Genomic DNA, 55,590 nt, shown 5'->3' with positions numbered 1-55,590 from the left:
ACAGAAAACCAAATTTCTTCTGCAAAAGCTGTTCGTGAAGTACTAGCAGCAGATGCTGAAGTATATGATCCACGTAAATACCTAGGACCAGCTCGCGAAGCAATCAAAGCAACAGTTATCGGTAAAATGCGTGAGTTTGGTTCTTCAAACAAAGCGTAATTTCAAGAGCATATAGTTTTACAAATCTGATTTTTTAGTATATAATACTAAAGTAATTTTATCGCCTTGAAAATAAAAACAAAAAAGCATTTGACCCGTCAAATGCTTTTTTATTTTTTACTCAATATTGGTTAGAGAGGTGAGAAAATACAATAGGAAAAAAGGTTTAGATTAGAGTGAAAGGTGGAAAATAAGAGAGGCGAAAAACAAATAGGAAGGTGTAGAATTAATATATGAATAATAAAGTCACTGGCGTTTTTTGGTGGTCAGTATTTGTTACACTGGCTGTAGTCATATGGGGAGCAGTAGCGCCTGATAACTTTGGAAGCATTATAGGGAATGCTCGTTCTTTCCTTACTTCTGATTTTGGATGGTATTATCTGTTGATTGTATCCCTGTTTTTAATTATTTGTATTGCATTAGGGATGAGTAAATACGGTAAAATTAAGTTAGGGAGTCCAGATAGTAAACCAGATTACAGTACTCCAACATGGTTCGCCATGTTATTTAGTGCTGGGATGGGAACAGGACTTGTTTTCTGGGGTGCAGCAGAACCAATTAGTCACTTTATGACAAGCACACCAGAAGGAGCAGAAACAGGAACAAGTGAAGCAGCACGTGATGCATTACGCTATACATTTTTCCACTGGGGTCTTCACGCTTGGGGAATTTATGGTATTGTAGCATTAGCTCTTGCTTATTTTAAATTCCGTCACGGTAAACCAGGTCTCATTAGTGCTACCTTATCTCCAATTCTAGGTAAAAAGGCAGAAGGACCAATTGGTAAAATCATTGACGTTATTGCTATTTTTGCTACAGTTGTAGGGGTAGCCACAACTTTAGGGTTAGGTGCTATCCAAATTAATGGGGGACTGTCATTCTTAACAGGAATTTCTAAGAGCTTTGGAACCCAAGTTATTATTATTGTGATTGTTACCATTTTATTCATGATTTCAGCATGGAGTGGTTTAAGTAAAGGAATCAAGATTTTAAGTAATGCTAACTTAGGATTAGCTACTCTTTTACTTTTAGTAGTACTTTTCTTAGGACCAACAGTTTATATTTTAAACATGTTTGTAGACACGTTAGGTTCTTATATTCAGAATCTGCCACAGATGAGCTTTAGATTGTCGCCTTTAAATGAAGAAAATCGCGGATGGATTGATTCATGGACAATTTATTACTGGGCTTGGTGGATTGCATGGAGTCCGTTTGTTGGATTATTTATCGCACGTGTATCAAAAGGTCGTTCCATTCGTGAATTTGTATTTGGAGTTCTATTTGTACCTGCTATTGTCAGCATGCTCTGGTTTGCTGTATTTGGTACAAGTGCGATTGATGTGCAACAAAAGGGGTTAGCTTCTTTACAAAACCTTCCAACTGAAAATGTTCTTTTTGGAACTCTACAACAATTCCCATTGGGGACAATTGCCATTATTATTGGACTCTGCTTAATCGGAACATTCTTTATTACATCTGCCGATTCTGCAACATTTGTACTAGGTATGCAATCAACAAATGGATCATTAAATCCAAGTGGTAATGTAAAATTAACATGGGGCTTTTTACAAGCAGCAGTAGCGCTTGTACTTCTTTATTCTGGAGGAGAAACAGCGTTAACTAACTTACAGAACATGCTGATTCTCGCAGCATTCCCGTTCTCGATTATTATGATTATGATGACAGCTTCGCTTATTAAAGCACTAGGTAAAGATTATAAGCAAGTGAAAAAAGGTAATAAAACGAAAAAAGTATCATAATGCAAAGAAAACCTCTTACAGGAGTGGCTACTTCTATAAGAGGTTTTTTTATGTAGTTTAAACAAAAAAGCCTAGGGGAAAAGACATTTTGAGAATAAAAAAAGGAGGACAAAGATGGATAAATTTCTGAACGTTGTTCAAAAAGTATCTGATTGGATATGGGGATTGCCTCTTATCATTACATTAACTGCTGTCGGCCTTTATATGACAGTACTCTTGAAGTTCTTTCAATTTAGATATCCCCTCTACATTATGAAACAAACATTTGGAAGCGTATTTAAAAAACCAAAGGGAGAAGGAACGGTAACGCCCTTACAAGCTTTAACGTCTGCTCTCTCTTCAACAATTGGAGCTGCTAATATTGTTGGGGTTCCAGCGGCTATTATGTTTGGGGGACCTGGTGCTGTTTTTTGGATGTGGGTGATTGCCATTTTTGGAATGGCACTTAAGTTTTCAGAGAGCGTACTTGCTGTGCATTATCGAGAAAAGAACCGTGAAGGTGAGTATGTAGGTGGCCCAATGTATTACATAACAAAAGGACTAAAAATGAAATGGCTTGGTATCTTTTTTGCTTTTGCTCTAATGATTGAAGTTATTCCAAGTCTAATGGTACAGGGAAATTCGCTAGCTGGATCTGTTGCTCAGACGTTTTCTGTCTCCCCGCTTATTACAGGAATTATCACAAGTGTAATTATTGGTTTGATTGTAATTGGAGGAATTAAGAGAGTAGGAAAAACAACAGAGCTGTTTGTTCCTTTTATGGCCTTACTTTATGTTGGGGCAGCTCTTTTGGTTGTTATTATTCATATTGACCAGTTTCCAAATGTCTTGTCACTTATTTTTTCTTCCGCTTTTCAACCGGTGGCAGCTGTAGGTGGGTTTGCGGGAGCAGCTCTAAGTGACATTATTAGATGGGGCTTTGCTAGAGGTCTCTATTCAAATGAAGCTGGTTTTGGAACAGCTCCTATTGCACATGCAGCTGCGAAAACGGATCATCCGGTAAGACAAGGATTTTGGGCTATTGTCGGTATTTTTGTTGATACAATTGTAGTTTGCACAGCTACAGCATTTGTGATTTTATCTACAGGGGTATGGACAAAAATGGGCGCTTCCAAAGATACGGATGCTTTGGCAACAGTTGCATTTACTGAAACATTCGGCACAGTCGGAAGTTATATTGTCACGATTTCTCTCTGTTTCTTTGTCTTATCAACGGCACTTGTTTTAGTGTTTTATGGTGTAAAGCAAGCAGAATTTTTATTTGGCGTGAAAATGGGGCATGTAATGAAGGTTATATACTTAGGGGCTATTATTGTAGGCTCTGTTGGCGGAGCCAAAGTAATATGGAGCTTTCTTGATATTGCGCTTGCCTCTATTTTGTTGCCAAATTTACTCGCTATTGTACTACTAAGTAAAAAGGTAAAGGAGCTAAAAGAAGAATTTTTTACAAGTGAACAATATTATTTATTAGATATTAAAAAAGACAAAAACGTAAACTCATCTCTTTGATATATGATTGCTACATGATAGATGTACTTTCAAAAAGAAGAGAAGGTTCAGCACCTCTTATTTCTTGTCTGCACTGAAAGTCTAGGTTTTGTAAAACAGAGATAGAGCGTTTATTGTCAGGATGAGTACGAGCATAGATTTTTGGGAAGTGATGGACATAAAAACCGAAAGAACAGCATGATCTTGCGGCTTCTGTTGCATACCCATCTCCTTGATAGTCCGGATGAATAGCATAACCAAGTTCAATTACAGTGTTATGATTTATTTTATTTAACAGAAGTCCTGCTACCCCAACGGCTTTGTGATCTGTTTTTTGATGGACAGCCCAAAGGCCGACTTTAAACGTTATATATTGATTGCGAATATGGTTCATACATTGTTCAATCGAGTGATTTTGATTAACAAGCGGAAGCATAGATCTTTTAAATAGAACATCTAAAAAGGATCTATGCTTTGTTGTAATGGGCTGAAAATAAAGGCGCGTTGTTTCTTTAGGTAGCTTCATTCATTTCATCTCCTTTTCTTTTATCATAATAGACATCATTTATGATTTATATAAGAGAATGTGTAGTATTATTTTCTCAATTTTGTAAAATTTCAAATTATTTGTTATCCTTATACAAGTAAACTGTTCTTTGTGAGCAGTTCTATAAAATGTAAGGGAGAGATAAAAATGAAAAAGCTTTTATTATCATTTGTTACCATCCTTGCTATTACGATACTCGCTGCCTGTGGTGCGAGTAAAACTGAAACCAAAAGTGGAGCAAAACTTGTGAAAGAAGGGACTTTCACATTTGTAGCTTCAGGGGAATTTAAACCGTTTAGCTATATGAAAGACGGAGAAGTAACGGGTTTTGATGTTGAAGTTGGAGAAGCCGTTGCAAAAGAGTTAGGGCTTGAAGCTCAGCCAGAGAAGATGAAGTTTAAAAGTATTATTGAAGGCGTGAAAACAGGACGGTTTGATGCAGCTGTTGCAAGTCATACTGTCAATGAAGCACGAAGCAAACATGTTGCCTTTTCAACTCCATATTACTATTCAGGACCACAAATTTTCACACGTGCTGACAGTGACATTGAGACATCGGCAGATTTAAAAGATAAAGAAGTTGCTGTTTCAAAAGGTTCTACATATGCCGATGAAGCAAAAAAGTACACAAATAAAGTTAAAACATATGACAGTGATATTACAGCTTTAAAAGCTCTTGCAGAAGGTCGTCATGATGCTGTGATTACCGATTTTGTAACCGGAAAAGAAGCTATTGGAGAAGGATTTAAAATTCAAGCAAAAGAGCTTTTAGGAAGAAGTGAGCAAGCTATTGCCGTTTCGAAAGAAAATGAACAGCTTTTAGAAGATATTAATGGTGCGCTCGAAAAACTGCGTGAAGATGGAACATTGAAAAAGATTAGTGAGAAATATTTTAAGGAAGATATTACGGTAAAACCAGAATAAAACATTAAATATTCTATAAAGAGGAGGAAAGAGAGTGCCAACATTTTCGCATTTTTGGACAACGCTAATTGATACAAGGTCAATTTTTTTTGATGCTATGGTTGTAACACTACAGCTAACAGTAGTTTCAATTCTACTTGGAGTTGTGATTGGTCTCGTCTTTGCTCTTTTGAAAATTTCAGGCGTTAAGCCGCTCGGATGGCTCTCTGATATTTATGTTTACTTAATTCGTGGGACTCCCCTTATTGTCCAAATCTTTATTTTATATTTCGGGATGAGCAATATTTTTCTTATTCCAGACTTTTGGGCTGCTTCTATCGCTCTTGCTGTTCATAACGGCGCTTATATCGCAGAAATCTTTCGCGGCTCCATTCAGTCTATTGAAAAAGGACAGGCAGAAGCAGGGCGCTCTCTCGGCATGACAGCAGGGCTTACAATGAGGCGTATTATCCTTCCTCAGGCGTTTAGACGAGCATTGCCGCCGCTTGGGAATCAATTTATTATCGGTTTAAAAGATTCATCACTAGCTGCTTTCATTTCAATGAATGAGCTCTTTAACATTGCGACAACATATGGATCAAACAACTTTGATGAAATGACATACCTTTTAATTGTGGCGATTTACTACTTGATTCTTGTTCTTCTTCTAACTGTTGCTGTTAACTTACTCGAAAGAAAACTACGAACAAGTGATTAAAGGGAGGAGAGCGAAACATGGATGAGAAACGCACGATGATTAAGCTTGAAAATCTGAACAAGTCTTTTGGAGATCTGCACGTATTAAAAGACATTAATATGGTTGTAAAAGAAAGTGATGTCGTTTGCTTAATAGGTGCAAGCGGCTCTGGAAAAAGTACTCTGCTTCGTTGTTTAAACTTTTTAGAAGAAAAAGATAGCGGTCATATTTGGATTGAGGATGAAAAAATTGAACGCTCAACTCATAATATTAATGAAATTAGACAGAGAGTTGGGATGGTTTTTCAGCACTTTAATCTGTTTCCGCATAAAACTGTTTTACAAAACATTACAGAAGCGCCCATTCACGTTCGAAAGATAAATAAAGTGCAGGCAGTGCAAGAAGCAAGAGAGCTTTTACAGAAAGTGGGCTTAGCTGATAAGGAAAATGTGTATCCAAACAAACTGTCAGGTGGGCAAAAACAGCGGGTTGCTATCGCAAGGGCACTCGCCATGAAGCCTGACATTATGCTTTTTGATGAGCCTACTTCAGCACTTGATCCAGAGCTTGTTGGGGAGGTTCTAGCAACAATGAAAGAACTAGCCGCAGAAGGAATGACAATGGTCGTTGTCACGCATGAAATGGGCTTTGCACGTGAAGTTTGTGATTGGGTTATATATATGCATGATGGAAAGATTGTCGAAGTTGGTCATCCGCATGAAATATTTCATGAACCAAAAGAAGAAAGAACAAAAGAATTTTTCAATACAGTGCTTAGATAAGAAAACGCCTCTTTTTAAAGAGGCGTTTTTTCTATGTGAAGGCTTTTCCACTCTTCATGCAGTAAGCTATATACTTCTAAGTCATGATAGTGATCATATAAAAACTCAGCATGACGAGCAGTTCCTTCATGGGTAAAGCCTAGCTTAATCGGAATTCGATTACTTTTTACATTACCTTGGCCACAGCGAATTTCTACTCTTTCTAACCCATTTTCGTGAAAAGTATAATGTAGGAGAGCTTCTACACATTTTGTCATAATACCTTTTCCTTCATAACGCTCAGAAAGCCAGTACCCAATGCTTGTTTGGGAGTTTTGCCATTGAATAGAGTGAAGTCCAATCATGCCGATAATGACGTTGTCATATAAAATAGCAGCTTGCAAGCCTGCTTTTTCTTCATATTGTTTGATCCATATTGGGATTAGTTCACTATACGTACTAAGAGTTGTTGAATCAACCCATGGAAGCCATTTTCTTAAATGTTGCCGTTCCTTTGTTACAAGTGAAAAAAGAGCTTCACTATCGTTTTCTGTTACAAGTCTTAGTGTAATATGATCATTAATCTTATAAGGAAACATGTTCTCATCTCTCTTTGTTAGAATTTTCTTGAAATGAATATTATTTTACACCATTTTTTTGAAGTAAGAAAGAGAAACTTTTTTTCGTTATAATAAAAGAAATGTAATTTCATAAAAATAGATTTTTACAATATATTGAAGTGAGGAGCGAGCATATGAAGAAGACAAACATATCAACTAGTAATTTAGAAAAATGTATTGAACTTTACAGAGAAGTATTTAAACAACCTCCATGGAATGAGAATTGGTCATATGAAGCGGCAAAGGAAAGGCTTACTGATTTATTACATACTCCCCAAATGTTAGGATTCTTATTTGAAGAAGAAGGAGAGGCTGTTGGGCTAGCAGCAGGCAACTTTAAACGAACATATGCAGGCAGAACATTCTATTTAGCTGAGCTTTGTGTGTCTGTAGCGAAAAGTGGTAGAGGTTATGGATCAACTATGCTGCAGTTGTTAGAAGAGGAAGTTGTAAAGAGCGGAGGAAATAAAATTGATTTACACACATCAACAAATGGCAGAGCAAAGAAGTTTTATGAGAAACATGAATATGATGTAAAAAAGGATAGAATCACATTAACAAAGCACCTTTTCCACTTTTAAAGGAGATTTTTTAAAAAAACAGAACTAATAAAATGAGGAGGGAGAAGATGAAAAAGATTTTGTTCGTTTTAGCACTCGCATTTATGGCTGGTTGCAGTAGTGAAACAAGTGGGGAGAATACATCAAATGATGAGATAGAGGAACTTAAAGTAGAGTTAGATGTTCCGTCAACTGTTCAACAAAATGAAGATGTGTTGTATGAAGCAACTGTTACATATGGAGACGAAAAAGTAAAAAAAGCAGATACTGTCGATTTCGAGTTCAAGGAAGTGAACAGTGACAAAGAAGGAGAAATGATAAAAGCGGAGAAAGAGGAGAACGGGGTATATACAATCAAGCACCGTTTTGAAAAAGAGGGGACATATGTTGTGCAAGTACATGTTCTTGCTCATTCTCAGCATGTTATGCCTGAAAAAGAGGTTAAAGTCATAGGAGAGAAATAGGTGAATGATGTGAAAACTTTAGGTAAAGCAGCTTTAACAGCTTTGATGCTTTTCTTCCTCTTCGGTTGTTCAAAGGAAGAAGGCATCTCTTTTTCATTTCAAAATCAGGAAAATCAAACATTTTCGTCCGAAGAGCTAGAAGGAAAAGTATGGATTGCGGACTTTATGTTTACGAACTGTCGCACTGTTTGTTCTCCAATGACGGCCAATATGAAAAAACTCCAAGAGCGAGCTGCGAAACAAGGAATTAACGTCCAATTCATTTCTTTTAGCGTTGATCCGGAAGTTGATACACCTGAAAAGTTAAAAGAATATGTTGCATATCACGGGGGTGATTTCTCAAACTGGAACGTGTTAACGGGATATAAGCAAGAGGAAATTGAGACATTTGCTAAAGAAAACTTTTCAGCTATTGTTAAAAAACCTGAAGAAAGCGATCAAGTTCTTCATTCTACATCTTTTTATCTTGTAGACAAAGAAGGAGAGATAGTAGAAACGTTTGAAGGAGTGAAGAACCCTCCTTACAATGATATTTTAAAAGAAGCCGAAAAAGCGGAGGAAAAGAACTAGTCAATCATCCTTTTTGACGGTATAGTTGTATGGTGAAAGCGAAAGAAAGTAGGGATTAGCATGAAAATTAGAATGGCAAACATTGACTATGAAGGAAGAAAAGTTGGACAAGTATACCTTCATGAAAACAAAAAAGAAGAAACAACTCTTATTGCAATTCCTGATTTGGAATGGTCAACAGTTGTTTCCTATGGAGAAGAGATTGAAGAAATGAAAATGCGTGTGTTCACCTCGTTGAAAGAGCGTACAAATGAAGAAGTTGGTCGTGAAATGACGGCTAAAATAAATTATTGGGTTCGTGAAATGTAGCAAGTGGGTAAATCATTGAGAGAAGGGGGAGAGTGGTTAATAGGCATTTGCCCCGCTTTCACCTCTCTAATTACTTAGATAACGATCTAGTTTCAGAACAATAGAAGTAATGGGTTAACTAGATTAGAATTTAAACAACAAGGTCCTTTAAGAAATGGTTTGTATCAGAACCAGAACGATAGCATGTTTAATACGATATTTCTTCTTTATTAAATGAGGGGACATTAGTGTTTTAAAAGAAATTAATGAATAACGGTAAACGGCATTATAATGCCTTATACTGAGGCTTACTTATAATTTAAAAGAGGAATAATTAAACTGCCCCTTTATTGTTGTCGAACAATAAAGGGGCAGTTTAGTTTGTATAATAGTTTGCTTCAAATATTCAATGTCCTTTGTCAAGGGAGTAAGTTTGACGGATTTTGATATTTGGGTAAGCAATTCCTGCCAGAATGATAACTACACCAATCCATTGGAATAAGGTCACCGTTTCATGCAGAACAATGGTAGACATCGTTACAGCCGTTGGTAGCTCTGAGGCACTTAGAATGGTTCCTAAGCTTCCGCCTACTTTAGGCATACCAATATTAAATAAAATAGGGGGAATGACTGAACCAAAGAATCCGGTGAGAAGACCGTATATCCACAGTCCATTTGTAAGCGAATCGTTTACAAGAAATACAGGCGGCAACAAAACAAATATAGTCAATGCCGCTCCAGTTGTCATAATTGCACTTTTATAAATTGGATGAATAGGTATACTTGTACGTCCACTTAGAAAAATAAAAAGAGCAAATGATAAAGCAGCAAGCAACCCAAAGCTGATGCCGGTAAGTGAAAAAGCAATCTCACTCTTCAAGAAGCCAGAAGCAAGGAGAGAACCGAAAAGGATAATTCCTGTTGCAATTAAGTTTGTGCGAGTGGGTACTTTCTTATCAAAAAGATATTGTAAAATTATACTTATCCATGTGAATTGCAGGAGAAGTATAATGGCAAACGAGGCATTTACATAATTAAGAGTTTGGTTGTAAAAAATCCCAGTTAAGCCCATTGGTATACCACTTAGAATCAAAGTTAGCCACTGTTTACCTTTTAAACGTACTTTTGGCACAAAAATTGAAATGATCCACAACATGATAGATCCAAGTAAATATTGAGATCCTGTTATTTCACTTAGTTTAAATCCTTGACTGTAGCCTATTTTAACAAACGTTGATACGACTCCATAAGAACAGCCACCTAAAAAGACAAGTAATGCATAGCTCCAAATCTTCATTATTAAACCCTCCATACAACAAAATAAAGCCACCCATCTCTAAAAAGAGATGGGTGGCGAAAAGTAAAGCAATATTACATAAAAATCCACCTGCTGTAAATTGATGTTTACAGCTTTTAATTATTCAATAACTTATATTATAAAATTTTCGGGTGTATCCATCAAGCTAAAAATATAACAATGAGTAGGCCTTGTCTAAATAAAGTAGGAAACTGACTTTTTTGTGGTAACACCATTTTTCTTGGTGGAGGAATGATGGGGGTAAGCGTGAGCGGTTACCATATTTTTAGATCTATCCCAAATTATCAGTATAGCCTTTGAACGTTTTACCTTTGCAACTTTGTCGAAAATTGATATAATAGAGAAAAATTCATAAGTATTCTGCACTAGGGGAGCTGGAGAAGCCGGCTGAGAGTAAGACCTTTTGTCTTTGACCCTTCAAACCTGAACTAGTTAAAACTAGCGTAGGGAAGTCGCGTTACGATATTAATTGAAGTGTACAAATCGGCTTTTTAAGTTGTACTCTTTACTTACATAACAAGCTTCTCCTAGTGCTCATAGGAGGAGCTTTTTTTGCGTAAAACAACGAAGCTATCAGCAACAGCCCTTTTAATGGCAATTGGAACGTTAACAAGTCATCTTTTTTACATTCCGCTTGGGTTTGCAAAGATATTTCCGTTACAGCACGTGATTAACGTGCTTTCTGCTGTATTGTTAGGCCCTTTTTACGCTGTTTTATGTGCGTTTGGAACATCGCTTTTACGTAACTTGTTTGGGACAGGTTCAATTCTTGCTTTCCCAGGAAGTATGATTGGGGCCTTTTTAGCAGCGTTTTTGTATCAGAAAACGAAGAACATGGCGCTCACTGCGTTAGGAGAAGTCGTTGGAACAGGGATTATCGGGGCCATAATAGCGTATCCTTTTGCCCTCCTTTTCTTAGGGAAAAATGTCGCTCTCTTTGCTTTTGTTCCATCATTTATTATGAGCTCGTTTGGTGGGGCATTACTTGGCTATATCTTTTTGCGTGTACTTATAAAACGAAATGGAATTGAAAATTTAAGGAGGCTAAATTCATGAAAACATCTTTAACAATCGCAGGCTCGGACAGTTCAGGAGGAGCAGGCATTCAAGCAGATTTAAAAACTTTCTCAGCACTTGGGACGTACGGGATGAGCGTTATTACTGCTGTTACCGCTCAAAATACGAGAGGTGTTCTTTCTGTGCAAGATATTTCGCCAAACATTATTGAAGATCAGCTTGATGCTATTTTTACAGATATTAAAGTTGATAGTGTGAAAATTGGAATGCTCTCAACAGTTGAAACAATTAAAGTAGTTGCTAAAAAACTGAAGGAATACAATGCTCCGTATATTGTATTGGATCCTGTGATGATTTCAAAAAGCGGCTATGACTTGCTTCACCCAGAAGCTGTTGAGGCATTAAAAGAAGAACTATTGCCTCTTGCGTCAGTTGTAACACCGAACGTTCCTGAAGCATGCAAACTTACAGGAGCAGAGATTAAGACAATCGAGGAGATGGAAGATGCGGCACGTCTTTTAATAAAGGAAGGTCCATCAGCCATTTTAATGAAGGGCGGACATTTAGAAGAAGAACCAACAGATGTTCTTTTTAATGGAGAAATGTTCACACATTTTTATGGAAAGAGAATTCAAACAAAAAACACGCATGGCACAGGTTGCACGCTTTCAGCTGCCATCTCAGCGGGATTAGCACGAGGATTAGCCCTTGAAGATGCAGTAAAACAAGCAAAAGAATATATTACAGGCGCTATTAAGAATAGCTTAAACATCGGAAGCGGACATGGCCCAACTCATCATTTTTATGATCTTTACGAAAAAGCGGGCGTCTATAAAGAGGAGAGAGTCTAATGATGAAACAAAAAATTAGTGAGTTGTTAAAGGAAACAAGAGAAAAAAATCCTCTTGTTCATCATATTACAAATGCTGTGACAATTAATGATTGTGCGAATGCAACACTCGCTGCTGGCGGTTCGCCCGTTATGGCAGATGCTATTGAAGAAGTAGAAGAAATGACGTCTATTTCTTCTGCACTTGTTATTAATTTTGGGACAATCAAAAAAGATTCTCTTGTTGCGATGGAAAAAGCAATGAGAAAAGCAAATGAAAAAGACATTCCAGTTGTCTTTGATCCTGTTGGAGTTGGGGCTACAACATATCGTACGAAATCTGTTCAGTGGCTGTTAGAGCAAGTAAAGGTAACCGTTATTAGAGGAAATGTTTCTGAAGTGGCCTCTCTTATTGGAGTAGAAGCTAAAACCTCAGGTGTTGATGCTGGGGAAGTTGGCGAAGATAAAACTACAATTGCTAAAAAAACGGCCAAAAAGTATAACACTGTTGTTGTCATAAGCGGAGAAATTGACGTTATTACAGACGGAGAACGTGTCGTCTACGTAGAGAATGGTCACCAGATGTTAACGCGTGTAAGTGGGACAGGATGTATGACAGCATCTATTATCGGCTGTTTTGTTGGAGCGAGTAGGAGTGTGTTAGAAGGAGCGCTTGCTGGTATTTCGTATATGGGACTTGCTGGAGAAAGAGCCGTAAAGCGTCTTAAAGAAGGAGAAGGGGTTGGCACTTTTAAAATTAATCTTTTTGACGAACTATCAACACTTACGAATACAGTATGGGAAAAAGAGGTAAAAATGTATGAAGCAAAACAACCTATCTTATAAAATGTATCTTGTTACAGATTTGTTTGAGGGAACAGAAGAAGAGCTTTTAGCAAAAGTGGAAAAAGCGCTCGAAGGAGGGGTAACGCTCGTACAGCTTCGTGAAAAGGAAGCGGACGGAAAAAAGTTTTATGAGCGTGCCCTCCGGCTTAAACAGCTTCTTGATCGTTTTCACGTTCCGCTCATTATTAATGACAGGGTAGATATAGCGCTTGCTGTTGGGGCTTTTGGCGTACACGTTGGCCAAGACGATTTGCCACTAAAAGTTGTACGTTCTCTTGTAGGAGATATGATTGTTGGCGTATCTGTTCGAACAGTTCAAGAAGCAAAAAAAGCAGTAGAGGACGGAGCAGATTATATTGGAGTTGGCGCAGTTTTTCCGACAAGCACAAAACTTGATGCAAAAGGAATCACAAAAGAAGAGCTAACTGAAATTACGGGAAGCGTGCGTATTCCAGCTGTTGCAATTGGTGGAATTACAGCTGGAAACATTGAAAAATTAAATGGAACAGGTATTAGAGGAGCTGCTGTTGTGTCAGCTATTTTAAAAAGTCAAGACCCGAAGAAAGCAGCGGAAGAATTAAACGAGAAATTAAATATTCAATAAAAAAGAGAGACACCTGTCTCTCTTTTTTTATGCTTCTACAGGGCTCATTTCACTTGGCCACTGCTGTTTTTGATAAGCCATATCCCAGAATAAATACTCAAGCTCACAGCTTTTGATGAAATGATCTTTCATTTTTTCTTTTTCACGCTCTGAAGCGCCTTCTGCCCACTGATCTAAGAGAGCGCAAAGCTTGTGTGTTACAGAGTCCATTTCTTTTTTGCCATAAAACATAATCCATTCATAGAAAGGATGATCTTCTGTCGGATCGTGTTGCTCAATTAGTTTTTGACCAATTTCTAAGTATGTCCATGGGCATGGAAGAAGAACAGCGATGATTTCTCCAAGCGAGCCTGTTTGAGCAACGGTTGTCATATGGTTAATATAATGATGGGCACCAGGTGCTAGTGGTTTTGCTTGAAGATCTTCATATTTAACTCCTGCAACATCGCAAAAATTGTGATGAGGATGAACTTCACTATGAAGCACAAAATTGATTTGTTCATTAAAAAGTTCCATCTGTTCACGATTTTCACAGCGTGAAATAGCAACGCCATATACGCGACAGAAAGAAGTTAAATATTCGAAATCTTGACAAACGTAGTGAATAAGAGCGTCTTTTGGAACGTTTCCTTCTCCAATTCCTTTCACAAAAGGGTGATTGAAAATTGCTTCATAAACAGGTGCTGCAAGGCGACGAAGTTCTTGACTAAAAGACATCATTTTTCCTCCTTATAGTGGAAGGCCAAAAGGGAAAGGAAATAAAAAACCACTCTTCATAAAAAGAGTGGACAACGAGCGAAAAAACGCTGCTGCCACTTTCCTACGCTGGTATAAACCAGATCAGGTTCAAAGGGATTAAGAAAGCTCTTATCTCAGCCATTACGGCACCCCTAGTGGACTTCCTATGTAATTGCACTTAGTATAACATGATTTTTCCATCTTTGTATATCCCTTATTCGGAAATGTTTGTAAAGCTTCAAATTAGGTTATGAAGGCGAGTATTCTCGCCCATATTAAAAGGGAAAGCAGCATAAAAGGAGGAGAATGACGATGACAAAGCGTAATCAAAAAACAAAGTCTGGTTTACAAAGTGTGAACAAAACAAATAAAATGGAAATTGCACGTGAAATAAATGAAAATCCTAAAAGCACCCATACATCTGTAGAAAAAACAAATCCACGCTAAGAACGAGAGCCAAATGGGCTCTCGTTCTTCCTTTATTTCCAAAACCTCCACCATGATTTGACTTTTTCTTCTTCTTCAGCTGCTGCTGTTTGTCTAAAATTATGAACAAAGTCGTGGAAGAGACGTTCACGTTCTTCGATATCTTGACGATGCATTTGTCTGTCATGCTTTAGTTCATTTACATATGCTGCTCTATCACGTTTAATAGAATCAATTAAATCTTTCATTTCATCTGCTTTCCAGTCTGAACGCTTCGTCATCTCATGAGCAAACGAGCGAAGTTCAAAGCTTGTCGACTTTGAATTTTCTTCTAACTCATGAACCATTTTTTTCATCTCATCCATTGAACTTCCCGATGACTGTTCAATATTTGTAAGCCAATGTTTGAGCTCAGCTTGTCTGTCTAATGCTTCTGCTGAAACTTGTTCAACATATCCCTGCATTTCTTCAGTTGTTTCTTCACTTATTTTTGTTAAGCGGCTTGAAACATGTTTGAGCTCTCGCTGCACTTCTTTCGACGTTTGTTCACCAGATTCAGAGACAACCGCATTAATCGCTTCAATTGCTTCGACTGTCTGCTCATTGTTATGTTGAAGTTGTTCTTTTACTTCAGAAATAATTTCATTTCTCACTTCACCGCGAATTTCATTTCTGACCTCTGTTAAAAGTTCGCGTTTGAATGTATCAAAAGCTTCAAATACATCTTTGTATGTTTGGACTTTTTCAACCAATTCACTTTTCACTTGATTTACAGGCTGAGGAGTAGAGTCTACTGGGCATATTGTAGAACGTTCCTCGTTCTTTTTCTTCTCTTCCTGCTGAAGGCGCTGGCGTTCACGTTCAGCTTTAATACGTTGTTCAACGACTCTTTGCTGCTTTTTTTGATCGATAGAAGAAGGAGGCGGCGCTTGTTTTTTTTCATTGTTATTTTCATTAAGAGAACTGTTATGTTTAGCAAAGGATAAGACATTAGACTGCTCAGTACTATTTTGTGAGGATTCTGGTTTCTGCTTCGCCTTTTTAAGAAACAGCTTAATTTCTTCTTTTTTTGTTTTCTTTCCGTACATATCTTTTAACGTTCTCAGCATTTGGAGCTCTTCTTCTGTATAAATGCGTGCACCTTGTTTTGTGCGAGGAATGTAAAAAAATCCATCGAGTTCTTTTTCCCATTGTTTAATAATTCTTGGCGGAACATTGACCTTTTTAGCAGCTTCTTTCGTCGTATACGTTTGCATTTTACTCACTCCTCCTCAAGCGGGTTACGTCAGTTTTTATTAAAAAATCCATTATTGGTATCGTTATGTTTTCATATTGTCTTTTTATACTAATACACTATTCCTTCAATTAAGCCTCATTTTCCTGCTGAAAGACAAAGGTTGTCAAAACTAGTGTTTGTTTGCTACAACTAAAATAAAAAGAAGAGAAATTTCGACTTATAGTGTCACCCTTTTTATTTTGATTTTCTTCTGATAAAAAGAGAATACTGATATAAAATGGAGAAAGAGGAGGATGACATGTATAGTTTTCAATCGCTAGACAAAGAACAGTTTCCATTTCCAACTTTGTATCGGCAAAAGGAAGAATATCATCAAATTACGGACTATCTTCAGTTTTATAAGCTAGATGTGTCAAACCTTCAGTATGAGTTCGGCTTTTTTGACCATCGTTCACATTCTTTCTTCATGCAGCGTTTTCGTCCCGAAAATAAGCGTGGAACAATTGTAGTTCTTCACGGTTATTATGATCATAGCGCAACATTAAAGCATGCGATCCGCTATTTTACAAATATGAAATATGAAGTTATATGCTATGATTTACAAGGTCATGGTCTCTCTACAGGAGAGAAAGCGACGATTAAAGAGTTTTCTCAATATAGAGAAGCATTCTCACATTTTATTCATACATATTGTCAAAAAGAATTTCCTCCATTTGTTGTGGCACACAGCACAGGGGCGGGGGTTGTTGTTGACTATCTTTTAAAAGATAGTCATGCATGCCCATTTAGGCATGTATTCTTTCTTGCTCCTCTTGTCCGGATGAAAGGTTGGCAGCTGGCAGCTTTATCTATTCCGCTTCTTTTTCCATATGTGAAAAGCTTCAAACGGATATTTCGGCACAATTCAAGCGATAAAGCATACCTTCAAGAGGTGCAAAGGGATCCGCTTCAGTTTACAAGACTTCCGTTAGAATGGATAAAAGCTGTACAAGCATGGACGCGGACGCTTGACAACACGCGTGCTTCTACCCAAGAAGTTACTTTTATTCAAGGAAATAAAGATAAAACCGTTTTACATCGTTATAACTTGCCATTTCTACAAAAAAAATTTCCACACTCCTCATGCATTATAGTAGATGGCGGAGATCATCAGCTGTTAAATGAAAAAGAAATATTTCGTAATATCGTGTTACAAAAAATAGAGAAAGTGGTACAAACTAAAGAGAAAGAATAAAATTGCAAGAGGATGAAAAAAGATGAAGGAAACAATTGGAGCCTTTCATTTTGAAGAAGATGAGTTTATTACAATTGCTCTTGCTCATTACCATCGCTTCAAAGAGTCAGCTCACTATGATCAAAAATATAAGTGGTATGTATTAAAAGAGTTAAACGAATTTATGGAAAGAAGTGTTATAACAAAAGAAACGGTTGGGGAAATCGTTCATGATCTTAAAAAGGAAAATACATCAAGCGGGTACTTTGTTTATTGGCGTAGCTTACTCGAATTTGAACGGTTCTCTATCACTCATGAAGAACAATGTACAGATGTACTTAGAACGCTTTATGACGATGAGAAGCCTCTTAAAGAAAGACTTAATGAGGCGACTCGTCAAAGTCACTCATGTGGCTATTCATTAGGAGCTCCGCTTCTTGGTTATTTGCTTGCAGCATTTGATTATACATCGTACCCTATGTACAAAAAAGAAGTGCTTGAAACATTTAAAAATATGATCGGAGCACATGAGAAATTAGGGCGTGCTGCTGATAATTATAGTCAGTATGTGGAACTGTGCAAGTATCTTTTACCATTTGTAGCTCGTGAAGTAAAAAATGCAACAATGCTTGATGTGCAAGATTTCCTTTATTGTATAACAAGATATAGAGAGCTTTTTGTTCCTGTTATTATTCATTATTTAAAGCATCTTAGTGAAAAACCTTACGAAGAGGCAGAAGATGCACGAGTTTGTACTCTTTTGAAAATGGTTCACGGAGCAATTTGTGAAATACCAGAGTTATCGCCTCTTTGTATTCAAAAGGCTCGGGAGCTTACAACATTTAAAAATGATTCCTATCCTTCTCTTGTTATTTATACAAAAGAACAAGAAGGTCATGTAAAACTTTTTTTAGAAATTGAAAAAGATGAAATTCGCTATGGCATTATGGACGAGTATGAGAAAGACATGGACGTTATTCATCGAATTGAAGACTTTTCGTTCTCACGTCTTCGACAGAAATATGAAACAGCTTATGAACGACTCATTCGCCTTAATAGGCAAACAGTGCGGGAAGAAAGAGCTTCATATGGGAAAAGGGAAGAAAATGAGCGTCAGCCTGTTTCCTTTGAACATAAAGTACAGTTTCCCTCCCTTTATTTTGAAGATGAAGAACGCTTGAAAAGGCAAATTCAATCCGCATTGAAAAACGGAAAACATTTAATTTTCGCAGGACCTCCTGGTACAGGAAAATCAAAGCTTGCGAGTGAAGTTTGTAAAAGCTATGGAGTTCAGTCTGTATTTACAACAGCCTCCTCTGATTGGTCAACGTTCGAAACCATTGGAGGATACCATCCAACAAGAGAAGGGACATTAACTTTTCATCCAGGTCTTTTTTTGCAATGTTTTAAAGATGACAGAACGAAAAAAGAGCAAAATAAGTGGCTTATTGTTGATGAAATGAACCGAGCAGACCTTGATCAAGCATTTGGTGCGCTTCTTTCAGTTTTAGCAGGTGATCGTGTTTCTTTAGGATTTAAAGCGGAGAATGGAAAAAACGTAACGATTTGCCCGCAAGAAGAAGGAAGAGATGCTGTTCATGAATATAGCGTTCCTTCCTCATGGAGACTTATTGGCACAATGAATACAAGAGATAAAGCAACTTTATTTCAAATGAGCTATGCTTTTATGAGAAGATTTGCCTTTATCTCTATTCATCCTCCAAGTGAGATTACTGAGAAAGTTTTGCTTCGGTATATGAATAAATGGGGAATTGAAAACTATCCATTTATTACAGAACTTACAAAACTTTGGCATGTTATAAATCGATATGAACAAGTAGGGCCTGCTCTCATTCAGGATGTGGCTCTCTTTACGAAAGATGAAGGAGATTTTACATCTGCCTTTCAGCTGTTTTTATGGCCTCAAATTCGCTTGTTTGAACAAGAAAGAGAGTTCATGAATGAAATTTGTTCCCTAACCTTTATTGACGAAGAAACAATAAGAAGGGAGTGGAGAGATGAACAATAAAGAATGGCTGAAAGAGATGAGCGATATGCTTCTTATTTTTCTAAAAGGAAATCGATTCTCTCTTTCGTCTTTTTTTGAAAAAGCATCTTTTCACATTGATTCAGTTGAAGAGCTTGCAATGATTCATTTTCTCCTTCAAAACGAAACAGCCGTTTTCTTGGAAGAGCTAGCGAAAACAAGAGAGCTTTTTCCTTCTTCAACAAATATTCATAAAAAGCAAAGTGGGAAAATGGCAGGACATATTCAGTGGAAAAAGACGATTGAAGCTCGAAGCAGAGAGGGATTCACAAATCGGGCGACATATGTCAGCGGCTCGAAAAACCGAACATTTGAGACAAAGGAAAATAAAGTTTTAAAAGCTTGTCTTAATATGTTACGCTCATTAGTGCAGAAGTACGGTGAAAAAACGGAACTTTTATCATCTGTGAGAGACTATGAACAAAAAATAAACAACTATCTTGCATTTTCACTATTAACAAGCATAAGTTGTGAGAAAATAACAAATGAAGAGATTAAAGATGTCACAACATCGAAAGTAAGCTTGTACCGCCAAGCAGCTCTTCTTTTGTTACAGTACAATCGTTTGAATGCTAAAAAAGTGAATGAAGAAGATCTTTTGCATCTTTTTCAACGTACATTTTGGCAACCAGAGCAAATGGATGTGTTGTTTGAACTTTACTGGGCATTAAAACTCGTCAAAGAAAATACAAAGGAAGCTACACTTCACCTTTTATATGAAGGAGAAAACTTAGTTGCAAGCTGGGAAGACATGAGCTATACGTATAAACTTTATCATAACTCTAAAGGTTCCGCTCTTTCCTTCAGTGTGAAAATGGAGGAAGTTGATGAAAGCGATCATCCGTATTTAGCACGAAAAGTTCTGTCTCAAAAAGAAGCAAATCGGTTAGGAAATCAGCTTTTTACCACAAAGGCGAGAGAGCATATGTTTTGGCAGGGACGTCCAGATCTTGTTGTTGAAATGAGAGAGAAAGGACGCAATGAGCTGTATAAAGCGGTTGTAGGTGAAGTCAAGTTTACGGACTCTGAAACATACGCAAGAGAAGGTCTTCGGGAGCTTTGTGACTATCTATATTTTGCTAAGATAAACAACTCATATGCAAAAGCAGAAATGATTGAAGGGCGGTTGTTTTTAAGAGACGCACCTTTTTCAAATGTTGAAGAAGGCCAAATTTCAGCATACAGTCTTTCTTCTTCATCAAAATTAACGATTACACCTTAAAAATATAAATAGAAACGGCAAATTTAGTGTATAATAATGTCAGGTTTTAAGATCGGATTCTACCACAATATTTACAAAGGAAGAAACATAGCTTGTCAAAGAGTCAAATTTTCGTTATATTATTCACTAGAATTATGTTCTAAATGAAAATAACAAATAGTGCAAACAAACAGTTGAAAATGATCTTTATTGATTGTTAATGCTTTGCAATTTTGAAATGAAAAGGAGTCGCTAACTATATGGAAAACACGCCAAAAGCTCAACCGACGGCAGACGTTGGTGACATGATTCAAGTTAATAAAGGAATGTACAAAGGATTCAAAGGAAAAGTTATGACAGTGCGCGAAAGCTCTGTTATTGTGGAAATGGGCGTTGACTCAGATTCTGGTGAGCCTGTTCGTACAGTAATCAATCATCGTAACTATAAAAAAGTAAAAGCTTAAAAACGAAAGGGACGCTTACAGGCGTCCCTTTCATCATTTTTCTTTTAAGAGAAAAAGCTTTCTAGTACAATAAAAGTAGTGAAAAAAAGCGTGGAAGAAAGGAACGAAACAACAATGAACATACCAAAAGAAATTGAAAATCTTATTGAAGAAAGACAACAAGGAGCATATCAAGACGATGAGCGTCTTATTGGAAAGGGCGGTTATATGGCTGAAGATGAAGCTATCATAACAGATGCTCTTATTGCGCTTTCATTAGGGAAAAACGTACTTTTAAAAGGACCAACAGGGTCAGGGAAAACGAAGCTAGCTGAAACACTGTCAGCTTACTTCAAACAGCCAATGCATAGTGTGAACTGTTCAGTTGACCTTGATGCCGAAGCGTTACTTGGATTTAAAACGATTCATACAAGCGGAGGAGAAACAAACATTGATTTTGTTCCAGGACCTGTTATTCAAGCTATGACAAAGGGTCATCTTCTATACATTGACGAAATCAACATGGCAAAGCCCGAAACATTGCCAATCTTAAACGGAGTACTTGACTATCGTAAAATGATTACAAATCCGTTTACAGGTGAAGTTGTACGTGGTGAGCAAACGTTTGGCGTTATCGCCGCAATCAATGAAGGATATGTTGGGACAGTACCTTTGAATGAAGCACTTAAAAACCGTTTCGTTATTATTGATGTTCCATATATTAAAGGAGAAAGCTTAAAAGCGGTTCTTTCTTCACAATCTCGCCTTAATGACGAGAAAATGATTGATAAGTTTGTAAGACTTTCAACAGATTTAATTACACAAGTAGAAAACGGACAAGTTTCAGAAGAAGCAGCCTCAATTAGAGCACTTATTGATACGTGTGATCTTGCTCTTTATATGCCGCCGCTTCGAGCAATTGAGCGTGGTATTGTTCAAAAACTAGAAGATGAGCGTGAAAAGGCTGCTGTCCAAAATATTGCTGAAACTCTTTTTGAGTAAGGTGTTGTTTCATGAAGTTTATTAAATTCAATGATAGTCAAATTGATTCTTTTCTATTTATGGAGCTCGAAGACTTAGCTCGAACGCTGACAAAAGATGAAGAAATGGAGATTGAGTATCGCGTTTCTTCCTACTATGATCCATACTTAAAAAAAATGTATCTTAGCCATTTCTGGGGGCAGCGTCCACATGAGGAAACAGTAGCTGGCTTAAAAAGCGACGTGTTTTTGCGAAGCACGGAAATTACCCATGGTGATTACGGGGCCATTGCCCGCTATATAAAGCATATTCGTCGTTCTCCAATTCAAAGTTTCGCTCGCCAATTATTTATGGTATTTGAAAATCTTCGTCTTGAAGAAGATTGCAAAAAAGACCGACCAGGTACGAAGAAAGTATTTTTAAAGCGACGAGAAATGTACAAGACATACTTTAGCACCCAGCTTCGTTTTAATGTGGAGCGTAATATTCACACTGACGCGCTTTTTTGTGCTTTATACGTGCTAGCAACACTAGATAATCCCTTTGAAGAACTTCCGTCTATTCAACCTGACATTGACCGAGTGATTCCATTTTTACGCGAGCAAATTATGCGCACCTTTGAAGCTAAGACAACGCGTGAGGTAACGCGTATTTGTGAAGAAATAAGCGATGTCCTAGAAGAAGTGCTTGAAAAAGATATGTTAAACACATATTTTCTTCTTCCAGATTTTAATTATGAAGAGCTTGAGCAAGGATTAACGTTTGATGATTTAAAAAGAGAATCTAAGCTTAAGAATGATGATGTGATTAAAGGTGAGAAGTCAGGGGAAGAAGACGTTCACGAAGATAAATTGCCAACATGGCATCAAGAAACAAGTAAAGCAACGGAAAGTTTCCTTCAGTTTGATTTAGAGCAAGGCTCAAAAACAGATTTAGGCGGAGATGATGCTGTTCGTGAAGGAGAAGACGGAGATCAAGCGCTAGGTGTTGTTCAAGGGCAATCTAAAAAAGCAAAGCGAAACGATTATTCAAAGCTCGAAGCGCTTGAAACAAGAAAAGAAGAACCACAAGAAGGCGGAGATGAGTCGTTTGGAAAAGACAATCGCTATGCGAAAGCATTAGTAAAAGAAAAAACGCGCCCAACATCAGAGGAGCGTTCACAGTACAGTGCAAATGTAAAAGAAATTGCACCATATCAAAAGCGATTAAAACAAATGATTTCAAAAACGCTTGAGCATAAGCGGATTTTACCTCGCACTGATCTGCACTTCGGGCGTTTAAATCAAAAAAACTTGCTTCGTCTTGCAACAGACGACAATCCGCGGCTTTTTCATAAAAAGAACAGTCCATCTCATGAAATTGATGCTGTATTTTCGCTTCTTGTCGATTGTTCAGCCTCCATGTTCGACAAAATGGAGCAAACAAAGCTTGGCATTACTCTTTTTCATGAAGCATTAAAATCTGTACACGTACCACATGAAATTGTCGGCTTTTGGGAAGATACAAACGATGCAACAGAAACATATCAGCCAAACTACTTTCAACATGTTATTGATTTCTCTTCGTCGTATAAGAAAGAAAGCGGATCTGAAATTATGCAGCTTGAACCAATGGAAGATAACCGAGACGGCTTTGCAATTCGTCACGCTTCTCAAAGTTTAATGAAGCGCAGTGAAAAACAAAAGTTTCTGCTTGTTTTTTCAGATGGAGAGCCTGCTGCAATGGGATATGAGCAAAACGGAGTTGTTGATACACATGAAGCTGTTTTACTCGCACGTAAACAGGGAATTGAAGTAATCAACGTCTTTTTATCAAATGAACCAATTGATGAAGGACAGCAAACTACAATTCGCAATATTTACGGGAAATACAGCATTTTAGTTGAAGACGTTGCAGAACTTCCGAACGTTCTGTTTCCACTTCTAAAACGACTTCTTCATAAGAGTATTCAAACAGGATAACTCTTTTAGAGCTTCTTATTCCTATAAGGGTAAGAAGCTCTTTTTCTCTTAAAAACAGAGTTTGGAGTTGAGGCTATGCAATCCATTTTTGTGAACGTTAAGCAAGGAAGAGGCACATCATATGAACTTGGCCACATGCTTGGCAAATGGCATAAGGGAACCATTTTGTATGAGTCGCATAAAAGACGAAGAAAGAAGTCATTAAGAAGCTACCCTATCCAAATAAAAGAAGCGCGTAAGAGGGTAGAAGAGTTTGCCCCACACATATGGGAAGAGCTTGAAGGTATTTCAGATGGAATGGATTGGACATTAGAAGACGTTGTGCATGAGTATAGCGGCTACCAAGGAGAATGGAAAAAGTCAGGCTGCTCTGCTCTTATGGCGGAAGGCTTTTATGCTCGAAACTATGATTACCATCCTAAAACATATGATGGTCGCTTTTTACTTTGGCAACCGAGCGAAGCATATGCAAGTATCGGATTTGCTCAAAGGTTGATTGGACGTATGGACGGAATGAATGAAAAGGGCCTTTCAATTGGGTATCATTTCGTCCATCGGAAGAAAGCAGGAGACGGGTTTATTTGCTGCTCTATAGCGCGCTTTATTCTTGATACATGTCAAACAACAGAAGAAGCAGTAGAATTATTAAGAAATATTCCACACCGCCACTCGTTTAATTATACGATGAACGATAAAAATGACCGTGCCGCAATTGTTGAAGCATCTCCGCGCGGAGTTAACGTTTCATATGGAAGAAGTCTTGCATGCTCCAATCATTTTAGATCCCGGGAACTTCAAGATGAAAACCGCCGTCACCTTGTTGAATCAAAAGAAAGACTAGAAAAACTTGAAGAAGCATTAGAAAATCCACTAACACCGTATAGAGCATTTGAGCTCTTTAATCATACAGATTATCCTTTTTTTAAGCGTGACTACAGAAACTGGGCAGGAACGATTCATTCTTCTGTTTATGCTCCAAAAACAGGGCGAGTATATATTGGAGTTGGAGAAAATCGCCGTCCCGTTGTTTTTTCTTTTTATAATTGGATAAAAGGACAAAAAAATGTGATTACAAAAATTAAGGGAGAAGTAGATACGAATTTAGACTTTCCTCATTTGAGCATCTTATAACATCTCTTTTTCAAGAGGTGTTTTTTTATTGATAGGAAATCCCTATCAATGAGGGATCAATTATCTAATATTCTTTAACATATAAGAGTGATAATTTATAAAAAAGAACGAAAAAGGAGGACGTAACATGAAAGAAGCTCTTGGTACAAAAAATCAGTGGAACCCAGAATACTATGATCAAACCGCGTCATTTGTCGCTAAATATGGAGAAGATGTGCTCCTGTTACTTCGTGCAAAAGAGGGTGAATGTATCTTAGATTTGGGCTGTGGAACAGGAAGTCATGCTCATCAGATTGCATTACTAGGGGCAAGTGTTATAGGAATTGATGCTTCACAAAACATGATTAGAAAAGCTAAAGAATCCTATCCTCACCTTGAGTTTAGAATCGGAAGCGGAGAAGATTTTCAGCTTGAAAGAAAAGTAGACGCTGTTTTTTCAAACGCTGCTCTACACTGGATGAAGAGGCCTGAACGAGTTATATCTTCCGTAAATCACTGTTTAAAAAGCGGAGGTCGGTTTGTTGGGGAAATGGGATGTAGGGGGAATGTAGATTCTATTATTCAAGCTTTGTATCAAGCTTTAGAAGAGTATGGAATAGAAAAAAAAGATATATACAATCCATGGTATTTCCCGAGTGTTGGCGAATATACGACTCTTCTTGAACAGGGAGGATTTGAAGTATGTTACGTTTCCTCTTTCGTTCGACCAACAGAACTTGCTAAAGAAAATGAAGGCATCAAGGGATGGATTGCTAACTTTGCGGGGGATTTTCTTACACATATAGACCAAAGTATTCAAGGAGAAGTTGTAAAAAGAGTAGAGAGCATTGCAAAGGAACACTTGTATAAAAATGAAAAGTGGGTTGCTGATTACAAACGCTTGCGATTCTTAGCAATAAAAAATAAAGAGCAAAAAACCTTATGATAAAATTGTCATAAGGTTTTTTTATGAAAAGGAAGTGCATAATGATGGATATGAAGTGGGTAGAAACGTTTCTTGTTGCAGCAAAGCATGAAAATTTTAGAAAGACCTCTGAGCTTCTTTTTCTTTCTCAGCCAACTGTTACAGCACATATTAAGCATTTAGAACGAGAGCTTGGCATTTCTTTTTTTAAACGCTCTGGACGCCACGTTTATTTAACAGAAGCAGGACGGAGATTTGTTCCACATGCTGAAAAATTGGTGGAAAGCTACTATGATGAGGTGCAAACTTTAGAAAGCTTTAAGCAAGGATTTCAGCGTAAAATAACAGTTGCCGTTGCTCCTTATATTGCTTCAGCTATTTTGCCAAGATTTCTTAGCTCTTTTTTACATAGATATCCTAAAATCGAAGTTATGATAAATGTTGTAAAGTCTATGGAAATTAGCAGTGAGCTTGAAAGCGGAAGAGCAGACGGGGGTTTATCAAGGATGCCTGTTTCACACGCAATATGTAAAAGTATTTTACAAGATTCCGTTATTCTCGCAGTTCCTCCTTCTAGTAAAAATGAATCCCTTTTTTTCTCTTTTTCATCAGCACCAGTTATTGATTAACAATCATCCATTCTATTGGGAAGAAATTTTGCCGTCTATTCAGCAGACATATAAGGGCGTGAAAACGATGGTTGTTAACCAAGTAGAAATTACAAAACGGTTTATTAAGGAAGGATTAGGCATGTCTTTTCTTCCTTTTTCCGTTGTGGAAGGGGAAGTGAAGAAAGGGAAAATAGATGCTGTGCCTTTTTCTACCTTTCCTCTTCCGGCGTCAAATCTTTATGTTGCATGAAAAAGAGAAACAGAGGACGTGCCTACTTTTATCGATACTCTTCAGAAATTTATTGAGGACATTGATTAATTTCATAAAGTTTTATGGGCTGTTCCTTGGAGCATAAAAGTTCTTGTCAAGTCCGTTTACAATACGCTCGCTATTCTTAATGAGGAAACCATATAATATAGAAACTTACTTTACATGTAGAAATCTGATAGTATCTAGGGATTTCAAAGGAGAGATGGCAGTGAGACGATTGCTAATCAAAAACGCTCAAATTATTACAATGAACAAACAAGACGATATTTTTCACGGAGATGTTTTAATTGAGGGAGAACGAATTAAAGAAATCGGGACGAACTTACAGCCGGATACTGTGGACGCTGAAATAGACGCGCGTCATCAAATTCTTCTTCCGGGGTTTATTCATACGCACATTCACCTTTGTCAAACGCTTTTTAGAGGACAGGGAGATGATTGGGAGCTTATGGACTGGTTAAAGAAACGCATTTGGCCCCTTGAAGCGGCTCATGATGAAGAATCCATTTATTATTCAGCGATGCTTGGCATTGGAGAATTGATAAAAGGTGGAACAACGTCTATCGTAGACATGGAAACGGTACATCACACAGATTTTGCTTTTCAAGCGATTCAAAAAAGCGGCATTCGGGCACTTGCGGGGAAAGTGATGATGGATCATGGTGAAGAAGTGCCGAAGCTCCTTAGAGAAACAACGAGCGCATCCTTGCAAGAAAGCATGCACCTTTACGAGAAATGGCATGGCAAAGACGGGCGCATTCAATATGCTTTTTCACCTCGTTTTGTTGTCTCATGCTCAGAGGAACTGTTGAAAGAGGTTGCTCTTTTATCTGAAAAATATCAAGTTTGTGTACATACCCACGCTTCGGAAAATAAAGATGAAATCGAAATTGTAGAGCAAGAGCGAGGCATGCGTAATGTCGTGTATTTAGATCATCTCGGCCTTGCCAATGAGCGGCTTATTTTAGCACATTGCGTCTGGTTAGATGAGGAGGAGAAAAAAATTATTAGAGACCGAAAAGTAAAGGTAAGCCACTGTCCGGGCTCGAACTTAAAGCTTGCTTCAGGAATTGCCGAAGTTCCTCATATGCTAAAGAGTGATATGTATGTTAGTTTAGGCGCGGACGGAGCTCCGTGCAACAACAATCTTGATATGTTTCAAGAAATGAAGCTTGCCGCTCTTATCCAAAAACCCATCCATGGCCCCACTTCAATGAAAGCAAAACAAGTATTACAAATGGCCACGATTGGGGGAGCTAAAGCGCTCGGCTTAGAACACGAGATTGGAAGTATTGAAGTTGGAAAAAAGGCGGATTTAATTTTGGTTGATCTTCACAAACTTCATGCTTTTCCCTCCTATGATATTGACCCTATTTCCCGCATTGTTTATTCCGCTTATAGCTCAGACGTAGAAACGGTCATCATTAATGGGGAAATTGTAATGGAAAATCGACGTTTAAAAACCATGGATGAGGATATTATTTTAAAAGAGGCAAACAAATCAAGCAAAAGGTTAATTGGAAAGTTGCCTACAATTGCTTATTGAACTATGAAAAAAAAGAATGGCTTCCATTAAAATAATTGATTTTTCTGTTGTTTTTTTTTTACGTGTTTTGGGGAAAACCTTGATAAATCAAGGTTTTCTTCTTCACAAGAAAATCAATTAAGGAAGAGAAAACGGTAAAAAGAGGTAAGAACGAGCGAAATAGTGCTTATTTTCACAAAAAAGCGAAAAAAACGAAGAAATCGCTTTCTTTTTTGAAAAAACCGCTAGAATGCTTGTTTTTTCGCGCCTATTTATGTTTTGAGGAATTGTGACAAAAATGTTACTATGAGTTTAACATCCCAAGTAAAAACTTTCCGGGTTGTTACAATGATTTGTATAGGCTTTCAATACAGTATAATAAGCATTTTATAAAAAAGTAAGAGGCTAAATGAAAGAGGGGTTGGGGAGAAATCATGGAGAGAAAAAACACAGGAAACGAAGCTCCTTGGCATAGTTTTTTTGGACCTAACTTAGGATATGTCATGGAATGGTATGATCAGTATCAAGAAGATCCTGAATCAATTGACCCTGAAGTCAAAGCGTTTTTTGATGAGTGGGGAACACCGCCTTCTCTAAACAAAAGCAGCAGTCAAAATGAAGGGGCAGGAGTCGATTATACGGATCCTGCACAAATTGAAAAGATTGCAACAGCTGTGAAGCTGGCAACTTATGTGCGTACTTACGGTCATCTCTATGCATCTATTTTTCCGCTTGAAAAAAATAAAACTGAGATGGCGCTGCTGAAGCTTGAAAATTTTGATTTGACGGAAGAAGATGTGAAGCGCATTCCGCCTCATGTTCTCTGTCCAAACGCACCAGATCATATCAAACAAAAGGATGGTTTGGCTGCTTATCACTATTTAATTGAAGTATACACGAAAAAAATTGCTTTTGAGTACCAGCACGTACATAACCGAGAGGAGAATGCTTGGTTAAAAGAGATGATTGAATCGGGTAAAATATATCGTTCGCTTTCTGCTGATAAGAAAAAATCTGTTTTAAAACGATTAACGCAAGTAGAAGGGTTTGAGCAGTTTTTACATCGTTCTTTCGTAGGCCAAAAGCGCTTCTCTGTTGAAGGAGTTGACATGCTTGTTCCGCTTCTAGATGAAGTTGTGGAACACGCTGTTCACAATTTAACAAAGTCTATTAATATTGGAATGGCGCACAGAGGACGTCTTAATGTACTTGCTCACGTGCTTGGAAAACCGTATGAACTCATTTTCTCGGAATTTCAGCATGCGCCAAATAAAGAGGTTGTTCCATCTGAAGGTTCAATTGGAATCAGCTACGGATGGAGTGGTGACGTAAAATATCACCTTGGTGCTGACAAACACATTAGTGAACAAGATCAGTCATTTAAAACCCGCTTAACATTAGCAAACAACCCAAGTCATTTAGAATACGTAAACCCTGTTGTTGAAGGTTACACAAGAGCTGTGCAAGATGATCGTACAGGAGCGGGATATCCTTCTGTTGATTCCACAGCCTCACTTGCTGTTTTAATTCACGGTGATGCAGCGTTCCCAGGGGAAGGAATTGTTGCAGAAACGCTAAACTTGAGCGGCTTAAACGGATATCATACAGGTGGAACGATTCACGTTATTGCGAATAACAAAATTGGTTTTACAACAGAGAGCGTTGATTCTCGCTCAACTAAATATGCAAGTGATTTAGCAAAAGGATTTGAAATGCCGATTATTCACGTTAATGCAGATGATCCAGAAGCATGTTTAGCAGCGGCTTATCTTGCATTTGAATACCGTAGAAAATTTAAAAAAGATTTTATCATTGATCTTATTGGATATCGTCGCTTTGGTCACAATGAGATGGATGAACCATCTGCAACACAGCCTAAAACATATGAGCTTGTACGCGCTCACAAAACGGTGAAGAATTTATATGCAGAGCAGCTTCAAAAAGAAGGCGTTGTAACTGAGGAAGATGTGAAAGCAATTGATAAAAAAATTGAAGAGCGTCTTCAAGAGGCATTCAGCAAAACGCCTGATAAAAAATCGTTCCAGCCACAGGAAGTGCCTGAAATGCCTGAGCGTCAGCTTCCGCCAATCGAGACTGCTGTTGATGGAGAACAACTCCTTGCTCTTAACGATCAGCTTGTGAAATGGCCAGAAGGATTTAGCGTATTTAAAAAGCTGCAAAAAATCCTTGAAAAGCGTGCAACTAATTTAAAAGACCATGGAAAAGTAGATTGGTCACTAGGAGAAGCACTTGCGTTTGCCACAATCTTAAAAGACGGCACACCAATCCGTTTAACAGGGCAAGATTCAGAACGTGGTACGTTTGCACATCGTCATATTGTTTTACATGATGAGAAAACAGGAGATGTTTACTCACCGCTTCATACGTTAGAAGATGTGAACGTTTCATTTGCAGTTCATAATAGCCCGTTAACAGAAGCAGCTGTTGTCGGATTTGAATATGGATACAATGTGTTTGCTCCTGAAACACTTGTTATTTGGGAAGCACAGTTCGGTGATTTCGCGAACGCAGCACAAGTTATCTTCGATCAGTTTATCACAGCAGGTCAAGCGAAATGGGGACAAAAATCAGGTCTTGTTATGCTTCTTCCACACGGATATGAGGGTCAAGGTCCTGAACACTCAAGCGCACGCTTAGAACGTTTCCTACAGCTTGCAGCTGAAAATAACTGGGATATTGCGAACGTAACAACTGCTTCACAGTATTATCATATCTTGCGTCGCCAAGCGGCTCTATTGAAACATGATGACATTCGTCCTCTCGTAATTATGACGCCGAAAAGCTTGCTTCGTAATGCTCATAGCGTATCTTATCTTGATGACTTGAGCAAAGGTGAATTTAAACAAATCTTACAAGAAGAAACAACAGGAAAACAAAAAGAAAAAGTAGAGCGTATTATTATGTGTAGTGGTAAAGTAGCTATTGATTTACGCGATACAGTTCAAAAACAGGAAGAAGAAATTGATTCTGTTCATATTTTAAGAGTTGAAGAGCTTTATCCATTCCCGCTTGCACAGGCACGCGAGATTCTAGCACAATATCCGAATTTAAAAGAGCTTGTATGGGTACAGGAAGAACCGAAAAATATGGGACCGTGGTCATATGCATATCCTCGTCTTCAGGAAATTGTTCCAGAAGGTGTTGAGATTGGCTATGTTGGGCGTCGTCGCCGTTCAAGTCCTTCTGAAGGGGATCCAACTGTTCATAAGAAAGAACAAGAGCGTATCGTAAACGAAGCACTAAAACTAACTAATCATGTATTAAGACGTTAGAAAGGGGCCAGGACAATGGGAGAGATCAAAGTACCAGAATTAGCAGAATCAATTACAGAGGGAACAATTTCAGAGTGGCTGAAAAAAGTAGGCGACAAAATTGAGCGCGGGGAATATATTGCAGAGCTTGAAACAGATAAAGTAAATGTTGAAATCACGGCTGAGGAATCTGGTGTTATTACAGAATTTCTGAAAGAGCCTGGTGATACTGTTCACGTTGGTGAAGTGATTGCTCGCTTAGATGAAAGTGGAGAAGGCGGCGGCGAAAGTGCATCTTCTTCTGCACCAGAAGCGAAAGAAGAAGCATCACAGGAAAAAGCACCAGAGGCTGAAGCGCCAAAAGAAAGCACAACAGCTGTAGCAACGAAGGAAGTACCAAAAGAAGAAGCAAAATCGACAAGCCGTACGATTGCTTCACCAGCAGCACGTAAACTTGCTCGCGAGCGTGGTATTAAACTTGATGATGTGAAAACAACAGATCCAATGGGGCGCGTTCGCAAACATGATATTGAGTCACATGAGAATAAACCAGCAGCTAAAGGGCAAAGTGCACCTCAGCCACAAAAACAAGTACAGCCACAAGATCCACAAAAACCGGAAGAACGCATAAAAATGACGCGTCGACGTCAAACAATTGCTAATCGTCTTGTAGAGGTTCAGCAAACAGCAGCAATGCTCACAACGTTTAATGAAATTGATATGACAGCTGTTATGGCTCTGCGCAAGCGTCGTAAAGATAATTTCTTTGAACAGCACGATGTTCGTCTTGGATTCATGTCTTTCTTTACAAAAGCAGTTGTGGCTGCTTTAAGAAAGTTCCCGCTCTTAAACGCTGAAATTCAAGGAAATGAGCTTGTTCTGAAAAAGTATTACGATATTGGAGTTGCGGTATCAACTGATGATGGTCTTGTTGTTCCAGTTGTACGTGATGCAGATCGTAAAACATTCTCTGATATTGAAGGAGATATTTTAGATAAAGCGAAAAAAGCGCGTGACAATAAATTAACGTTAAAAGATTTACAAGGTGGAACATTTACAATTACAAATGGAGGAGTCTTTGGTTCTCTTCTTTCAACTCCAATTTTAAATGGACCACAAGTGGGAATTCTCGGTATGCATAAAATTCAACTTCGTCCTGTTGCAATTGATGAAGAACGTTCCGAAAACCGTCCAATGATGTATATTGCTCTATCATATGATCACCGTATTGTAGATGGAAAAGAAGCGGTAAGCTTCCTTGCTACAATTAAAGACTTATTAGAAGATCCAGAAACACTTCTTCTTGAAGGATAAAGAAAAAACAGCCTTTCCTTATAAGGAGAGGCTGTTTTTTGTTACACTAAACATACTAGAAAGAAGGGAGCGATAAAGTGAAAAAGCTGTTACAAATTCTTAAAGAAATCGATGGGAAAGGATATCCAAACTATAAAAGAATACAAGGGAGATACAAGTGGCCACATTATGAAGTAGCCGTTAATTATGTGCAAGGGGATCCTTTTGCAAGTCCATCTAAAATTTGTTTACATATTCCTTTGACAAATATAGAGATAAAAAAAGAGTGGCTAAGAGATAAATACCGTGAAATATGCTGTAAAGACCATATTACACGGCTTATACATAAAAGCTTAAAAGAAGAAGAGGAAAGAGCAAAAGGGTCCGGAAAAAGCGGGATGATTTTAATTGACTATCCCGGGCAAGAAGTGCTCAATCGAACTTCTGTTACTTTTTCCGCATCACTGATGACTGTCTCGCTGTCAGTTGGCTTACCTGCAAAAGGACGCCGGATTTTAGGGAAACAAGCTGAGCTCATTTTCAAGACTCTTCTACCCGCTATTGTAGAAAAATCCATTTTTCAAATGAATATAAAAGAATTAGAGACGGCGATTATCCTCACTGATCAGCAGCAAGCTATTCGTGCTTATTTAAAAGAACATGAACTTGTTTCGTTTGTCGCTAATGGATCCATTCTTCCCCGGAAAAGCGGTGTGAGTGAGCTACCTTTACAAAAAGCTGTTCCTTTTCAAAGTCCAGAAGAATTAGAAATTGCCATTCCTATTCCACATACAACAAATCATTTAAGGGGAATGGGAGTAAAAAAAGGGGTTACAGTTATTGTTGGGGGAGGCTATCATGGGAAAAGTACGCTTTTACAAGGAATTGAAAGAGGCGTTTATAACTATAGAAAAGGAGACGGGCGTGAGTTTGTGATTACGGAAAATACGGCTGTCAAAATTCGTGCTGAAGACGGGCGAAACGTTGAAAAAGTAGACATTTCTCTATTTGTAAATAACTTGCCAAACGGAGGGAGTACAGCAGAATTTTCAAGTGAAAATGCAAGCGGAAGTACGTCCCAAGCGGCAAATATTATTGAAGCGCTTGAAGCAGGAGCAAGGACCTTAGTTATTGATGAAGATACAAGCGCTACAAATTTCATGATTCGGGATATGCGAATGAAAGAACTGATTTCCTCACAGGAAGAACCAATTACTCCTTTTATTGATCGAGTAAGTACCCTTTACGAACAAGAAGGAATATCATCTATTCTTGTGATGGGGGGATCTGGAGCATATTTTGAAAAAGCACATACTGTTTTAAAACTCAATAATTACAACTGTACGGACGTTACAAATCAGGCAAAGGAAATTGCGGCTAAATACCCTGAAGAACATAGATATGCATTTACAAAACATGAAGGCCGAAAAGAAAGAATAGTGAGACCGGAAAGTTTACAAAGCGAGCAAGGAAGAAAACGAATGATAAAAGTTCGTTCAAAAGATACTATTCAATATGGAAAAAGCATCATTAACCTCCACTATGTAGAACAGCTTGTAAATGAAAGTCAAACAAGAGCAATTGCAGGAATCCTTAGTCATATAGAACGAAAAAATCTGCTTTGTTCTTCAAAAACGATGAAAGATTTATTGAAGTATGTTCAACAAGAAATTGAAAGACACGGCTTGAAACATTTTGCAAGCTCAAAAAAAGGTGAAGGAGAATTAGCAGAGCCTCGGGCACATGAAATCGCAGCAGCGTTAAACAGACTTCGTTCCCTATCTATGATATAAAAAGAAGAGAATCTTTTCTCTTCTTTTTTATTGTGTCTTTTACCCTAGTCCTAATCTTTTATATAAGCCTTAATTCCCCTTTTATTTATAGATATAAAGCATTACAGTATATTTCAATCTTTAACCAATGAAGAAAAGAAGAAAAGAAAGCCGTGGGTTAAAGAAAATTTACAAAAAATAAATTTTCTTCATATTTCTAATGTTACAGAGAATTTTCGGTTTTTGTTACATTAAACGTGACAAATTGATTATGTCCTGTAGAGTATTTATGATTCTTTCCTCATATTTACAGTTCGTTATGTGCGAAAAATGCACGGAAGTTCCCTGCGTTAAAGAGCAAATAGTCCCAAATTCCTTTATTTATCATCTCTTTGTGAACAATAATACAAAATTTACAATTCCCTTTACATGGTAAAGACGTTTGATAGAACTCATATGCTTTCTGTGCTAAATTATTTCCCGGGTACCCACTACAACAAAATATTTCGAATGATAAAGAAAGGGGCGAGAGTATGGCACTCATTATTATATGTGCCGTTTTACTTCTTTGCTTAGGAATGTGGGATTATAAGCAGCATTTAAAACGAATCCACGCTGTGCCAATCCGCGTGAATATTAATGGAATCCGTGGAAAATCAACTGTTACACGATTAGTAACAGGAGTTGTAAAAGAAGCGGGTTACAGAACAATTGGTAAAACAACCGGAACGTCCGCTCGAATGATTTACTGGCATACGAGTGAAGAAGAACCAATTAAGAGAAGACTTGAAGGACCAAACATCGGAGAGCAGCGCCGTGTGATGAAAAAGATTGAAGATCTTGAACCAGATGCTCTGATTTGCGAATGTATGGCTGTTCAGCCTGACTATCAAATTACGTTTCAAAATCAACTTTTACAAGCAAATGTCGGCGTTATTGTAAACGTACTAGAAGACCATATGGATGTTATGGGACCAACGCTTGATGAAGTTGCTCAAGCCTTTTTAGCCGCTATTCCATATAATGGTCATCTTGTGACAATCGAAAGCCCTTATTTAGATTATTTTAAAGAAGAAGCGAAAAAGCGTAATTCAGAAGTCATCGTAGCAGACAACTCTAAAATTACAGAAGAATATTTACGTAAGTTCGATTACATGGTATTTCCCGACAATGCTTCAATTGCCTTAGCTGTAGCTGAAGCGCTTGGTATTGATGAAGAAACAGCTATGGCAGGAATGCTTAATGCTCAACCAGACCCAGGTGCAATGCGCATCGTCCGTTTCGGAGAAGATGAAGAAAATCCAGCCTTTTTCGTGAATGGATTTGCAGCAAATGACGCATCATCTACGCTTAAAATATGGGAGCGTGTGAGTGAGTTAGGTTATAGTACAAATCATCCTATTGTAATTATGAATTGTCGCGATGATCGTGTTGATCGAACAATTCAGTTTGCTGAAGACGTTCTACCTTACATACCATCAGAGATTGTCATTGCAATTGGTGGAACAACTTCTCCAATTAGCGACGCTTATGAACGCGGCGATCTTGACACAAATCAATATTTTGATCTTGAAGGATATTCAACAGAAGAAATTATTGAAGAATTAAAACCATACTTAAAAGGACGCGTTGTCTACGGAGTTGGTAATATTCACGGCTCTGGTGAACCGCTTATTGAAGCAATCAACAACATGCAGTCTGTTCGTAAAGCAGGTTAATTTAGGAGGAAAAAGATGTTTGGTGCAGATTTATATATTGCATTAGTACTTGGCGTTACGCTCAGTCTACTTTTCGCAGAAAAAACGGGAATTATTCCAGCAGGTCTTGTTGTACCGGGGTATTTAGCTCTTGTATTTGACCAACCAGTTTTTATATTAGTTGTTTTATTTATTAGTATTTTAACATATGTGATTGTAATGTATGGAATTGGGCGATTTGCGATTCTTTATGGGAAGCGTAAATTTGCTGCAATGCTTATCGTTGGTATTTGTTTAAAGCTTGTTTTTGACTACTTTTATCCTGTTATGCCATTTGAGATTCAAGAATTCCGCGGAATTGGAATTATCGTACCTGGTCTTATCGCGAACACAATCCAAAAACAAGGCATTCCGTTTACAGTTGGAAGTACGCTCCTTTTAAGCGGCCTAACGTTTGGAATTATGAACTTGTACTACTTTATTTAAGGTGTTGATCCCAAATGGATAAAAAAATAAAAAAGCTAAATTTCCAAGAAAAAATTCTAATTTTTATTAAAAAAACAAAACCAAAAAACGGTAAGTATGTGGCTATTTTAACACCGCTTATTATCATTGCACTTGTTTTGTCAGCATGGTTAACACGTACAGAAGATACAAAAGCAGTTGCTGAACAAGCACAATATAAAGCAAAAATGACCTTAGTTGGAGACTTAATGCTTGGGCGCTTCACAGAAAATATCATGGATAAGCACGGGGCAGATTATTTATTTGAGCACGTGCAGCCTTATTTAAAAGACTCTGATTATATGACAGGAAACTTAGATGTTCCTATTCTAACAAAAGATGAAAGTCAGTATGAACCACTTGATAAAGATCTTCTGCTTTCAACTGACAAGCGTTCTTTAAAATCGATAAAGAATGCGGGATTTAGCGTGTTGAACTTAGCAAACAACAACGCGATGAACTATGGGGAAAAAGGGTTAAAAGATACGCTAGCATCGCTTCAGGAAGAAGGCATTGATAGCGTTGGCGCCGGTGTAAATGCGAGCAGTGCTAAAAAAGTGTCATATCAAGATGTAAATGGATTAAAAGTTGCAACACTTGGCTTCACAGATGTCCGTTCGGAAGGCACAGAAGCGAAGAAAAATAAAGCAGGTGTTGTCTACACTGATCCAGATGTACTGTTTAACGAAATTGAAAAAGCAAAAGATCCGAAACAAGGGAACGCAGACCTTGTTGTTGTGAATGTTCATTGGGGGCAAGAATATGACATGGAGCCAAGTCCACGTCAAGAAGCTTTAGCAAAAGCAATGGTTGATGCAGGAGCAGATATGATTGCAGGTCATCATCCACACGTTTTATCTTCCTTTGATGTTTACAAAGACAGCGTGATCTTTTATAGCTTAGGTAACTTTGTATCTGATCAAGGCTGGTCAAATACAAAAAATACCGCTCTTGCGCAATATAAACTAAAAGAAGATGGAACAGCGTACGTAGATGTTGTCCCACTTCGAATTGAAGAAGGAAGTCCGCGTCCTGTTGACAATTGGTGGTATAAGAAACAAATTTTCAACAGCTTAACAAAAGGCGTATCTAAAGGAGTTCTTTGGGAACAGAAAGACGATAAAATTCGCATATTCTTAAATCACAACAAAGTCATCGATAAAAACTAGGTTAGGAGGGGAGATATGAGTAAGAAAAACATTCTAAAAATCGTCATTGCTATCGTTCTCGTATCTTCACTATTTTTAGCTGGTCAAACGTTATGGAAAAGAACCATTGGTGCACAGGATTATGGCGTGAGCAGCTCAAATCCGATTGCTACGAAAGTTGGCATGAATGTGCTTGAGAATGGAGGAAACGCAGTTGACGCAGCCATTGCGATTTCATACACTCTAAACGTTGTAGAACCATACGGATCTGGAATAGGCGGCGGCGGTGGGATGCTCATTTCTCCTCCTGACAAAAAAGCAACGTTTCTTGACTACCGTGAAGAAGCTCCACAAAAGATTGATGGAGAGCGTGAAGGAAACTCAGGAGTACCTGGGTTTGTAGCAGGTATGGCATACGCTCATGATAAATACGGTTCACTAAATATGAACGAGCTTTTAAATCCTGCTATTCACTATGCAAAAGAAGGGTTTAAGATAAATGAACCGCTCTCCTTTGCAATTCAAGAGCATGAAAAAAAGTTGGATAACAGAGAAGCGTTTTATCCTGACGGAGATCCTTTAAAGCAAGGAGACGTACTTAAGCAGCCTGAACTTGCTGAAACGCTCGAAAAAATTCGAGATGAAGGAGCTTCAGCTTTTTATAAAGGTTCTATTGCAGAGGACATTGAAGAAGAGGGGCATATTTCAACAAACGATTTACAAGATTATGAGGTGAAAGAGCGAGATCCTGTTGTAGGGAAATATGGGGAAAGCACAGTGATTTCAGCACCACCTCCATTTTCAGGAACAACACTTATTCAAATGCTCATGATGATGGATGATGCAAACCTTTCTTCTATTAAAAGTGATAGCTTGTTTACTCACTATATGGGACAGATTACAAAGGCAGCATACAAGGACCGAATTGAAAAGCTTGCAGATCCTGAGTTTGAAAATCAATATGCACAGGATTGGACAAGCTCTCAATATGTGAATCTCTTAAACCAACAGCTTAACTCAACTAATGCGGGAGAACAGTATGAGGTTGATAAAGAGCATGAAAGCACCACGCATTTTGTTGTAATGGACAAAGAGGGTACCGTTGTTTCAACAACAAATACGCTAAGCGACTTTTTTGGTTCTGGGGATTACACAAACGGCTTTTTCCTAAACAACCAGCTTCAAAACTTTGGTGATGGAGTAAATCGTATTGAATCAGGAAAAAGACCAAGAACATTTATGGCCCCAACAGTTGTGAAGACAGAAGAGGGGACAATTGGAATTGGTTCACCTGGTGGAGATCGAATTCCGCAAATGGTTGCTCAAGTACTCTATTATCATATGAGAGAAGGAAAGTCGTGGAGCGATGCTGTAAAACATAAACGATTCGCCTTTGATTCTATCACTCTTGAAGAAGAAGATTCTCTAACGAAAAAAGAAAGCGCCGCTCTAAAATCTTATGGATATAAGCTTGGAAAAAGTGATAACCCAATGCACTTTGGCAGTGTGCAAGTTCTTCAGAAAGATGAAGACGGTCATATAATAGGAGAAGCTGATGCACGTCGAGGTGGGAATTGGGCTAAAAAATAAAGGGTAATAAAAGGAGAGAAAATCATGACTATTTTAAAAAGAACATTTGGTATTGTACTGCCGATCGCTATTGTTGCTGGACTTTTATTCACACTTGGAGAGTTTAAACATACAGAAACATTAACACCGCAAGAACAAGAACAGATTGACGTTCAACTTGCTAAATAAATAAAAAAGCTTAGCGGATAGCTAAGCTTTTTTTTTGTATAAGAGGATGTTTTAATTTGTTTTAATATTCTGTCACATGGTACGATAGAAAAAAAGAGTACAAAGGGTGACAAGGGATGGATGAAAAGTATGCGGTTGTTCAGAACGCTGAAGAGCTTTATCATCAAGGTAGTGAAATAGGGGTATTAGTGCTCCATGGGTTTACAGGTACAACGCAAAGCGTGAAACCTGTATATACTGTGCTAAAAGATAAAGGATACACTGTATATGCCCCACGCCTTAAAGGGCATGGGACGCATCATGAAGATATGGAAAAAAGCACGAAAGAGGACTGGCTTTCCTCTGCTCAAGAAGGATATGAAAAACTAACTGAAGCATGTGAACGTATATTTGTAACAGGCCTTTCGATGGGTGGAACGCTAGCCCTTCATTTAGGTGCTCAATACCAAAATATCGCAGGCATTATTCCGATTAATCCGGCTATTGATATGCCTCATTTAAAACAGCAGAGCGAGACAGAAGCTCGCTTTTTAACCGGAATCGGCTCTGATATTAAGAAAGAAGGCGTACACGAACTTGCTTATGAAAAAACACCTGTTGCGTCAATAAGAGAGCTCACTGCATTAATGGAGAAAGTGAAGAACAATCTTCACGAAGTGACATCACCGCTTCTTTTGCTTTCTTCTAAAACGGACAATGTTGTTCCACCCCATAATAGCCAATATGTTTTCAGCAATGTTGAAAGCGAGCAAAAAGAAATGATAACGCTATCAAATAGCTTTCATGTTGCAACACTTGATCATGATCAAGGCTTTTTATGTGAAAAAATCGTAAAGTTTATTAGTGAAAGATGTTAGCCTCTTTTTTTTAGAGTAAGAATTCGGTACAATAGAACGGACAAACTTAAAGGAGTGTACGTTCATGATTCATCAAAACTGGAAAGATCGTCCAACAATTAAAGAAATTAAATGTGTGCATACAAATGCAAGTAAATATATGGTTGAAAACGTACTAAGCGTAAATAAAACATATGAAGTCAAAAACGAAACAGAAGAGTTTTATTTCGTTGTTGACAACACAGGAAAAGTTGGCGGCTATTATAAGGAATATTTCGAAGAATAAGCAATTGCTTATTCTTTTCTTTTTACAGAAAAGCCAAGCGTTTTACGCTTGGCAATAGTGACTAAGAGCAAGAAGAGGAAAGATATAGTTATAGCTGTGATAGCGAATATAAAACTGCTCTGGTAAGCCAATTCCCGTTGGATATGTTTTTGCTTTATGAATATGCGGGGTTAAAAGAAATTTTACTCCGTTTTTAATTGTGACGTGTTCCTTTGGCAAACATGTTAAAAGAGCATCAAGTGCCCATGATGTTTGAGAAGGAGTACTAAATGAAAGAGGTACGTATTTTTTGACTTCAGAGCTTCGGCAAGATTCACCCCATCCTCCATCTTGACGCTGATGTTTTTTAAGAAAGAGAACGCCTTTTTGGATGTGAGGGTCATCAAGTGGCACCCCAACAGCTCTCATCCCTGTTAAAGCTGCCCATGTGCCGTAAATATAGCAAACTCCCCAGCGACCATACCATGAACCATCTCTCTCTTGCTGATTACAAAGCCACTTCACAGCTCGCTTTACGGCTGGATGTTTTTCTGTTAAACCAGCGAATTTTCCGAGAAACTGAAGCACTCGCCCTGTTAAATCTGCTGTTGAAGGATCAATAATAGCATCTTCTGCATTTTTTAACGGAATATGAGTTAGGAGCTGAAAATCAACGTTTTTTTCAAATGCCGCCCATCCTCCATCTCTATTTTGCATAGATAAAAGCCAATCAACGCCTCTATTCCATGAGCTAAGATACCGAGTATCGTGAACGCTTGGAGCAGTGATGGCTCTTAGGGCGGCAGACGTGTCATCAAGATCGGGATTTATCGTATTGTTATGTGAAAATCCCCATCCTCCAGGCGCTATGTGGGGATTGTGAACAGCCCAGTCTGCTACTTTTTTGTGCTGGTTATTTAATAGGTAGAAACTCGCTTTTTTTATCATTGGATCCTTATAACTCACACCGCTTTCTTGCAGAGAATAAGAAAGCAATGCTGTATCCCATACAGTTGAGGTTGAATTTTCAAGATGATTCATGCCGTCAACAGTTGTGACGAGCTTTTTTAGACCATTTATGGCATTGATAATAAGAGGAGAGTTTTTTTCATACCCTAATGCTAGTAATCCATAAATCATAAAAAATGTAGCCGTTGCATAGCTGTACAAGGTGCCGTCATCTTCAATTCGGCTAATCATATACGATTCAGCCTTTTTATAGCCTGCTTGATGCATGTAACTTGGTAAGTTGCGCAATCGTTTTAAATAAAAAAACAGATCTTTAATAATGAAGCGTTCATCTTCAACATTCCATTCTTCTTCAGCTCCTTCACGTTCATAGAGAGAGTAGATGCTATGATTACTCGGGATGGAAAACTTTTTGTTAGCAGCAATCATCATTGGTACAAAATGAATACGCGCATATGTGCTTAACGAAAAGAAATTAAGCGGAAAAGACGTGGGGATATTCATGATAGTCATCGGTACATAAAAAAAGCGCGGCCATGGATATAAGCCGTTTGCACAAAGCATCCATTTCGTTAAAAAATGAGCTTTTTTCACACCGCCGTTTTGCTGAATAAAGCGCTCTGCTCGTTTCATATGCGTTTCCTCTTTTGAAGAAGCTCCTGCTACAAGTAGAGCTGTATATGCTTGAATGGTTGCTGACAAATTGCCTTGTGGCTCGTCTTCATAGTGTCGCCATGTACCGTCTTTATGCTGAAGGGAAAGAATCCGCTTAGAAAGTTTGGCAATCAAGGGCTCTTCTTCAGCTCCAAGTGCTCTTAGGGTTAAAATCATATAGGCATCAGCCATAACGCCTGTTTCAAAAGGAAAGAGCCATGAACCATTCTCTTGTTGAAGTTCGCGGAGCTCCTTGATAAGATGAGTTGTATGCTGTTTTGCTTGTTTAGTCCACACGTTTCTTCGCCACCTTAAAAATGTCTTTATAACTTTATATTCAAAAATTTTTCTACTATGTAAACAACGTGGTGAAAAGAAACGATTGGGAACAATGTAAAACAAGATTTGAAAGCTCAGATATGAAAGAAGTATATTTAATAAACAACCTCTAATGGGATAACCTAAAGAGAGAAATGTAGGTGAGGAGTTATGCTAATGCAATGTGAATCAAGTCAAGACTTAAAAAACCTAGTTGATGAAGCTAGAATTTATACAAAAGAAGGACAAGTTGCTCAATACATACCAGCTTTAAGAGAAGCAGATCCAGATAAATTAGCTGTTGCCGTCTATTATCCAAATGGTAACTGTTATGCAGCGGGAGATGTTAAACATAAGATGACGTTACAAAGTATCTCTAAGGTCATTAGTTTAGCACTAGCGTTAATGGATAGAGGAGAAGATTTCGTATTTGACTATGTAGGAAAAGAGCCTACGGGCGATCCGTTTAATTCAGTTATTAAATTAGAGACGATTTCACCTTCTAAACCTCTGAACCCAATGATTAACGCAGGAGCTTTAGCTGTTACACATATGCTTATGGGAAGCAGCGTAGAGGAAAGATTTAATCGTCTTTTAGACTTTGTTAAAGAACTTACAGACAAGCCTACAATTACGTATAATAAAGAAATTGCTCAGTCTGAATTTGAAACAGCTGAATTAAACAGAGCTCTTTGTTATTTCTTAAAACAGCATGACGTCATTAACGAAGATGTTGAAGAGTTAATGGAGCTATATACAAAACAGTGTGCAATTGAAGTTGATTCTGTAGACTTAGCGAGAATTGGCTGCGTGTTTGCAATGAACGGTGTAGACCCAAGAACAGGAAAGCAAATCATTCCAGCTAATATCGCAAGAATATGTAAAACATTTATGGTGACGTGCGGGATGTATAATGCTTCTGGAGAATTTGCAATTGATGTTGGCATTCCAGCCAAAAGTGGCGTATCAGGCGGTGTAATGGGAGCTGTGCCTAATCGCTGTGGAATTGGTATCTACGGTGCTGCACTAGATGATAAAGGGAACAGTGTAGCAGGTATTAAGTTGTTAGAAATGATGTCTAGAAAGTATGCGTTGAGTATGTTTTAAAAACTGCCGAGGATTCGGCAGTTTTTTTATTTGAAAAGAAAGGTCTTTATTCTTGCGATCTTTCTACTCTTTAGTTGAATAAGATAGGGTTTTAAGGAGAATTGGCTCATGAACCGCGGTTTATTTACTGGTAGATTAATGGAAGTAGAGGGGGGATGATACAGAAAAGGGTTACATTTATTATAAGTTTTGTTTTTATATAATAGTAAGCTATAAAATCTTGAAGTTATAAGTATACATATCTTTATGCCTACTTTATTATCCTTTTCAGGTGAAAATACTCATGAATATAGACTTTTCCTTTGTTAAAATTCAAAAGTTATAAATTTTATAATTTTATAATTTTTAACAGAGGACGATTTTTATGAGCCGAACATTAGATGCATTGCACGAGAAACTAGATAAACTAAATAAACAAATTGAAGAATTACATAGATGTGTAAGAGAATATCACGTGCTGAGAGAAGATTCTGGGCTTATTTTTAATGTAACTAAGAATCTTGTTATAACAGGTACAGCTGAAACATATTGGCAAGGAAATAAAAGGGCACAGTTTCTTCAAGAGTTTTCTAAAAGTCAGAGCCTAATGAGCTCTTTTGTAGAAACAGTCGGAACTCAAATCTTTCAAATTAATATGAGTATACGCTATTTAGAAGATAAGAAATCAGACCTTATAAATCAGATTGAGGTTGAAATTCAATCTGAACCAAAGGATATGGAGAAAGCATGGGTTCAAACGCAAGATGAAATAGTTAAATAAAACAAAGAATTAGAGAAATAAATAAACTAGCTAAAATATCTTTACAATATAAATACTTCAAAAACACTCATACAGTAAGCCAAAAGCAAAGAAATCTCCATTTCTTTGCTTTTTTACAATTTTCTTTAAAAAAATGAAACCTTTTCGTAACCTTATCGTAAATAATACTAAGATAACAACATAAAGTGTAAAAGAGGAATTAAAATACCTTCTCCAAATAAGGAAGGGTGGATTAATGTGAACTTTTTCACTTTAATAAGTTAATGGGGTGATGCAATTGTTTTCTTTATACGTTTTATTTATTTTGTTCTTTTTAAGCCTTGGAGGCATATGGCTTTGGTTAGGGAAGAAGGGTGTATTTCAAAAAGTTGGAGAGAAAGCAGAGGAAGTAAAAGATGCATTTAAAGACAAGGAGGGAAAATAATATGTTGAAAACAGGAAAAGCAAAGCTTGGGGCCGTGCTTGTAGGGCTAGCGATTATTTTAGGTGGGGTACTTGCTATTATGTCGATTACTCAAGTTGATCAAGGTCATATCGGGGTTGTGTACAATAGATCTGGAGGGGTTGAAAAGCAAACGCTTGGTCAAGGATGGCACTTTGTATCTCCATGGAAGAAAGTCACACAATATCCGGTTGCAATGGAAACGGTATCATATGAAGATGTACCACTTGCAACGAAAGATGGAAAACCGCTTGATATTGATGCAACATATAACTACGCAAACAATCCTGAGAAAGTTGTTGATATCTTCAATAAGTTTAAAGGAGCAAAGCCAGAAGTGATTGAGAACACGTTCCTTCAGTCACGGATGAAAGATGCGGCATTATCTGTAACATCTAAATACACGATTCTTGAAATCTTCCAAAAGCGTGAGCAGATTAAAACAGAGATTGAGCAAGAGTTTATAAAAGATGCCAATAAGTATGGATTCGTTGTTTCAGACTTTGTTCTTGGTACACCAAAACCAGATGAAAAAACACAAAAAGCGATTCAAAATGTTGTAGATGCACAGCAAAAGCTTGAAGCAATGAACGTTGAGAAGCAGCAAGCAGAAGTGCAGGCTGAAAAAGCAAAAGTAGAAGCACAAGGTAAGGCAGACGCTGCAATTATTAAAGCAAAAGCAGAAGCAGAAGCAAACAAAGTAGTCAGTGAATCATTAACACCAGAAGTAATTGAAATGAAGCGTATTGAGAAATGGGATGGAGACAAAAATGTTCAAACGAAAGTTGTTGGCTCTGATTCTGATGTTATTGTTGGTGGAAAATAAGAAAGACCGAGGCTTTTGCCTCGGTTCTTTGTTTAATACGCGTGCTGTCCTTTTTCCGAATAGCGTCCAAACCATTCATAGCGGTTTTCAGAAACCCATGTATAAAGTGGCACACCTAGCTTCTCCATGAGCGGAAGAAAAAGAAGCATGCCAATTGGCCATGTAAGCGGGAGTGATTTTAAAATTTTCCGAACGGTATAAAATCCGCTAAACAGTTCATTATCACGAGAAATCATATGAATTTCGTCATAAATATTACGCTTAGCTAAAAAGCGGAACTTTTGTTCAGATTGAATAGATTGAACAGGCATCCAATCAAGACGTTTTCCCCAATCAAGGGCTTGGACAACTTTTTTTACATTTGAACAAAGGGGACAGTCAGCATCATAAAAAACAAGATGTTTCATACTATCTACCACCTTTCATATGTAGTGCTCTTTTTCCCTTCTTCGGTATATTTTACACATCTTTTTGAAAAGGAATATTTTCTAGTATTTCTTCATAGTAATTAGGAGAAAAGAAAGAGTTGTAGTTCAAAAGCTTGGTTTCCATTTTTGAGCAAAAGGTGAACATTGACCTCTATATGTACGTTCTGTATTGAAATTATGTTATAATACGTTTAAAATATGATGGTCAATCCGAGACTATACAGGAGGTTATTAGGTTGTCCATTGCAGGAAAAAAATTAATGCTACTAGTACTTTTACTTGTGTTTTTATGTTTACTAGTTTTCTATTATATGAACAACGTAGCTAACAAAACAGATGCGAAGGAGCAAGCAGAAGTTTTGCAAAGTTTGCCTGCATCTGAGAAAACAAAAGATACAAAAAATGAGCGATTTAATATTTACTACTATCAAATCACTAAAATAGATGGGAATTCATACAAGGCTAAGACAAAAGAAGGAACAAGCATTACCTTTACGACAAAGAGCCTTGAGGAACCTCTTAGTGACAAGCTTGCAGAAGGTGATATTATAAAAGCTTATTTCGACAAAAAAGTACCAACAAACGGACTTTACAAAGTAGAGAAAAGGTGAGCTCAATATTTGAGTTCATCTTTTTTTCGTTTAGGAACATACTACCTAAAAAAGGAGGTTTACGATGAATAAGAAGCAAACCGAAGAAGAACAAAAAGAAAGAAGCGATTTGGCAAGTGAACGAGGGAACGGAAATCAAGACAAGAGTCAAGACGGTTTTCGCTATGACTATGATGATTAAGCATGTTAAAAAGGCTTCCATACTTGGAGCCTTTTTAACTGTACTGCTGTAGAATAGAGAAAAAGTCTTTCACAAATTCATAAAAAAGTTGTTCAGATGGAGCAAGTTTACGATGTTTAGGAATAATTATACCAACGGTTCTTGTCACATGTGGAAATTCAATCGGCACTTTTACCGTAAACTTTGGCATTGTTTCATACAGCGTACTTTCTGGAAGAAGCGTTACACCAATCCCTGCTGAAACAAGTCCTTTAATTGCATCAAGATCTTCTCCAACTGATGATACATTTGCTTTGAATCCCGACTGTTTACACGCATCAATCGCAAGTCTGTGCAAGACATAACCTTTTGGAAAAAGAACGAACGCATCATTGCGAAGCTGATCAAGCCTGATTCGTTCCTTGCTTGCAAGAGGATGGTTTGAAGGAAGAAGAGCCAAAATCTTCTCAGAAAACAAAATCGTTCCTTCTACATCGTTATCATCTCGTGGAACAGGTCCTAAAAAAGCTAAATCAATTTCTCGGTTTTTAACGGCATCAATTAAAAATTTATAAGAACCTTGACGAAGATGAAAGGCAACGTTCGGATGTTTTCCTTTAAAGGCGGAAATAACGGTTGGTAATGTGTGGCTTGCAAGGCTTGTTGGAAAGCCAATTTTAATTGTCCCCCGTTCAGGATCAAGATGTTCATCAATAAGCTGCTTTGCATTATCAATTGCTTTTAACGCTGTCTCTGTGTGAGTTAAGAAAAGCTTCCCGATTGTCGTTAATTTAATGTTCCGACCCTCTCGCTCAAAAAGAGCAACCCCAAGTTCTGTCTCCAAGTTACTAATTTGTCTACTTACCGCAGACTGAGCAACATGAAGGGCAAACGCAGCCTCTGAAACGTGCTCACGCTTTGCCACTTCTACAAAATAAATAAGCTGTCTGAGCTCCATTTTATCTCCCTCCTTTAAACCTATCTCATATTGAGATTGTTTTAATCTAAATTATATATTGTTTATATCAATTTGTGAAACTACAATTAGTATTGTAACGTAATCGGCATAGAGAGAAAAAGAAATGGAGTTGGAGGAATGCCCTATGACAATAAATAAACTACCTCAAGCACAAGGTCTTTACCGCCCAGAATTTGAGCATGATGCATGTGGAATCGGTCTTTACGCACATTTAAATGGTCGTGCGTCGCATGATATCGTGGAAAAAGGGCTTCATATGCTTGATCAATTAGAGCATCGTGGTGGGCAGGGAAGTGACCCAGAGACAAGTGATGGAGTTGGCATTATGGTCCAAATTCCTCACGACTTTTTTCAAAGCGTTTGTACTTTTACATTCCCTGAAAAAGGCCACTATGGAGTTGGTATGATCTTTTTCCCACAGGATGAGAAAGAGCGCGCTCACTATGAATCGGAAATTAACAGAATAATCGAAGAAGAAGGACAACAATTATTAGGCTGGAGAACGGTGCCTGTTGACAGTACGCACATTGGACCAACAGGAAGAGAAAGTCAGCCATACGTTCGTCAAGTTTTCATTGCCAAAAATGAAAATGTTGAAGAAGGCTTACCGTTTGAGCGGAAATTGTATGTAATTCGCAAACGTGCTGAAAAAGTTGGTGAAAATACAGCGTTCTATTTTGCGAGCCTTTCAAGTCAAACGATCGTATACAAAGGGCTTATGACACCGTCTAAAGTATCTAGTTTTTATAAAGATTTAAAAGACGAGCGTTTTACATCAGGTTTTTCACTTGTTCACTCACGATTTAGTACAAATACGTTCCCAAGCTGGGAAAGAGCGCATCCAAACCGTTATTTAATTCACAATGGTGAAATTAATACGCTTCGTGGAAACATTAACTGGATGAGAGCACGTGAGCAGCAGTTTATTTCAAAAGCATTTGGCGATGATCTAGATAAAGTAATGCCTCTTCTCGATATAAATGGAAGTGATTCTTCTATTTTAGACAATGCATTTGAATTTTTCACGCTTGCTGGCAGAAAACCTGCCCATACTGCAATGATGCTTATTCCAGAACCATGGGCACGCGATGAGAATATGGAAGACGATAAAAAAGCTTTTTACCAATATCATAGCTGTCTTATGGAGCCGTGGGATGGTCCAACGGCAGTCGTGTTTACAGATGGAAATGAAATTGGCGCTATTTTAGATCGTAACGGTCTTCGTCCTGCCCGTTATTATGTAACAAAAGATGATTATCTTATTCTTTCTTCTGAAGTTGGCGTAATTGACGTTGATCCGGAGAATGTTTTATATAAAGATCGTTTAAGTCCAGGGAAAATGCTTCTTTTAAACCTTGAAGAAGGACGAATTATCTCAGACCGTGAGCTGAAGGAAGAGATGATTTCAGAGCACCCATACCGCGAATGGTTAAACGAGCAAATGATTGAAATTAATGATTTAGAGCAAGCTGAAGTTTCTGAAAAAGTAGAAAATTTAGTTCAGTTGCAAAAAGCATTTGGTTATACGTATGAGGAAGTTTCAAAAAATATTATCCCTATGGTTACAGAAGGAAAAGATCCAATTGGGTCAATGGGACTTGATACACCGCTTGCTGTGCTTTCTAATCGTTCACATTTATTGTACAACTATTTCAAGCAGCTTTTCGCTCAAGTTACAAACCCGCCAATTGATGCAATTCGAGAAGAAATTGTGACATCAACAATGACGCTGTTAGGTCAAGAAGGCAACATTCTTCACCCTGATAAATCAGCAGCACGTCGTATTATGCTTGATGCACCATTTTTAACAAATGAAGAAGTAGCTCGTTTGAAAGAAACAAATGTGAAAGAATTTAAAACAAAAACCCTATCACTTCTTTTTAAAGAAGATATCGAAAAAGCGCTTGAAACGCTTTGTGGGGAAGTAGACAAAGCAATGGCAGAAGGAAACACAATTATCGTCTTATCAGACAGAGGCGTTGATGAGCACAATATGGCAATGCCAACGCTCCTAGCAGGAAGTGCTGTGCATCAGTATCTTGTAGAAAAGGGAACGAGAACAGCTGTAAGCTTAGTTGCAGAAACAGCAGAAGCTCGTGAAGTTCACCATTTTGCGGTTCTTATTGGTTATGGAATTGATGCAATCAATCCTTACCTTGCATATGAAACACTTCGTGAAGGAATTAAAGATGGGGTTATTAAAGTTTCTTATGACAAAGCTGTTGCAACTTTCAATAACACAGCATCTGAAGGTGTTGTAAAAGTTATGTCAAAAGTAGGGGTTTCAACTATACAAAGTTACAGAGGTGCTCAGATTTTTGAAGCAGTAGGTATCGGAGAAGATGTTATTAACCGCTATTTTACAGGTACAGCATCACAGCTTAGCGGAGTTGGGCTAGACGTTATTGAACAAGAAGTGAAAATGCGTCATGAAGCAGCATTTGTTGGCAATTATAAGGATGAAACGCTTGAGGCTGGAAGTGAACTACAGTGGAGACGAAATGGTGAGCATCATGCGTTCAATCCACAAACAATTCATACGCTTCAACATGCATGTCGTACAGGAAACTATGAACTTTTCAAAAAATATTCGAAAATGGCAGATGACGAACAGCTTACGTTCTTACGCAATGCCTTTTCATTTAATAAAAAGAGAAAAAGCATTTCAATTGATGAAGTAGAGTCTGTTGATTCGATTGTAAAACGATTCAAAACAGGAGCAATGTCGTTTGGATCTCTTAGTGAAGAGGCTCATTCAACATTAGCGATTGCAATGAACCGTCTTGGCGGAAAGAGTAACAGTGGAGAAGGTGGAGAAGATCCAGCACGTTTTACAAGAGACGAAAATGGAGACTACCGCCGCAGTGCAATTAAACAAGTAGCATCAGGCCGATTTGGTGTAAACTCACACTATCTTGTAAATGCAGATGAGCTTCAAATCAAAATGGCACAAGGAGCAAAGCCTGGTGAAGGTGGTCAGCTTCCGGGAACAAAAGTATATCCATGGGTAGCTGAAGTACGTGGCTCAACGCCTGGTGTTAGCTTAATTTCACCACCGCCGCATCATGATATTTATTCTATTGAAGACTTAGCACAGCTTATTCATGATCTTAAAAATGCCAACTCAAAAGCACGCATTAGCGTAAAGCTTGTATCAAAAGCAGGGGTTGGAACGATTGCAGCGGGTGTTGCAAAAGCAGTTGCAGACGTTATTGTAATCAGTGGTTATGATGGAGGAACAGGTGCATCACCAAAAACAAGTATTAAGCATACAGGTCTTCCATGGGAGCTTGGCTTAACAGAAGCGCATCAGACGCTGATGATGAACAAACTTCGCAGCCGCGTTATTTTAGAAACAGATGGAAAACTGATGACAGGCCGTGATGTTGTAATGGCTGCCCTATTTGGAGCAGAAGAATACGGGTTTGCAACAGCTCCACTTGTTGTTCTTGGTTGTATTATGATGAGAGCATGTCATCTTGATACTTGTCCAGTTGGTGTGGCAACTCAAAACCCTGAGCTTCGTAAAAAGTTTTTAGGTGACCCAGATCATATCGTAAACTTCATGCGTTTTATTGCACAAGAAGTACGTGAAATTATGGCAGAGCTTGGCTTCCGTAGTGTAGAGGAAATGGTTGGTCAAACAGAAGTGCTTGAAGTGAGTGACCGTACAAAATCTCACTGGAAAGCAAAGCATCTTGATTTAACAAAGCTTCTTTATAAAGTAGAAGGAGAGCATACGCGTACAGAATATCAAAATCATAAGCTTGATCAATCACTTGACGTAGCTGAGATTTTACCAAAATGTGAGCGTGCTCTTAACGATAGAACACAAGTTGATTTAAGCTTTAATATTCGCAACGTTAACCGTGTTGTTGGAACTATTGTGGGAAGTGAAGTAACGCGTCGTTTTGGTGAGAAAGGTCTTCCAGAAGATACGATTACGCTTCGCTTTAACGGTTCAGCAGGTCAAAGCTTCGGAGCATTTGTTCCAAAAGGGATGACACTGAACTTACAAGGAGATGCAAACGACTACGTTGGAAAAGGACTTTCAGGTGGTAAAATTATCGTTCGCGCTCCTGAAGTAAAAGCCCAGGCGCCAGAAGACAATGTTATTGCTGGAAATGTGTCACTTATTGGAGCAACAGCTGGTGAAGCATATATTGAAGGTCGCGCTGGGGAACGCTTCTGTGTTCGAAACAGCGGAGCACACGCTGTTGTGGAAGGTGTTGGAGATCATGGCTGTGAGTACATGACAGGAGGCCGCGCTGTTATTATTGGAGCTGTTGGTAAGAACTTCGGCGCTGGAATGTCAGGTGGCGTTGCGTATGTTCTTCCAGATGATGTTGAGCACTTTGATCAAACGGCAAATAAAGAAATGGTGTATTTTGAAACTCTTCAAGATGAAGAAGACATTAAAGAACTAAAAGCAATGTTAACAAAACATATGAACTATACAGGAAGTGTGAAAGCAACACAAATTTTAGCTCATTGGGAAGAGTCTGTTGCAAAGTTTGTGAAAGTCATTCCGAAAGATTACAAACGCATGCTACAAACAATTGAAGCAATGAAAGCGTCTGGAATGGAAAAAGATGAAGCAGTTATGGCTGCCTTTAAAGCAAACTCATCAAATAAATCTGAAAAAGTAGATGAGACTCTTCAAACAATCGGATCTTAATAAAGGGGGCGAACGGTTATGGGAAAAGCAACAGGATTTATGGAGTATGATCGGGAAGCACCAAAACAGCGCGACCCTAAAAAACGCACAGGAGATTGGAAAGAGTACGCCAACTCATTTACAGATGAACAGTTGAGTCGCCAAGGCGCTCGATGTATGGATTGCGGCACACCATTTTGCCAAATGGGAACTGAAATAAATGGGATGACAGCAGGCTGTCCTATTCATAACTTAATTCCAGAGTGGAATGATCTTGTGTACCGCGGTAGATGGAAAGAAGCGTTAAACAGACTTCTAAAAACAAATAATTTTCCAGAGTTCACAGGGCGCGTTTGTCCAGCGCCTTGTGAAGGCTCTTGTACAGTTTCAATCAATGATCCAGCCGTTGCGATTAAGAATATCGAGCGTTCAATCATTGATAAGGGCTTCCAAGAAGGATGGATTACACCACGTATTCCAAGCGAGCGTACAGGAAAAAGAATTGCTGTTGTTGGATCAGGTCCAGCAGGATTAGCAGCGGCTGACCAGCTTAACCAAGTTGGTCACACTGTTACAGTATATGAACGTGCAGATCGTATCGGCGGCCTTTTAATGTACGGTATTCCAAGCATGAAGCTTGAAAAGGAAGTTGTAGAACGTCGCGTTAACTTACTTCGCCAAGAAGGCATTGATTTTGTGACAAATACAGAGATCGGAAAAGACATTACAGCAGAGCAGTTGAAAGAAGAATACGATGCTGTCATTCTCTGTACGGGAGCGCAAAAACAGCGTGATCTTGTAATGGAAGGACGCGAATTAAAAGGAGTTCATCTTGCAATGGACTACTTAACACATTCAACAAAGCAAGTGTTAAACGGTTCAGATTTTGATGAAGCTTTTGATGCAAAAGGAAAAGATGTTATTGTAATCGGCGGCGGAGACACTGGTGCTGACTGTATCGCAACGGCTGTGCGTCAAGGCTGTAATAGCTTAGCTCAGTTTGGTAAACATCCAATTTTACCAAATGATCGCTCACTTGATAATCCATGGCCACAATCACCGCTTACATTTGCGCTTGATTATGCTCATGAAGAAGCACAGGCATCTCTAGGGAAAGATCCTCGTGAATATCTTATCCAAACGAAAAAGTTTGTGGGAGATGAAGAAGGCAACTTAAAAGAAGTGCATACAGTAGCAATGGAGAAAGTAATTGAAAACGGAAAATTTGTTTTCAATGAAATTCCAGGGACTGAAAAAGTATGGCCTGCACAGCTTGTATTTGTTGCAATTGGATTTGAAGGAACAGAAATGCCGCTTCTTTCTCAATTTGGAGTAGAAGTTGAGCGTAACCGTGTTAAAGCAGAATACGGCACATATGAGACGAACGTTGATGGCGTTTTTGCTGCAGGTGATGCACGTCGTGGTCAAAGTTTAATTGTTTGGGCAATTAATGAAGGTCGTGGCGTAGCGAAGAGCGTTGATCATTATTTGATGGGCGTTACAAACTTACCTGTCTAATGGGAGTGTTTTAAGGGTTAAATAAAAGGGGTTTATATATAGAGAAGAAAGCAGAGCAGTAAGGGGATTGCTCTGCTTTTTCGCGTTGTTGTGATACGATAAATGTAAGGGGGAACAGAAATGAATATTCTATGGGATTTTGACGGAACTATTTTTGATACATATCCGACTATTGTTCAGACGTTTAAACGGTTAATAAACGATAAGGATGTAAGTGATGAAGAAGTGCTTGAAAAATTAAAAGTATCTTCGCTTCATGCAATGGACTATTTTGGAGTTGAAAAAAAGGAGTTTGATAAAACATTTCATCAACAAGAAAGCGAGCTTGACGTTCGAGAAAAGCCTCCGTTTGCTCACGTTGAAGAGGTGCTGAAGGCCGCTTCTTGTAACGTTATTGTGACTCATAAAGCTAAAAAATCGGCAGTGGATATTTTAACACACTACAAGTTAAAGCATTACTTTACAGAGATTATTACCCTTGATGATGGCTATAATCGAAAGCCAGATCCTCAATCATATCGTTATTTACATAACTTATATCATATTGATTTAGTGATTGGCGATCGAGAACTTGATCTTCAGCCAGGGAGAGAAATCGGGATTAAAACATGTGCGTTCCAAAATGCTTATCTTGCAGCAGATTTTCATCTTCAAGATTATCAGCAATTTTTCACGAGAGTTATGCCTTACTTATAAATAAATGTTAGAAAACCTCACATATACAGAGGAATCCTTGTTAGGGTTTGTTATAGTAGATATAACAAAGAGCCAGGGGGAATCAAAATGGAACAAATTACGATTCAGTCAATTTTGATTTATCGGTTAATAAGTAAGGGAATTTATCAAGGGCAAAGTGGAAAAAATCTTCATCATCTTGAAGAAGAAGAGCTTCAGAAACTATTAGCTAGAAATGAAGAACAAGAAAAGTGCTTTTCTTAAACTCGTTTGTTTTAAACAAACGAGTTTTTTGTGGTTGAAAATAAAATAATGCATATATAAATAAGAAAACAGTTGTGTATATATTAAAAAAAACGGACAAAAAGATCTAAAAGTTAAACATTACTTTCTGCCTAATGATAAACAAAATGTCATGTTCCTATTTTGTTTTTAGAGGAGAGAAACTCTTATGTTGATTGTGTTTATTGTAAATCTTTTTGTTTCGCTTTTACATCCTATTGAACTAGATTCCGGAACAAAAGCCATCTCTCAAAACTCGGAAGGGTATGAGAGCTATGAGCAGTTAAAAGAGGGAGAGAAAGAAGGAGTTGATTATCGTATTCGCTATGAAAACAGAGATACAAGTATTGCTGTTTTTGCGATTCACGGTGGGCGAATTGAAATTGGTACATCAGAAGTTGTTGAAGGTTTAGCCTCGAGAGGTAACTATTCTTACTATATGTTTGAAGGAATTAAATCACAAGATAACGGAATTCTTCATATTACATCAGTGAAATTTGATGAGCCTATCGCAAGGACACTTGCAAGACATTCTCAAA

Annotated in this window: 54 protein-coding genes and 2 riboswitches (1 of these 56 running past the window's edge); of the genes, 46 read left to right on the top strand and 8 right to left on the bottom strand. The window is 38.0% G+C overall.

Going from position 1 to position 55,590, the window contains the following annotated elements:
* The 3 genes from B9N79_RS21390 to B9N79_RS21380 form a co-directional block, all read left to right on the top strand.
* Positions 1 to 159 (top strand): class II fructose-bisphosphate aldolase (locus B9N79_RS21390; RefSeq protein ID WP_338090236.1); only part of this gene is annotated, 159 nt, incomplete at its 5' end.
* Positions 160 to 392: 233 nt separating this feature from the next.
* Entirely contained in the window at positions 393 to 1,919 is a 1,527-nt protein-coding gene (locus B9N79_RS21385) for a glycine betaine uptake BCCT transporter (RefSeq protein ID WP_040058117.1), read from the top strand.
* A 114-nt stretch (positions 1,920 to 2,033) separates the two neighbouring features.
* On the top strand, positions 2,034 to 3,428 hold the full coding sequence (locus B9N79_RS21380) for an alanine/glycine:cation symporter family protein (protein WP_040058116.1): 1,395 nt from the start codon (positions 2,034 to 2,036) through the stop codon (positions 3,426 to 3,428).
* 10 nt (positions 3,429 to 3,438) lie between these two features.
* On the opposite strand, the gene B9N79_RS21375 is transcribed toward B9N79_RS21380, so the two are convergent.
* Positions 3,439 to 3,933: a GNAT family N-acetyltransferase gene (locus tag B9N79_RS21375; protein WP_040058115.1), complete on the bottom strand. Its 495-nt coding sequence runs from the start codon at positions 3,931 to 3,933 to the stop codon at positions 3,439 to 3,441.
* A gap of 168 nt (positions 3,934 to 4,101) precedes the next feature.
* Here B9N79_RS21375 and B9N79_RS21370 point away from each other — a divergent pair, with 168 nt between their 5' ends.
* The 3 genes from B9N79_RS21370 to B9N79_RS21360 are packed head-to-tail and all read left to right on the top strand — an operon-like array spanning position 4,102 to position 6,336.
* Positions 4,102 to 4,878: a transporter substrate-binding domain-containing protein gene (locus tag B9N79_RS21370; protein WP_019393364.1), complete on the top strand. Its 777-nt coding sequence runs from the start codon at positions 4,102 to 4,104 to the stop codon at positions 4,876 to 4,878.
* A 34-nt stretch (positions 4,879 to 4,912) separates the two neighbouring features.
* Positions 4,913 to 5,575, top strand: a complete 663-nt coding sequence (locus B9N79_RS21365) for an amino acid ABC transporter permease (protein WP_019393365.1) — start codon at positions 4,913 to 4,915, stop codon at positions 5,573 to 5,575.
* 17 nt (positions 5,576 to 5,592) lie between these two features.
* Positions 5,593 to 6,336 carry an amino acid ABC transporter ATP-binding protein gene (locus tag B9N79_RS21360; RefSeq protein ID WP_019393366.1) on the top strand — a complete coding sequence of 248 codons (744 nt, stop codon included), beginning with the start codon at positions 5,593 to 5,595 and terminating at the stop codon, positions 6,334 to 6,336.
* A 14-nt stretch (positions 6,337 to 6,350) separates the two neighbouring features.
* Here the strand turns inward: B9N79_RS21360 and B9N79_RS21355 are convergent, their stop codons facing one another.
* The gene (locus B9N79_RS21355) at positions 6,351 to 6,914 is read right to left on the bottom strand and encodes a GNAT family N-acetyltransferase (RefSeq protein ID WP_040058114.1); all 564 of its coding nucleotides are present in this window, start codon (positions 6,912 to 6,914) and stop codon (positions 6,351 to 6,353) included.
* Between the two features lie 155 nt (positions 6,915 to 7,069).
* On the opposite strand from B9N79_RS21355, the gene B9N79_RS21350 reads away from it, so the two are divergent.
* From B9N79_RS21350 to B9N79_RS21335, 4 genes are read left to right on the top strand one after another with little or no spacing between them, the layout of a single operon-like run.
* Positions 7,070 to 7,516, top strand: coding sequence for a GNAT family N-acetyltransferase (locus tag B9N79_RS21350; protein WP_019393368.1), 447 nt, complete (start codon positions 7,070 to 7,072; stop codon positions 7,514 to 7,516).
* Positions 7,517 to 7,563: 47 nt separating this feature from the next.
* Positions 7,564 to 7,959 (top strand): FixH family protein, encoded by a 396-nt coding sequence (locus B9N79_RS21345; protein ID WP_019393369.1) that lies wholly within the window; start codon positions 7,564 to 7,566, stop codon positions 7,957 to 7,959.
* Entirely contained in the window at positions 7,960 to 8,529 is a 570-nt protein-coding gene (locus B9N79_RS21340; protein WP_019393370.1) for an SCO family protein, read from the top strand. It begins immediately after the preceding gene.
* 60 nt (positions 8,530 to 8,589) lie between these two features.
* Complete coding sequence (locus B9N79_RS21335; RefSeq protein ID WP_019393371.1) at positions 8,590 to 8,838, top strand: YueH family protein; 249 nt, start codon at positions 8,590 to 8,592, stop codon at positions 8,836 to 8,838.
* 385 nt (positions 8,839 to 9,223) lie between these two features.
* Here the strand turns inward: B9N79_RS21335 and B9N79_RS21330 are convergent, their stop codons facing one another.
* Complete coding sequence (locus B9N79_RS21330; RefSeq protein WP_182928741.1) at positions 9,224 to 10,114, bottom strand: EamA family transporter; 891 nt, start codon at positions 10,112 to 10,114, stop codon at positions 9,224 to 9,226.
* 378 nt (positions 10,115 to 10,492) lie between these two features.
* Positions 10,493 to 10,603, top strand: a riboswitch (TPP riboswitch).
* 84 nt (positions 10,604 to 10,687) lie between these two features.
* Here B9N79_RS21330 and thiW point away from each other — a divergent pair.
* From thiW to thiE, 4 genes are read left to right on the top strand one after another with little or no spacing between them, the layout of a single operon-like run.
* Positions 10,688 to 11,191, top strand: coding sequence for an energy coupling factor transporter S component ThiW (thiW, locus tag B9N79_RS21325; protein WP_040058113.1), 504 nt, complete (start codon positions 10,688 to 10,690; stop codon positions 11,189 to 11,191).
* Positions 11,188 to 12,003 carry a bifunctional hydroxymethylpyrimidine kinase/phosphomethylpyrimidine kinase gene (gene thiD / locus B9N79_RS21320; protein WP_019393374.1) on the top strand — a complete coding sequence of 272 codons (816 nt, stop codon included), beginning with the start codon at positions 11,188 to 11,190 and terminating at the stop codon, positions 12,001 to 12,003. The genes thiW and thiD overlap by 4 nt, the downstream gene beginning before the upstream one ends.
* Complete coding sequence (gene thiM / locus B9N79_RS21315; RefSeq protein ID WP_085118918.1) at positions 12,003 to 12,827, top strand: hydroxyethylthiazole kinase; 825 nt, start codon at positions 12,003 to 12,005, stop codon at positions 12,825 to 12,827. Before thiD ends, thiM begins: the two co-directional genes overlap by 1 nt.
* Positions 12,802 to 13,431, top strand: coding sequence for a thiamine phosphate synthase (gene thiE, locus B9N79_RS21310; protein WP_085118915.1), 630 nt, complete (start codon positions 12,802 to 12,804; stop codon positions 13,429 to 13,431). The genes thiM and thiE overlap by 26 nt, the downstream gene beginning before the upstream one ends.
* A gap of 27 nt (positions 13,432 to 13,458) precedes the next feature.
* On the opposite strand, the gene tenA is transcribed toward thiE, so the two are convergent.
* A complete protein-coding gene (gene tenA / locus B9N79_RS21305; protein ID WP_046216850.1) occupies positions 13,459 to 14,148 on the bottom strand; it encodes a thiaminase II in 690 nt (229 codons plus the stop codon).
* Between the two features lie 83 nt (positions 14,149 to 14,231).
* Positions 14,232 to 14,333, bottom strand: a riboswitch (TPP riboswitch).
* A gap of 148 nt (positions 14,334 to 14,481) precedes the next feature.
* Here tenA and B9N79_RS26805 point away from each other — a divergent pair.
* Positions 14,482 to 14,616: a hypothetical protein gene (locus B9N79_RS26805; protein WP_019393378.1), complete on the top strand. Its 135-nt coding sequence runs from the start codon at positions 14,482 to 14,484 to the stop codon at positions 14,614 to 14,616.
* Between the two features lie 32 nt (positions 14,617 to 14,648).
* Here the strand turns inward: B9N79_RS26805 and B9N79_RS21300 are convergent, their stop codons facing one another.
* Positions 14,649 to 15,851: a MerR family transcriptional regulator gene (locus B9N79_RS21300; protein WP_019393379.1), complete on the bottom strand. Its 1,203-nt coding sequence runs from the start codon at positions 15,849 to 15,851 to the stop codon at positions 14,649 to 14,651.
* 279 nt (positions 15,852 to 16,130) lie between these two features.
* On the opposite strand from B9N79_RS21300, the gene B9N79_RS21295 reads away from it, so the two are divergent.
* From B9N79_RS21295 to B9N79_RS21205, 21 genes are all read left to right on the top strand, one after another.
* The gene (locus B9N79_RS21295) at positions 16,131 to 17,066 is read left to right on the top strand and encodes an alpha/beta hydrolase (RefSeq protein WP_040058111.1); all 936 of its coding nucleotides are present in this window, start codon (positions 16,131 to 16,133) and stop codon (positions 17,064 to 17,066) included.
* Between the two features lie 22 nt (positions 17,067 to 17,088).
* A complete protein-coding gene (locus tag B9N79_RS21290; protein WP_048896727.1) occupies positions 17,089 to 19,074 on the top strand; it encodes an AAA family ATPase in 1,986 nt (661 codons plus the stop codon).
* Entirely contained in the window at positions 19,064 to 20,314 is a 1,251-nt protein-coding gene (locus tag B9N79_RS21285) for a hypothetical protein (protein WP_040058110.1), read from the top strand. Before B9N79_RS21290 ends, B9N79_RS21285 begins: the two co-directional genes overlap by 11 nt.
* A gap of 239 nt (positions 20,315 to 20,553) precedes the next feature.
* Positions 20,554 to 20,757, top strand: a complete 204-nt coding sequence (locus B9N79_RS21280; protein WP_019393383.1) for a DUF2187 family protein — start codon at positions 20,554 to 20,556, stop codon at positions 20,755 to 20,757.
* A 114-nt stretch (positions 20,758 to 20,871) separates the two neighbouring features.
* Positions 20,872 to 21,738 carry an ATP-binding protein gene (locus B9N79_RS21275; RefSeq protein WP_040058469.1) on the top strand — a complete coding sequence of 289 codons (867 nt, stop codon included), beginning with the start codon at positions 20,872 to 20,874 and terminating at the stop codon, positions 21,736 to 21,738.
* A gap of 11 nt (positions 21,739 to 21,749) precedes the next feature.
* On the top strand, positions 21,750 to 23,678 hold the full coding sequence (locus B9N79_RS21270) for a vWA domain-containing protein (protein WP_040058109.1): 1,929 nt from the start codon (positions 21,750 to 21,752) through the stop codon (positions 23,676 to 23,678).
* A gap of 75 nt (positions 23,679 to 23,753) precedes the next feature.
* A complete protein-coding gene (locus B9N79_RS21265) occupies positions 23,754 to 24,809 on the top strand; it encodes an acyl-CoA--6-aminopenicillanic acid acyl-transferase (protein WP_040058108.1) in 1,056 nt (351 codons plus the stop codon).
* Between the two features lie 127 nt (positions 24,810 to 24,936).
* Positions 24,937 to 25,734, top strand: coding sequence for a class I SAM-dependent methyltransferase (locus B9N79_RS21260; protein WP_040058107.1), 798 nt, complete (start codon positions 24,937 to 24,939; stop codon positions 25,732 to 25,734).
* Positions 25,735 to 25,778: 44 nt separating this feature from the next.
* On the top strand, positions 25,779 to 26,342 hold the full coding sequence (locus B9N79_RS21255; RefSeq protein ID WP_158512793.1) for a LysR family transcriptional regulator: 564 nt from the start codon (positions 25,779 to 25,781) through the stop codon (positions 26,340 to 26,342).
* A gap of 28 nt (positions 26,343 to 26,370) precedes the next feature.
* Positions 26,371 to 26,574 carry a LysR substrate-binding domain-containing protein gene (locus B9N79_RS26800; RefSeq protein WP_158512794.1) on the top strand — a complete coding sequence of 68 codons (204 nt, stop codon included), beginning with the start codon at positions 26,371 to 26,373 and terminating at the stop codon, positions 26,572 to 26,574.
* A 229-nt stretch (positions 26,575 to 26,803) separates the two neighbouring features.
* Positions 26,804 to 28,141 (top strand): 5'-deoxyadenosine deaminase, encoded by a 1,338-nt coding sequence (locus tag B9N79_RS21250; protein WP_019393389.1) that lies wholly within the window; start codon positions 26,804 to 26,806, stop codon positions 28,139 to 28,141.
* A 413-nt stretch (positions 28,142 to 28,554) separates the two neighbouring features.
* Entirely contained in the window at positions 28,555 to 31,413 is a 2,859-nt protein-coding gene (sucA, locus tag B9N79_RS21245; RefSeq protein WP_040058105.1) for a 2-oxoglutarate dehydrogenase E1 component, read from the top strand.
* A gap of 15 nt (positions 31,414 to 31,428) precedes the next feature.
* Positions 31,429 to 32,706: a 2-oxoglutarate dehydrogenase complex dihydrolipoyllysine-residue succinyltransferase gene (gene odhB / locus B9N79_RS21240; RefSeq protein WP_040058104.1), complete on the top strand. Its 1,278-nt coding sequence runs from the start codon at positions 31,429 to 31,431 to the stop codon at positions 32,704 to 32,706.
* Positions 32,707 to 32,783: 77 nt separating this feature from the next.
* Positions 32,784 to 34,478 (top strand): ABC-ATPase domain-containing protein, encoded by a 1,695-nt coding sequence (locus B9N79_RS21235; protein WP_046216851.1) that lies wholly within the window; start codon positions 32,784 to 32,786, stop codon positions 34,476 to 34,478.
* 512 nt (positions 34,479 to 34,990) lie between these two features.
* Entirely contained in the window at positions 34,991 to 36,175 is a 1,185-nt protein-coding gene (pgsB, locus tag B9N79_RS21230; protein WP_040058102.1) for a poly-gamma-glutamate synthase PgsB, read from the top strand.
* Positions 36,176 to 36,190: 15 nt separating this feature from the next.
* On the top strand, positions 36,191 to 36,640 hold the full coding sequence (gene pgsC / locus B9N79_RS21225; RefSeq protein ID WP_019393394.1) for a poly-gamma-glutamate biosynthesis protein PgsC: 450 nt from the start codon (positions 36,191 to 36,193) through the stop codon (positions 36,638 to 36,640).
* A 14-nt stretch (positions 36,641 to 36,654) separates the two neighbouring features.
* Positions 36,655 to 37,827, top strand: a complete 1,173-nt coding sequence (locus tag B9N79_RS21220) for a CapA family protein (protein WP_040058101.1) — start codon at positions 36,655 to 36,657, stop codon at positions 37,825 to 37,827.
* A 15-nt stretch (positions 37,828 to 37,842) separates the two neighbouring features.
* Positions 37,843 to 39,396, top strand: a complete 1,554-nt coding sequence (locus B9N79_RS21215) for a gamma-glutamyltransferase family protein (protein ID WP_040058100.1) — start codon at positions 37,843 to 37,845, stop codon at positions 39,394 to 39,396.
* A gap of 24 nt (positions 39,397 to 39,420) precedes the next feature.
* The gene (locus B9N79_RS26270) at positions 39,421 to 39,564 is read left to right on the top strand and encodes a CapE family protein (RefSeq protein WP_019393397.1); all 144 of its coding nucleotides are present in this window, start codon (positions 39,421 to 39,423) and stop codon (positions 39,562 to 39,564) included.
* A gap of 116 nt (positions 39,565 to 39,680) precedes the next feature.
* The gene (locus tag B9N79_RS21210) at positions 39,681 to 40,421 is read left to right on the top strand and encodes an alpha/beta hydrolase (RefSeq protein WP_019393398.1); all 741 of its coding nucleotides are present in this window, start codon (positions 39,681 to 39,683) and stop codon (positions 40,419 to 40,421) included.
* A gap of 64 nt (positions 40,422 to 40,485) precedes the next feature.
* Entirely contained in the window at positions 40,486 to 40,686 is a 201-nt protein-coding gene (locus B9N79_RS21205; protein ID WP_019393399.1) for a DUF6501 family protein, read from the top strand.
* A 42-nt stretch (positions 40,687 to 40,728) separates the two neighbouring features.
* Here B9N79_RS21205 and shc read toward each other — a convergent pair whose 3' ends face one another.
* Entirely contained in the window at positions 40,729 to 42,585 is a 1,857-nt protein-coding gene (gene shc / locus B9N79_RS21200) for a squalene--hopene cyclase (RefSeq protein WP_046216852.1), read from the bottom strand.
* A 198-nt stretch (positions 42,586 to 42,783) separates the two neighbouring features.
* Here shc and glsA point away from each other — a divergent pair, with 198 nt between their 5' ends.
* From glsA to B9N79_RS21185, 4 genes are all read left to right on the top strand, one after another.
* A complete protein-coding gene (glsA, locus tag B9N79_RS21195; protein ID WP_019393401.1) occupies positions 42,784 to 43,713 on the top strand; it encodes a glutaminase A in 930 nt (309 codons plus the stop codon).
* A 364-nt stretch (positions 43,714 to 44,077) separates the two neighbouring features.
* Positions 44,078 to 44,473 (top strand): hypothetical protein, encoded by a 396-nt coding sequence (locus tag B9N79_RS21190; protein ID WP_040058098.1) that lies wholly within the window; start codon positions 44,078 to 44,080, stop codon positions 44,471 to 44,473.
* Positions 44,474 to 44,750: 277 nt separating this feature from the next.
* Complete coding sequence (locus tag B9N79_RS26265) at positions 44,751 to 44,897, top strand: hypothetical protein (RefSeq protein ID WP_019393403.1); 147 nt, start codon at positions 44,751 to 44,753, stop codon at positions 44,895 to 44,897.
* A 1-nt stretch (position 44,898) separates the two neighbouring features.
* A complete protein-coding gene (locus B9N79_RS21185) occupies positions 44,899 to 45,741 on the top strand; it encodes a prohibitin family protein (RefSeq protein ID WP_019393404.1) in 843 nt (280 codons plus the stop codon).
* Positions 45,742 to 45,773: 32 nt separating this feature from the next.
* Here B9N79_RS21185 and B9N79_RS21180 read toward each other — a convergent pair whose 3' ends face one another.
* Positions 45,774 to 46,148 (bottom strand): thiol-disulfide oxidoreductase DCC family protein, encoded by a 375-nt coding sequence (locus tag B9N79_RS21180; protein WP_019393405.1) that lies wholly within the window; start codon positions 46,146 to 46,148, stop codon positions 45,774 to 45,776.
* A 257-nt stretch (positions 46,149 to 46,405) separates the two neighbouring features.
* On the opposite strand from B9N79_RS21180, the gene B9N79_RS21175 reads away from it, so the two are divergent.
* A complete protein-coding gene (locus tag B9N79_RS21175; protein WP_019393406.1) occupies positions 46,406 to 46,780 on the top strand; it encodes a hypothetical protein in 375 nt (124 codons plus the stop codon).
* Between the two features lie 215 nt (positions 46,781 to 46,995).
* Here B9N79_RS21175 and gltC read toward each other — a convergent pair whose 3' ends face one another.
* Positions 46,996 to 47,898, bottom strand: coding sequence for a glutamate biosynthesis transcriptional regulator GltC (gltC, locus tag B9N79_RS21170; protein ID WP_019393408.1), 903 nt, complete (start codon positions 47,896 to 47,898; stop codon positions 46,996 to 46,998).
* A gap of 145 nt (positions 47,899 to 48,043) precedes the next feature.
* On the opposite strand from gltC, the gene gltB reads away from it, so the two are divergent.
* The 5 genes from gltB to B9N79_RS21150 all read left to right on the top strand — a co-directional run.
* Positions 48,044 to 52,597: a glutamate synthase large subunit gene (gene gltB / locus B9N79_RS21165; RefSeq protein WP_046217010.1), complete on the top strand. Its 4,554-nt coding sequence runs from the start codon at positions 48,044 to 48,046 to the stop codon at positions 52,595 to 52,597.
* Positions 52,598 to 52,615: 18 nt separating this feature from the next.
* Positions 52,616 to 54,094 carry a glutamate synthase subunit beta gene (locus B9N79_RS21160; protein WP_019393410.1) on the top strand — a complete coding sequence of 493 codons (1,479 nt, stop codon included), beginning with the start codon at positions 52,616 to 52,618 and terminating at the stop codon, positions 54,092 to 54,094.
* A gap of 120 nt (positions 54,095 to 54,214) precedes the next feature.
* Positions 54,215 to 54,790, top strand: a complete 576-nt coding sequence (locus tag B9N79_RS21155) for an HAD-IA family hydrolase (RefSeq protein WP_040058095.1) — start codon at positions 54,215 to 54,217, stop codon at positions 54,788 to 54,790.
* Positions 54,791 to 54,877: 87 nt separating this feature from the next.
* On the top strand, positions 54,878 to 55,033 hold the full coding sequence (locus B9N79_RS26260) for a hypothetical protein (protein ID WP_019393412.1): 156 nt from the start codon (positions 54,878 to 54,880) through the stop codon (positions 55,031 to 55,033).
* A gap of 187 nt (positions 55,034 to 55,220) precedes the next feature.
* Positions 55,221 to 55,590: the 5' portion of a poly-gamma-glutamate hydrolase family protein gene (locus B9N79_RS21150; protein WP_040058094.1), read on the top strand. It continues 338 nt past the right edge of the window; only the first 370 of its 708 coding nucleotides appear in the window; it begins with the start codon at positions 55,221 to 55,223; the stop codon falls past the right edge of the window.

The organism is Priestia filamentosa (assembly GCF_900177535.1).
Taxonomy (GTDB): Bacteria; Bacillota; Bacilli; order Bacillales; family Bacillaceae_H; genus Bacillus_I; species Bacillus_I filamentosa.
This window is presented reverse-complemented; position numbering and strand designations above follow the sequence as displayed.

What these genes read in the sequence shown, in the direction of transcription:
- B9N79_RS21385 (WP_040058117.1), top strand. Translation starts at nt 393, where the DNA reads ATGAATAATAAAGTCACTGGCGTTTTTTGGTGGTCAGTATTTGTTACA.
- B9N79_RS21380 (WP_040058116.1), top strand. Translation starts at nt 2,034, where the DNA reads ATGGATAAATTTCTGAACGTTGTTCAAAAAGTATCTGATTGGATATGG.
- B9N79_RS21375 (WP_040058115.1), bottom strand. Translation starts at nt 3,933, where the DNA reads ATGAAGCTACCTAAAGAAACAACGCGCCTTTATTTTCAGCCCATTACA.
- B9N79_RS21370 (WP_019393364.1), top strand. Translation starts at nt 4,102, where the DNA reads ATGAAAAAGCTTTTATTATCATTTGTTACCATCCTTGCTATTACGATA.
- B9N79_RS21360 (WP_019393366.1), top strand. Translation starts at nt 5,593, where the DNA reads ATGGATGAGAAACGCACGATGATTAAGCTTGAAAATCTGAACAAGTCT.
- B9N79_RS21355 (WP_040058114.1), bottom strand. Translation starts at nt 6,914, where the DNA reads ATGTTTCCTTATAAGATTAATGATCATATTACACTAAGACTTGTAACA.
- B9N79_RS21350 (WP_019393368.1), top strand. Translation starts at nt 7,070, where the DNA reads ATGAAGAAGACAAACATATCAACTAGTAATTTAGAAAAATGTATTGAA.
- B9N79_RS21345 (WP_019393369.1), top strand. Translation starts at nt 7,564, where the DNA reads ATGAAAAAGATTTTGTTCGTTTTAGCACTCGCATTTATGGCTGGTTGC.
- B9N79_RS21335 (WP_019393371.1), top strand. Translation starts at nt 8,590, where the DNA reads ATGAAAATTAGAATGGCAAACATTGACTATGAAGGAAGAAAAGTTGGA.
- B9N79_RS21330 (WP_182928741.1), bottom strand. Translation starts at nt 10,114, where the DNA reads ATGAAGATTTGGAGCTATGCATTACTTGTCTTTTTAGGTGGCTGTTCT.
- thiD (WP_019393374.1), top strand. Translation starts at nt 11,188, where the DNA reads ATGAAAACATCTTTAACAATCGCAGGCTCGGACAGTTCAGGAGGAGCA.
- thiM (WP_085118918.1), top strand. Translation starts at nt 12,003, where the DNA reads ATGATGAAACAAAAAATTAGTGAGTTGTTAAAGGAAACAAGAGAAAAA.
- thiE (WP_085118915.1), top strand. Translation starts at nt 12,802, where the DNA reads ATGAAGCAAAACAACCTATCTTATAAAATGTATCTTGTTACAGATTTG.
- tenA (WP_046216850.1), bottom strand. Translation starts at nt 14,148, where the DNA reads ATGTCTTTTAGTCAAGAACTTCGTCGCCTTGCAGCACCTGTTTATGAA.
- B9N79_RS26805 (WP_019393378.1), top strand. Translation starts at nt 14,482, where the DNA reads ATGACAAAGCGTAATCAAAAAACAAAGTCTGGTTTACAAAGTGTGAAC.
- B9N79_RS21300 (WP_019393379.1), bottom strand. Translation starts at nt 15,851, where the DNA reads ATGCAAACGTATACGACGAAAGAAGCTGCTAAAAAGGTCAATGTTCCG.
- B9N79_RS21295 (WP_040058111.1), top strand. Translation starts at nt 16,131, where the DNA reads ATGTATAGTTTTCAATCGCTAGACAAAGAACAGTTTCCATTTCCAACT.
- B9N79_RS21290 (WP_048896727.1), top strand. Translation starts at nt 17,089, where the DNA reads ATGAAGGAAACAATTGGAGCCTTTCATTTTGAAGAAGATGAGTTTATT.
- B9N79_RS21285 (WP_040058110.1), top strand. Translation starts at nt 19,064, where the DNA reads ATGAACAATAAAGAATGGCTGAAAGAGATGAGCGATATGCTTCTTATT.
- B9N79_RS21280 (WP_019393383.1), top strand. Translation starts at nt 20,554, where the DNA reads ATGGAAAACACGCCAAAAGCTCAACCGACGGCAGACGTTGGTGACATG.
- B9N79_RS21275 (WP_040058469.1), top strand. Translation starts at nt 20,872, where the DNA reads ATGAACATACCAAAAGAAATTGAAAATCTTATTGAAGAAAGACAACAA.
- B9N79_RS21270 (WP_040058109.1), top strand. Translation starts at nt 21,750, where the DNA reads ATGAAGTTTATTAAATTCAATGATAGTCAAATTGATTCTTTTCTATTT.
- B9N79_RS21265 (WP_040058108.1), top strand. Translation starts at nt 23,754, where the DNA reads ATGCAATCCATTTTTGTGAACGTTAAGCAAGGAAGAGGCACATCATAT.
- B9N79_RS21260 (WP_040058107.1), top strand. Translation starts at nt 24,937, where the DNA reads ATGAAAGAAGCTCTTGGTACAAAAAATCAGTGGAACCCAGAATACTAT.
- B9N79_RS21255 (WP_158512793.1), top strand. Translation starts at nt 25,779, where the DNA reads ATGGATATGAAGTGGGTAGAAACGTTTCTTGTTGCAGCAAAGCATGAA.
- sucA (WP_040058105.1), top strand. Translation starts at nt 28,555, where the DNA reads ATGGAGAGAAAAAACACAGGAAACGAAGCTCCTTGGCATAGTTTTTTT.
- odhB (WP_040058104.1), top strand. Translation starts at nt 31,429, where the DNA reads ATGGGAGAGATCAAAGTACCAGAATTAGCAGAATCAATTACAGAGGGA.
- pgsB (WP_040058102.1), top strand. Translation starts at nt 34,991, where the DNA reads ATGGCACTCATTATTATATGTGCCGTTTTACTTCTTTGCTTAGGAATG.
- pgsC (WP_019393394.1), top strand. Translation starts at nt 36,191, where the DNA reads ATGTTTGGTGCAGATTTATATATTGCATTAGTACTTGGCGTTACGCTC.
- B9N79_RS21220 (WP_040058101.1), top strand. Translation starts at nt 36,655, where the DNA reads ATGGATAAAAAAATAAAAAAGCTAAATTTCCAAGAAAAAATTCTAATT.
- B9N79_RS21215 (WP_040058100.1), top strand. Translation starts at nt 37,843, where the DNA reads ATGAGTAAGAAAAACATTCTAAAAATCGTCATTGCTATCGTTCTCGTA.
- B9N79_RS26270 (WP_019393397.1), top strand. Translation starts at nt 39,421, where the DNA reads ATGACTATTTTAAAAAGAACATTTGGTATTGTACTGCCGATCGCTATT.
- B9N79_RS21210 (WP_019393398.1), top strand. Translation starts at nt 39,681, where the DNA reads ATGGATGAAAAGTATGCGGTTGTTCAGAACGCTGAAGAGCTTTATCAT.
- B9N79_RS21205 (WP_019393399.1), top strand. Translation starts at nt 40,486, where the DNA reads ATGATTCATCAAAACTGGAAAGATCGTCCAACAATTAAAGAAATTAAA.
- glsA (WP_019393401.1), top strand. Translation starts at nt 42,784, where the DNA reads ATGCAATGTGAATCAAGTCAAGACTTAAAAAACCTAGTTGATGAAGCT.
- B9N79_RS21190 (WP_040058098.1), top strand. Translation starts at nt 44,078, where the DNA reads ATGAGCCGAACATTAGATGCATTGCACGAGAAACTAGATAAACTAAAT.
- B9N79_RS21185 (WP_019393404.1), top strand. Translation starts at nt 44,899, where the DNA reads ATGTTGAAAACAGGAAAAGCAAAGCTTGGGGCCGTGCTTGTAGGGCTA.
- B9N79_RS21180 (WP_019393405.1), bottom strand. Translation starts at nt 46,148, where the DNA reads ATGAAACATCTTGTTTTTTATGATGCTGACTGTCCCCTTTGTTCAAAT.
- gltC (WP_019393408.1), bottom strand. Translation starts at nt 47,898, where the DNA reads ATGGAGCTCAGACAGCTTATTTATTTTGTAGAAGTGGCAAAGCGTGAG.
- gltB (WP_046217010.1), top strand. Translation starts at nt 48,044, where the DNA reads ATGACAATAAATAAACTACCTCAAGCACAAGGTCTTTACCGCCCAGAA.
- B9N79_RS21160 (WP_019393410.1), top strand. Translation starts at nt 52,616, where the DNA reads ATGGGAAAAGCAACAGGATTTATGGAGTATGATCGGGAAGCACCAAAA.
- B9N79_RS21155 (WP_040058095.1), top strand. Translation starts at nt 54,215, where the DNA reads ATGAATATTCTATGGGATTTTGACGGAACTATTTTTGATACATATCCG.
- B9N79_RS26260 (WP_019393412.1), top strand. Translation starts at nt 54,878, where the DNA reads ATGGAACAAATTACGATTCAGTCAATTTTGATTTATCGGTTAATAAGT.